Raw genomic sequence first — 57,671 nt, forward strand, 5'->3', positions numbered from 1 at the left:
ATTACCAACACAGAGCATGGGTAAATATCCTCGACACCTATAATGTGACTCAGAGCATGTCTAGAAAAGGGAATTGCTTAGATAATGCACCCATGGAAAACTTTTTTGGCTTATTGAAACAAGAAATGTTTTATGGCGAACAGTTTGACACTTATGAATTGCTTGAATCCGCTATCCGAGAGTATATTGAATTTTATAACACCAAGAGAATTAAGACAAAATTAAAAGGCATGTCTCCTGTTCAATACAGGAAACATACCTTAAAATCAGCATAATACCAAATAGTCTAACTTTTGGGTATCACGTCAAAAGTGGCTGCTGTTTAATATTTACGTATACTCTACTCTCGGTTTCTTAAGACCGATTAAGTAGCCTAAAATGTAGCCGACAATCATGAATGGAATCCACTCAAAGCTGTAGCTGAATAATGGAAGTGACTCAAGCCAGCTCATTTCCATCCAGCCGTTTCTATGAAGGACAGACAGGATAGATAGTGCTGTCACTACATATACCGGAATCTGCAGGCTCAGTCTTGGTGACGGTAAGAAATATGTCACGATCAGAAGCAACACAGTTGTCATAGCGATTGGATAGATGATGGACAGTATTGGTACACTTGTTGCGATAACCTGATCCAGTCCCTGGTTCGCAAGGCCGAATGAAATTAATGTAAATACAACGACCCAAAGTTTGTAAGGGACTTTAGGCAGAATGCTGTTGAAGTACTCAGACACTGATACGATAAGCCCGGTACCTGTCGTAATACAAGCAAGGAAGACAATGACTCCCAGTAAAATTGGTCCGAAGATACCGAACACATCACTGCTCATGTAAGTCAGCAGGAATGTTCCTAAGTTCTGATCATCAACTAATGCTCCGCCAAGGTCTACACGGTTTGCCAGCCATCCAAGTGAAATGTAGATTGCTCCAAGCAGTGCAGCTGCAAGTAAAGCAGATTTGATTGTGCCGATAAGTAAATCACGGCGGTTAGTAATACCAAGCTGTCTGATTGAGTTCAGTACGAGAACACTGAATGCAATCGCTGCAATCGCGTCCATCGTTAAGTATCCCTCAGTAAAGCCGATTGTAAATGGTGAAGACTCCTGGAATGTTGCTGATGCCGGGTTGATTGAGTTTGAAAAATAAGCAATCCCTGCAACGATGATTAAGAGTACAATTCCAATAAGTAAGAGCGGTGTGAGCACCTGCCCGATAGTGTTAATTAAAGTTCCTGGTTTAAGACTTAATAATAAGACTATGATAAAAAATGCTAATGAAAAAACCAGTAACCAGATGCCGGTGTTTTCACTTAAGAAAGGCACGATAGCCATTTCATAAGCAGTTGTTGCTGTTCTTGGAATGGCAAAGAACGGTCCGATCGTTAAGTAAATAGCGACCAGAAATGCTACTCCGAATGCCGGGTGAATATGTTTTAAAGATTCTTTATATCCATCTTTAGAAATTGAACCTACGATAACTCCGATTAAAGGAAGACCTACCCCTGTAAGGACGAATGCAAGCATTGCAGTCCAGAAGTATTCTCCGCTCCCAAATCCGAGCGCCGGCGGGAAGATTAAATTACCTGCTCCGAAGAACATGGCAAATAATGTGAACCCGACCATTATGACTTGTTTTGTACTCATGGACATCGCCTCTTCTATAAAAATTAGTATGCAATTATCTTACACTAATATTGCAGAAAAATCTACAAATATTTGAATTATCTGACTTTTATTACTAAGAAAAATAGGTTTTGTAAAATCCGCCGATTTTTCCTGAGTTGTCTTTAACAAAAATATACTCTTCTGTTTCATTTACAACTGTATATTCTTTGCCGACAGTCAGCATATCAGAGACTTTGTACTTCTCTGCATCTGTGTGTTTTACAGTAACCGTTCTAAGATTATTGTTTTCCCATTCATTTTGAAGCATTCTATTTCCTCCTAAGTAAAAAAGAAAAGGTATCACGAGGATACCTTTCTCTTATTAAATTGTTTTAAATTTAACCTTCTAATAATAAATCTTCAGGGTTCTCAATTAATTCTTTAATTGTTTTAAGGAAGCCGACTGATTCAGCACCATCAATAATTCTGTGGTCATAGCTTAATGCAATGTACATCATTGGACGGATTTCAATATCGTCACCAATTGCTACAGGACGTTTCTGAATCGTGTGCATACCAAGAATAGCAGCCTGTGTACCATTGATAATCGGTGTCGACATTAGCGATCCGAATACACCGCCATTAGTAATTGTGAATGAACCGCCTGCCATATCGTCAAGAGATAATTTTTTATCTTTTGCTTTCTTAGCAAGTTCAGCAATATCATTTTCAATTTCAGCGAATGTTTTACGGTCTGTGTTGCGGACAACCGGCACCACTAAACCTTCATCAGTAGATACCGCAATCGATACGTCGAAGAAATCTTTGAAGATAAAGTCCGAGCCGTCGATTTCAGCATTTACCGCCGGGTATTTACGTAGTGCAGCTGTTGCAGCTTTAGTAAAGAATGACATAAAGCCAAGTCTCGTGCCGTCGTTGCGTTCCTGGAAGCTTTCTTTTTTACGTTTTCTAAGTTCCATAACGTTAGTCATGTCAATTTCGTTAAACGTAGTCAGCATTGCCGTGTTTTGCGATACGTCAAGAAGACGTTTAGCAATTGTCTGTCTGCGGCGTGACATTTTCTCACGTCTAACCGGTTTTTCAGGTGCAGCGTTTTGAGCTGGAGCGGACTTTTTAGGCTCTTCTTTTTTAGCTTCTGCTTTAGGAGCATTGCCGTGGTTTTCAACATCCTGGCTGCGTACTAAACCGCGCGGGTCAGTCGGATTGATGTCTGAGATCTTAATCCCTTTTTCACGTGCAAGTTTTCTAGCTGAAGGTGTTGCAACAACAAGTGCGTCGCTGTCGTCTTCTTCAGCCGGCGCTGCAGGCGCTTCAGATTTAGTTTCTTCAGCTTTAGCGTCTTTCTTGTCTTCCTGTTTCGGTTCAGCTTTCTCAGCAGTTTCCCCGCCGCCTTCACCGATTACAGCGATAACCTGTCCAACTTCAACAGTGTCGCCTTCTTCAGCTTTAAGTTCAGAAATTACGCCTGCTTCTTCGCTGACGATTTCAACGTTTACTTTATCAGTTTCAAGTTCGAGTACGTTCTCGCCTTTTTCAACTGAGTCTCCCACTTGTTTAAACCAAGTAGATATTGTTCCTTCTGTAATTGATTCTGCTAATTCAGGCACGATGATTTCAGCCATTTTATAATTTACCCCCTATTATTTTAAAGCTTTTTCTATAATATTTTGCTGTACTAACTTGTAAGAACCGCCGTTGCCTTCAGAAGTCGAAGCGCTCGGTTTTCTGCCGATATAGTTAAGTTTTGCTTTAGACGGTACGATATCGAGCAGGTATGGTAATGCAAAATGATATGAACCCTGGTTTTGCGGTTCTTCCTGGACGAAGCGCACTTCTTTCAGGCCTGTAATATCATTTAATACTTCTTTAATTGCTTCAGCCGGGAACGGATACAGCTGTTCCAGTCTGATAACGATTACTTCGTCGTTCGGTGTTTCTGCTTTAGCCTGTGCTTCAAGCAGGTCTACCGCTACTTTACCACTAGCAATGGCTACTGTCTTAACTTTTGTTTTCTTGTATTCAGGCACGATAATTTCGTGGAACTGGTTATTTACAAACTCGCTTACCGGCTGGCTCGCTGTTGTGTTGCGCAGCAGGCTTTTCGGTGACATCACGACTAACGGACGCATTTTCTCAGTGTTTAAGTACTTCGCCTGGCGTCTTAACAGGTGGAAGTAGTTGGCACTGCTCGATAAGTTAACGACTGTCATGTTATTTTCAGCACATAACTGTAAATATCTTTCGAGACGTGCAGATGAATGCTCAGGTCCCTGACCTTCCTGTGCGTGCGGCAGCAGAAGCGTTAATGCTGTTCTCTCACCCCACTTGGAATGTGCAGATGACATGAAGACATCAAAAATCGGCTGAGCCATGTTTGCAAAGTCTCCGTACTGGGCTTCCCAAATCGTTAATGCGCTGTTGTTCTCGACGTTGTAGCCGTACTCGTAAGCAACCACTGCCATTTCAGTTAACGGCGAGTTGTAGAGCTCAAATGAAGCTTCAGCGTCGCTGATGTTGTGCAGCGGCGTGTGTTTCTTGCCTGTTTCAGGATCGTGCAGTACTGCATGGCGGTGTGCGAACGTACCGCGCTCTGCATCTTCACCTGTGAAACGGATTGGCGTGCCGTCCTGGTTAATTGTTGCGAATGCAAGAGCTTCCGCATGAGCCCAGTCGACAAGTGCCGTGTCGTCTTCAAATGGTTTTTTACGTCTTGATAAAACGTTGTTTAACTTTTTAAGCGGTGCGAATTCTTCAGGGTACTCTAAAAGCTCTTCGTTAATTTTAGCAAGGCGGTCGAATGTAATATCTTCTTCAACTTCATTCGCCTGCCCTTCCATAATGACTTCAGGTGTCTGAATATCTTCAGTAACGACAGTGTCAGCTTTATCAATCTTGTCATGCTCAGCTCTTAATTCATCCTGAATCGCCTGTATGATGCTGTTTTTATCTTCCTCTGTAATGACACCGTCAGCTACGAGCTGATCTCCGTAAAGATTGTCGATTGACGGGTATTCGTTTACTTCATTATAAAGGTTCGGGTTAGTCGTCATCGGTTCATCCATTTCGTTGTGGCCGTAGCGGCGGTAACCGATTAAGTCGATAACTAAATCTTTTTTGAATTTCTGGCGGTACTGAATCGCAATGTCGATCACTCTGAGAACATATTCCGGACGGTCCGCATTGACGTGGAATACAGGCATATCGAAACCTTTAGCGATGTCAGATGCGTACAGTGTTGAACGCGCATCCCACTCTTCAGTCGTAAAACCGATGCGGTTGTTAGTAATAATATGCATTGCACCGCCGACTGAGTAGCCTTCAAGGTTAGATAAGTTCATCGACTCAGGGTTAACGCCCTGACCTGGGAATGCAGCGTCACCGTGAATAATTACACCGAGTGAATTATCAACGTCGTGAGTCGCTTTTCCAGCCTGGTCAGTTTTCTCCTGCTGAGCACGTGTACGACCCTGTACGACAGGTCCGACAATTTCAAGGTGCGACGGGTTGTTGGCAAGCGTTACTGTTTGTTCGATGCCTTTGTCCGTTCTTGTTTTAACACCGCCAAGATGGTACTTAACGTCGCCCATCCAGCCGTTTGTCAGTTCTAATGAACCGTCTTCAGGAAGGAATTTCATCGGGTCAGTCGACATAAATTCACTCAGCATCATTGCGTACGGTTTTTGCAGCGTATGCGTCAGCACGTTTAAGCGTCCGCGGTGAGCCATACCGATTTGCAGGTGCGGAATGTTTTCTTCAGCCATACGCCCGAGGAGGTGGTCGAGCATCGGTACGAGCGAGTCAACCCCTTCAATTGAGAAGCGTTTTGCGCCGACAAAGTTTTTGTGAAGATATTTTTCAAAACCTTCAGTTTTAACTAATTCCTTGAAAAGATAAAGTTTCTTATCGTTGGAAAGTTCGACTTCGCCGAGACCCTCGATTGTATTCTGCAGCCAGTTTCTTTCTTCAGTGTTATTAATATGAGTGTATTCATACGATAACGGTGAAGTGTAGATTTGTTCAAGGTAACGTGCTGCTTCAAGCGCATTGCTGAATTTATCAGCAAGTGCTTCAGAAACGATACTTGCAGGCAGGTTTTCAAGATCTTGATCCGAAAAACCGTAGGCATTAAAATCAAAGTCAGGTGCATTGTCAATTTCCGGAGAGTAAACCGGATAGACATCCGCTTTTAAATGACCGTATTGTCTAATGTCATTTAACCACTGCAAAATACCTTTAATCTTATCCTGGCCTGTTGAACTAAGTGCCTGGTTCGATTGACGAGTATTACTTCCTTCACTTGAAGAAATGCTTTCGAATAGTAATTGCATTTCCTCAGATACTGATTCCGGGTCTTCTTTGTACATGTCAAAATACTCAAGAATCATACCTAGATTTGTTCCAAATCTTACAGGAGCATTCTCAACTTCATTTTGTTGCATTGTACTGCCACCTCTTTATAATTTTTAAATACTCTTTACGTATAAAATTTTACCATTTTACAAGTGTTCTTGAAAGCGCAATTGTAGTTTGTAACTAATGTTTTCGATGTTAATTTTTAGATTTTGGGAATTTTATGTGAACAGTTGTTGAATTTCCTTCAATACTTGTAATCCAGACCTTGCCGCGGTATAATTCCACGATTTTTTTAGCAATTGATAAACCGAGTCCGTTTCCGCCCTGGTCACGGCTTCTGGATTTATCGACACGGTAAAATCTGTTGAATACCTGCTCGATTTCATCTTGTGGAATACCAATACCTGAGTCGGTAATTGAAATTTCAATACTGCCGTCACTATTTAGTTCCGATGCTACCGTAATATGCTTGTGCTCCGTATCAAATTTAATCGCATTATCGAGGAAAATAATCAGCATCTGTTCAAAATGATAATTATTAATCGGATACATAATTTTGCCTTTATGAAGTTTTGCGTCGAACGTATAATCCGGATGCACTTTATCGAGACTTTCAAGACGGCTCATTATTTCATCATTTAAATTGATGCTTTCAGTCTGTAAATAATCTGAGCCCTCATTTTTCGTCAGGAGCAGCAGCTCTTCGACAAGCTTGTTAATGCGTTTCAGCTCTTCAATTGAAATGCCGAGCGATTCATCGAGTACTTCAGGGCTGTTTCTGCCCCACCGGTTAATCAGCTGCAGATGTCCCTGAATAATCTGCAGCGGTGTTCGGAGTTCGTGCGATGCATCTTCAACGAACTGTTTCTGCTGATTATATGACTCTTCGAGCGCACCCATCATATTATTAAACGACTCAATCATATAATCCGTTTCAATAATATTCGTCTTCAAATCGAGACGCTCGGCAAAGCCCTGGTTCTCAATTTTCTTCAGCTGACCGGTGAATCTGCCGATTGGCTTGACCATCTGAATCGAGAAGAAATAACTGATTATCGATGTAAATGTAATCGATAAAAAACCGATTATGGTTGCGATGAACAGCATCATGCGGATAATCGTGTTGTATTCATTCAGCGGATGCACGACCGACACGTAGCCGTGCCAGTAATCCGACTGCAGCATGCGGGTGCCGACAAGGAAATCATCCCCGTCGAGGCTGACTGTTTCAATAACGGGATTGACGTTCGCCTCAAAATCAGTATCAATATTTAACTGGGTGCGAATCGGCCAGCGGTAAACCTCTTCCCCGCTCAGCGTGTACAGCCCCATCTGCTGATTATCATACAGGCTCGTGTAAATATCCCGTTCGGTAATCGAGTTGAACGGCTGATTTTCATATAATGTACTGACATCCGATAAACTTCTCGAAACCGACCGGTATTCCTGGTCTTTTAAATAAACACTTGTCGCGTAAATTAACAGTGAACTGAAGATGAGATACGTAATCGTTATAATCAGAATGGATAATTTCAGCCACTGCATGCGGAGTGATGTTACACGATTCATTGTCTGATCACGTACCCGACGCCGCGCACAGTTTCAATCACTTTATCCTTATTGAACGGTTTTAATTTATTGCGCAGATATCTGATATATACATCGACAACATTCGTTTCCACTTCGCTGTCGTAGCCCCAGATAATATCGAGAATCTGTTCGCGTTTCATTACAATGCCCATGTTTTTAACGAGCAGATGTAAGAGCTCATGTTCAGTTTTCGTCAGTTCAATCGGAGTACCGTCAATCGCAACAGTATACGCAGACGTATCAATTGAAATTCCGTGGAGATCCAGCGTATCGTGATTCGTTTCGGTCGATTTATTGCGGCGCATAATTACGCGGAGGCGCGCGAGCAGTTCCTCAATCTCAAACGGCTTCACAATGTAATCATCCGCACCGTAATCAAGACCGACGACTTTATCGTACGTATCCCCTTTTGCCGTAATAATAATAATCGGTGTATCCTTTGACTTTCTGAGACGCCTGCACACCTCGAGCCCATTTAACTTGGGTAGCATCAAATCCAGCAAAATTGCATCATAATCATTCTCTGACGCCAGATCATATCCTGCCTGCCCATCTGCAGCAAGCGTCACATTATAACCCTCGTGACCTAATTCCAACTCTATGAAACGCGCTAAATTCGTTTCGTCTTCAACTACTAATACTTCCGGCATAAGCCTCACCTACTTTGTCTACATATTATCATGAAAATGATGGTGATTAAAAATGAAAGGTGCAGTTTGGCTGGGGTTTTGAGCAAGATTGTAAGATTTGACTCGACCTTGCTCATTTTTGTCGTGATTATGAGCAGGATAGCTTATTTTTAAGTGACCTTGCTCATTTTTGTCGTGATTATGAGCAGGATAGCTTATTTTTAAGTGACCTTGCTCATTTTTGTATTAATTTATGAAGAGAAGCGTATTTATCAGACAGTGTCAATTTCACATTGTCCGACAAATCATTTTATCAGACAGTGTAGCCATATATTTTTAGAAATTACACTTTTGACCGTCTATGTAAATTCTACAATGTCATTCAAACGATAAAAAGCTCGAATTCCCCAGCCCATCAGCCAAAAAAAATAAAAAACCGGAAATCCTTTCTCAAGGGTCTCCAGTTTAGCTAAATATTATTTATATCATTAACTTACAATTGTATTTGGTGTTTCCATCATATAGCTTTGCTGTTTAATAAGTAAATTCGTTTTTACATCGGGCCATTCGTCGTCGATAATTGAATATATTATTAAATTGCGCGGCACGCCGTAGAGGGCGCGTTCTTTTCTGATGATGCCTTCTTTTGTGAAGCCGATGCGCTCGATCGCTTTGTTGCTGCGTTCATTACGTTCGTCTGCGCGTACTTGTACGCGCATGAGCTTTAACACTTCGAAGCAGTATTCGAGCAGCAGGAATTTGCTGTCAGAGTTAATGAATGTGCGCTGAGCTTTTGTGCCGAACCATGAGGCGCCGATTTCGCAGCTTTGGCGTTCGTAATCGATATGCTGAATGCGCGTAGCGCCGACAACTTCGCCTGTTGCTTTTAATACGACAACAAATGGTATTGTTTTCAGCTGATTGCGAAGCTCAATAGCACTCTGAATCCATTCGCTCATCGCTTCTTCGTTTGTGGCCTGAAAAAGCATGTAAGTCCAAATACTGTCATGATTGATCGACTGAAGTTCTGCGGCGTGGCTTAACTGCATGGGCACGAGTCGAATTCTGTCGTTTTCAAGCGTAATGTTTTCATATAAATTTATTGCCATATTATCACCTGCCGTCTTAATATTACCCAAGGTAATTTCATTATAATTCCTCGGAAAATATTAAGCAATAATAATATTTTAAATTAAATTAAGGCCGTTTTTTTAAACTTTTTATGGAGCACAGCACTTGTCCCGACGACTACTGCAAGGCCGATAACAACGCCTGCCAGCACGTCTGTCGGATAATGTACGCCGAGGTATACTCTGGATGATGAAATCATCAGAATAAACGTTGCGCACACTGTCATTAACAGAGCTTTATTGTTTAAATCAGTGTTCTTAATTATGGTCGCAAGCGAACCGAAAAATATCGTCGAGCCCATTGCGTGCCCGCTCGGGAAACTGAAGCCTGAAATTTCAATCAGACGGAGCATTGACGGACGCTCGCGGTCGAACGAGTTTTTCAGAACTGGAATTAAAACGCTCGATGCCATCATGGAAATTAAAATGAAAAGCGTATGAATCTTTAATTTATAGAGCATTAAAATTGAAATCAGAATGAGCGACATGACAATCATGGACAGTACTTCACCAAGCTGGGTAAAGCCGAGCATCAGTGCCGTCGTAATAAAACTTTCGGATGCGTAAATAAATTCATAGACTTCACGGTCAATCCAGCGGCCGAGTCTCGACTCGTGAAAAATAGCGATCACGCCGAATATTAAAGTAAAGACTAAGAATAAAGACATTTTCTTACTCCGGCTCACTCCGACGCCTCCCCAATCAGTTTATCGGCAAGTTCTGCCGGGTTAACTCCGTCGTTAAACTGTGTCATTTTATATGTGATATCACTGTAGTTATCATCGATATAGTTCAATTTTTCATTTAAATTTTCAAGGTTCAGATTTTCTTCTTTAAGAACTTCTGCATAACCTTTCTTTTTAAAGTATTTAGCATTTTGAATCTGATCGCCCCGGCTCTGATCAAGACCGAGCGGAATTAAAATCATCGGTTTCTTCTGGAGGAGCAGCTCGAATATTGCGTTCGAGCCGCTGCGGGATATAACGATGTCGCTGATTGCGAGTAAGTCTGCAAGCTCATCGCCGACGAATTCAAACTGTTTGTAATTCACATTGCGAATCTTTTTATTAATATTGCCCCGCCCTGTTAAGTGAATGATCTGGTACTTTTCTGTCAGCTTATCGATATTGTCATGCACGAATTCATTGATTATCTTCGCACCGAGCGAACCGCCCATCACGATAAGCACTGGTTTGCCGGAGTTGAATCCTGTTAATCGGTAGCCGGTTTCATTCGTGCCTGAGGAAAGCTCAGGGCGGATAACCGGTCCGAGATACTCGGCTTTCGCATCGGTAAATTGTTCTGCAGTCGTCTCGAAGGTGCAGAATACTTTCGTTGCAAATTTGCTGGCAATGCGATTAGCGAGCCCAGGCGTTAAGTCCGACTCGTGAATATAAACCGGCACATCTGTTGCAGCAGCTGCGAGTACAACGGGGACCGACACAAAGCCGCCTTTAGAAAAAACAAACAAGGGTTTTTCACGTTTTAAAATTTTCTTCGCATCCGTGACGCCTTTAACCACTTTAAAAATATCTTTTAAATTTTCAAATGATAAATAACGGCGCAGCTTGCCGCTCGAAATTTCATGGTATGGAATATTTAACTCCGAAATGATATCTTTCTCGATACCTTTTTTCGAACCGATATAATGCGGTTCAATATTTTGCTTTTGAAATTCAGGAATTAGAAGTTTATTGAGCATAACATGGCCGACTGTACCGCCGCCTGTCAGCATTACTTTTTTATTTTCGTGAACCATATGCGCCCTCCATAATACTTAGTGACTTTACTTTAAACTATTTACAAATTGTCTACAACAAAAAATTCCGTACAAATGCAATCTGTACGGAATTTGATGTCTTATTCTTCCTCTTCTATCTCTTCGTCTTCAGTTAAATTTTGTTCATCTTCAGTGACCGGCGGAATATGCGGTGCATTGTCCCTTGCCTTTTGTTCAATTTCCATAATTGACATGTCACCGTTAATATAATCGATTAAATAATTCAACTGAGCGTCATTTTCGTTAATGGTTTCACGAATATCAGACAGAATGCCTGTTGTCGTTTCACCGGTTACAATACCATCAGCTTCAAGTTTTTCATCTGTCTGATAAGCCATTACGGCTGCAGTCAGCTTGCTGTCGAAGTTATTATCGAACTTCGTAATATCATAGCCAAGCTCATCGAGTGCCACTTTAATCGACAGAACTTTATCGTTTGTCTGCCCTTCAGCGAACACTTCGTCTTCAGTGAGCAGTTCGATGCGGTAGTAATCCGGATTAATTAATTCAATATCCGGCGTAATGCCCTCATCCTGCACCCATGTCTTATCAGGTGTCAGCCATTTAGTATTCGTGTATTTCAACATTGAGTTATCTTTAAACTCGCTCGTGCGCTGAACAACACCTTTACCGAATGAAGTCGTTCCTGCAATCTGAACATTTGTTAAATCATCGAGAGCGCCTGTAAATACTTCAGAAGCACTTGCCGAACCTTCATTAATTAAAATGTACACATCATCGAATGATTCAGCGTTTGGGTTCTTCTCATTTTCAGTAACGATTTCCTGCTGGTTGCCCTGATTATCTTCAAGGTACAGTGCAGCAGTACCAGAATCAACAAACTGGTTAATCAGTGTCACTGCTTCATTTAACAGACCGCCCGGATTGTAGCGGAAGTCGATAATAAGCGCGTCAACACCGTCTTCGGCTGCCTCATCGATAAACGCACTGAACTCGTCAGTAGTACCCTGCTGGAATCTGTTAACGCTGATATGTCCGACACCATCGATTTCTTCATATGTCACACTGTCGATATGAATCGTATCTCTCGTAATCGTAATATCTGACGGGCTGCCTTCGCCGCGCTGAATCGTCAGAACGACATCCGTGCCCTGTTCGCCGCGGATCAGCTGTACTGCTTCTGTCGTCGTCATGCCTTCAAGTGATTCACCGTCAACAGCGAGAATCTGGTCGCCCGGTTCAATGCCGGCCTGTTCTGCCGGAGAGCCTTTCATCGGACTGGAGATAATGATTTTGCTGCCTTCCATCATTACTTCAGCACCAATACCTTCAAAGTCTCCGGTAATGCTTTCTTCGAAGTCACCGGTTTCATCGATATTCATATACTCACTGTATGGATCGTCAAGTCCTTCGACCATACCGCGGATTGATGATTCGATTAAAGCGTCTGAATCGACATCCTCATAATAGTCTTCATTCAGTGTGTCGTAGACACTGTAAAGTTTTGCAAATTCGGTTCTCGTATCAGTTCCGACGTTGACTGCACGTTCCTGATTATTTGATATTGCAATTGCTGTTATTACTACACTGATTATAATCGTCGTTAAAATAATGACGATAAACCAGAATATATTCATGTGAACGGACCGCAGTTTAGACTGAACGTTCTTGTCATTGTTTTCTTCGTCCAAGTTATGCACCCAATTTCTACCTATGTATTACTCATATATTATCAGTTTACTTGATTAAAGAAAAGAAAAGAACAGTGAAATCACTGTTCTTCAAAAAATAGATGATTATTCTCCAGCAAATGGTACTGCTGCATCAAGCGCAACTTCAATCATATCGTTGAATGTTGTCTGTCTTTCTTCTGCAGTAGTTACTTCACCTGTAATAAGGTGATCTGAGATTGTCAGGATTGCTAATGCACGTGCATTATACTCTTCAGCGATTGTAAATAATGCTGCAGATTCCATTTCAACCGCAAGCACACCGTAATCTGCAAGCTGTTTAGTATCTGTTTTAGTATCGTAGAATGAGTCTGCTGTATAGACGTTTCCGACTTTTACATCAAGACCGCGTTTTTTAGCTTCGTTGTAGCTTGCTAAAAGCAGGTCGAAGTTTGATGTTGGCGCAAAGCTCACGTTACCGAACAACTTGTTGTTCTGGTAAGAGTCTGTTGTTGCACTTTGTGCAATAACAACGTCGCGTACTTTAACTTCTTCTTTTAATGCACCGGCAGTACCGACACGAATTAAGTTTTTAACGCCGTAGTCGCGCATTAACTCATGAATGTAAATTGAAATTGACGGTACACCCATACCAGTTCCCTGCACTGAAATTCTCTTGCCTTTATAAGTTCCAGTGTAACCGAACATATTGCGGACTTCATTGTAGCAGACAACATCTTCTAAAAATGTTTCCGCGATATACTTCGCACGGAGCGGATCGCCCGGCAGTAAAATAGTATCGGCGATATCGCCCTGTTTTGCATTAATATGAATACTCATATTTTCATCTCCTCTTATGATCGTAGCCATTCTGTGTAGTCTGAAAAACTTTCATCAAACGTATCTAATGATATATTAAGATACGGGTTCTTTTCAAGATAATCTGAGATTTCTTCGTAATTATTTGAATACTTCGGGAAAGACATATCATCCGCAATATGGTTTGCCAGCTGACCAATGTCATTTTTCGCCCCGATTTGTGTCTTTATATACTGGTAATATGGTCGATCTTTCATATTACGCCTTAGAATCTAACAGCTTGACGTATTCTCCGTAGCCTTCTTGTTCAAGCTCGCTTTTCGGAATAAAATCAAGCGCTGCAGAGTTAATGCAGTATCTTAAGCCGCCAAGTTCCTGCGGTCCGTCAGGAAAGACGTGACCGAGGTGCGAGTCTGAAGTTTCACTGCGGACTTCCGTGCGGCGCATGCCAAATGACGTGTCTGTATGCTCGGATACATCTTCATCTGACAGAGATTTAGCAAAGCTCGGCCAGCCGCATGAGGAATCGAATTTATCAAGTGACGTAAACAGCGGTTTGCCGCTCAGTTTATCCACGTAAATTCCTTCTTCAAAATGTGTCCAGTATTCATTCTCAAATGGTGCTTCTGTACCATTCTCTTTCATTACCTGTCTTTCAAGGTCTGTTAATTCACTAATATCTTTTCTTGTCATTATTTTTCACCCCATACATTTTCTACGAAACCTTTACGTCCTGATCCTTTGTAATACGCATTGTAATGTCCTGTATTTTTCTTATAAAAGTCCTGATGTTCATCTTCTGCTCTGTAGAAGTTTTTATACGGCAGCACCGGTGTATTGATCGGGGCCGGAAAAATATTTGCTTCATCAAGTTCTTTAATTAATTCAAGTGCCGTATTATGCTGAGCTTCATCGTGGTAAAACACTGCCGGCATATAATGCGGGCCGCGGTCGCCAAACTGTCCGCCGATATCAGTCGGATCGAACGTTTTGAAAAATACTTCCAATAGTTCGCGGTAGCTCATCACTTCTTCATCGAAGTCAATCTGCACGGCTTCAACGTGTCCTGTTGTACCTGTGGATACTTGTTCGTACGTCGGATTCGGTTCGTCACCGTTAGAATAACCTGAAACTATTTCTTTCACGCCGTCCCATTGGTCAAACGGTTTAATTAAACACCAGAAACATCCGCCTGCTAAAGTTGCTGTAGCCATAAATTAATTCCTCCTAAAAATTGTTGTTAACTGAAAAATACCATGCATTGTTTTCATAGTCTATTTTGTCGGCTTGGAGTTCTACACCGAAATACTGTTCAAACAGTGACATATCGATTACAATCGCACGTTCGGTTTCGCTCATCGCTATGCCTTCTGGCAGATCGACAAGCTTTCTGAGTGCTGTGTACAGCGTATCTTCACTGAACGGCAGCCCCGCTAAATTTAAATCTGTTAAGTGAATAATAATATTATCCCCGTTTACGACCGGTTCTCCGGCAATGCTTGAATTAATAGAAAATCCGAGCAGCTGCTGTTCAATATCAACAACGATGCCGTCTTCATTAATATTAACTGTAAATTCGTCATATGGAATATTATCATTAATCAGAGTTTCAATCGTACTGTTCGTTAAAATAAACTCAAGTTCTTCAGTCTTTTCTGGCGGTTCGTTCCCGCTTGTCTGTTCATAGGACTGGTTGAAGAATGAGGCAAGCACAACGACAACAGCGATATTCACCGCGAGCAATATGAAGAAAGAAATCATCCATATATTTTTACGCATCGCTTACAGCTCTCTTGTCAGGTGCATGAACTTATGAGGGGAGCGGTTTTTATCGTCTGCTATACCCTCTTCTGATGATTCGATTGTCCAGTCGTTTAAATCATAAGCGGGGAAAAATGTATCGCCGGCAAATGTTTCGTCAATAACTGTAATATACATTTCATCGACCAGATGCATGGTCTGTTCATAGATTGTGCTGCCGCCGAAGATAAATACTTTGCCGGAAAGGTCTTTTATGTCATCGATTGAATGAATGACGTCCACACCTTCAGCTTTAAAGTTTTCATCCGTAGTTAAGACGACATTTCTGCGGTTAGGGAGTGGACGTCCGAGCGTTTCAAATGTCTTTCTTCCCATAACTATTGTATTCCCTGTCGTGTGTTTTTTTAATCCTTTTAAATCTGCCGGAAGACTCCAGGGCATGTCGCCTTTAAAGCCGATAACGTTCTGATTCGCATGTGCAACTATTAAAGATACCATTAGTTTCCTCCTATACTGCAATCGGTGCTTTGATTGCCGGGTGGGATTCGTAGCCTTCAATTTCAAAGTCTTCGTATTCAAGTTCAAACATCGATTTGTCCGAATTAATTTTAAGTTCCGGTGCCTCGTAGCTTACCCGTGACAGCTGCGTATTCACCGCATCGAAATGATTTGAGTAAATGTGCGCGTCACCGATTGTATGCACAAACTCGCCTGTTTTAAGGCCGCATTCTCTCGCAACGAGTGCCAGCAGCAGGCTGTAGCTGGCGATATTAAATGGAATGCCTAAGAAGATATCCCCGCTCCGCTGATAGAGCTGCAGGCTTAATGTGCCGTCTGCCACGTAAAACTGGAACAGCGTATGACACGGCGGCAGCGCCATCGTTTCGATTTCTGCCGGGTTCCATGCACTGACAATATGGCGTCTTGAGTCCGGTTTGTTTTTAATGCCGTCAATCAGATTCTCAATCTGGTCGATAACTTCACTGTTCGGTCCGACCCACTGGCGCCATTGTTTGCCGTAAACATTGCCGAGCGTACCGTATTTTTCACTGAACTTATCATCGTTTAATACTTTTTCTTTAAACGATTTCATTTCAGCTTTGTACTGTTCATTAAAGTCTTCGTCTGCCTGCGCCCGATGACCGAAGTCAGTCATATCGGGCCCGCGGTAATCTTCTGACTCAACATATTTTTTAAAAGCCCATTCGTTCCATATATTATTATTGTACTGAAGGAGATATTTAATATTCGTATCACCGCGAAGGAACCAGATTAACTCGGTTGCCACGAGTTTAAATGAAACCTTTTTAGTCGTTAAAAGCGGAAATCCTTCTTTTAAATCAAAACGCATCTGATGACCGAAGACGGACTTAGTTCCTGTATTTGTGCGGTCAGTCTTCGTTGTACCCTCTTCCATCACACGGTTCATCAGGCTGTGATAGGCATTATCAAATGAATTCATTAAAATCACCCTTTTCTTTTATAATGTACTTCTATATAATTAGTATTAATTAAGAAGAGAATATTATTGTGATCGGAGTGTTCAGAATGGAAATTTTATTCACAGTCGGTTTAACTTTACTTGCAGGCTACATGATTACAATGTGCATCTACGAGTAAGAAAATATTTAGAAAAAAGGAAAGGGTATACCCTTTCCTTTTTTATTTTGCACAATATTCGTCAAAATCTGCTTTCAGATCCATCATGATATCTTCAATCGTTCTATTTTCAATATTTTCACGTGCTGTAAATGACACGAGTTTGCCGCCTTTAAATAAAGCGAATGACGGGCTTGACGGTTCAGCATCAATATATTCGCGCATTGCAGCTGTCGCCGGACGCTCCTGTCCTGCAAATACAGTCGCCAGACGGTCAGGTTTCACCGGGTTCTGGTTTGTCACTGTTACAGCAGCGGGTCTGGCAAGACCTGCTGCACAGCCGCAAACGCTGTTAATAACGACAAATGTCGTTTCGTTTTCTTTAGTATTCTTCATAAAATCATGCACACCTTCAGGTGTCGTTAATTCACTAAAATCGTAATTCGTCAGTTCCTGCCTCATAGGTTCTGCAATTTCTTTCATATATGCCTGATATGCATCCATGTTTACCGCTCCCTGTTCTGCATTTGTTTCCACACGCTGCCGAGTGCATCTTCGCCCTGTTCAATACGGGCAATTGCTATTTCTATCTGCAGCCTTACATCGTACTGCGGATCATTCTGATGTGCTCTCAATACTTCCAAACTCGTGTCATCGCCGCTTTCGTATATAAACATTGCCGCACGCCAGCGGACAATTGGATTTTTATCTCCGAGTGCTGTATGCATATCTCCGAGTCCTTCTTTAAAATCGAGATCGCTGTATGCATCTGCTGCTGTTCTTCTGACCGGAATTGCGCGGTCACCCATAGCAATTCTTAAATATTTAAGTGTTTTTGGGACTTCAATCATTGCAAGCAGGCTGACACTCATACGTCTGACCTGCATTTTCTCATCATGAAGTGCGTGTTCCAAAAGCGGGTAATCGCTCTCATTAGGTGTATCGAAATGATTCAGCATATAGAGGCGCTCTTTCCAGTCCTCTGTATTTTTAAACTCATCAAGCGAAACCTTGAAGTATTTCATCGGCGCCGGCTGCACGCGGTTTTTTGCTTCAGCCACGAGTTCAATGAGCGTTCCTTGTGGATACAGTGCTTCAATTTCCTCAATGACTTCAGTAAATACGTCTTCCGGCGAACCGTAACGGGTACTTAAATTTTCCCACTTGCGGTCAAAAATAATGTTATCTTCAGGCAATGTTGCGTTAGTGACGGCTTCAGTAAATCGTGCCGGCAGTTCGCGGCGGTGTTCTGTGCCGTCATTTAACTTTACCTGATAAGGAATTCCTTTAAACATGAGCACCTGAGTGTTCACTTCACCAAAGTTCGACTCAGGTGTCAGTCTTTTTTTGCTTCACCGGGTTCTGCGTTATTAAAAGTCGCTTCAATTTTCGGAATCAAAGTTTCCCAGTCTGTTTTCGAGCTTTTATCGACAGAAATAAAATCGAGTGCGTGGAAGACGCTTGTTACATCTTCAAGTTCCAGTACGCGCGCGATAAATGCCGGTGTATCCTCAGTGACCGCTTTGTAAGTTGAAGATCTCATTTCCTCTTTTGTTTCATTAACAGTAATTTTCATAGTATTCGGGCTTGGTGTCGGTTCAATTCTTACGATTTCCATAGTAGTGCCTCCAGTATTATAATTTATTGCCGTACATTTTCATTTCGATGCCGACGGAACATTCCGTAATGCAGAATGAATGTGCACTTGATTTGCTTCCTTCAGTCCGGTTGACTTCTTTCAACATACATCCTCTGCAGTATGTACGTTCAAGATGATTAATTTTATCCAGAACTTTCGTATCCATTATCATACCTCATTATTTTAAATTGCAACATAGCTAAAAAGCTAATTCAAATTTAATTTTTTGCGCTCTTTATACAAACGGTCTTTAGCCAGTATGTCTGCACCACGGTTATTTTTTCTCGGTGTATGAGTAATTATAAACATATCGAGCGCTTTTGTTAAGGGAACGACTCTGTCGTAGTATGATTTGAACACTTTATTTTTAACGTGGCCTTTATCGAAAGTATCGACGATAATTTTAGAATCCGTATACACGATTATTGATGTCAGCTTCAGTTTCACGGCCTGTTTAAGTGCAAACTCCAGCATCGCCCATTCCCCTTCATGGTTATCCATTTCACCGAGCAGCACGGACTCTTTTGAGTTCAGCAAATCGTCTTTAATAATAAGCCCGCCGCATGCAAGTTTCGGTTTGAGGCTTGCTGCTGCATCGATATATATTTGCGCCATTTATATCACCCTAAGTTTAAAGTTGATAAATACTTCTCTGCGAGACGGAGATCATGATGCTGCAGCACCTTGTTAATATGTCCAATATCAAGGTTAAGTGTGCTCTTGTCCATCAGTCCGTCCAGTTTCATCGGCACGTCCGTAATAATTTCAGCAAGACGCTGGGACATTTTAAGTGAGTCCATATCATTTATAATCTTGTCCTGCATTTTCGGCGTCAGCGTATCCAGATTGTTTAACAGCTGATCGACCGAGCCGTGGGTTTGAATCAGTTTAAGCGCAGTCTTCTCTCCAATACCTGCGACACCTGAATAGCCGTCACTCGCGTCGCCCATCAATGCTTTGACATCGATAAACTGCTCCGGTGTAATACCGTACTGGTCATGAAACGCCATGAAGTCGTAATAGTGATATTCCGTATAACCTTTTTTAGTCAGCCAGATTCTGTTTGTCTGGTTAATGAGCTGGAGCAGATCGCGGTCACCGCTGACAATCGTCAGGTTATCGATGTGACGTGCGACTGTGCCGATGACATCATCCGCTTCATAGCCGACGATACCGTCCTGATAAAAACCGATATCGTGCATAACGTCTTTAATCATGCCGAACTGCGGCACCATTTCTTCAGGCGCCGCCACGCGGTTTGCTTTATAACCTTCGTACCATTCGTTTCTTACTGACTTCGAACCCATATCCCAGGCGATAATAACATTATCCGGTTTAGTGAGTTCGAGCAATTTGAACGTATGTCTCAGCATGCCTTGAACACCGTTCGTCGGAACATCTTTACTGTTATACATAAATTGATTACGGAAGCTTGTCGCGTAAAAGTGTCTGAACAGTAAAGCCATGCCGTCTATTATTAAAGTGTGCTGTGTCAAAATGTTCCCTCCATTGATAAATCCATTAAATAGAAATGCTTTCCACTGCTTTAAGCAGATTCGCATCTTCATCGTAGTCCGTCCGCGATATTTCATCAGGCTCAGCTTGCAAGGCTGCTGTAATCATCACGCGATCTTCTTTAAGCTCCGCGTCAAGCAATGCTGTATATTTCTCTGCCAGCTGTTCCATATGCGCTTTTAATGCAGCTGTATCGACTGACTGGACAATTGTCTCTGCCAGTTCCAATAATGCATCTCTGTAGTCTCCGGTCTTGTTTTTGTTCTGATAGAGAATCTTATCGAACGGTACTAATACTTCAGCATCAATATGAACTGACGGTTCTTCTGCCTTAACACTTGTCACTGACAGTGTACCCGGTGTCCCTGCAATCTCTAAGCGTTCGTTAAACTGTGTAATCATCTGTGACGTCTGCATGTCTGCCTGACGGTATACTGCATTAAAGGCAATGCTCGTCTCAAGCGTCAGGAAGTCTTCGATATTACGTACGATAATAGATTTATGATCTCTGATGTAATGCTTATTGCTCATCGCGGAAACAGTTAACAGCCCTTTTAGGTGATCATACAGCTGGAGGCGAAGCCGATTCGTCAGATACGTAAGTATAATATCGATTTCCTGTTTCAGCGTATCGTTAATACTCCCTGCTGTAATGCCGTCGATATTATTAAGTAAGTCCTTTCGAAGTTCAAGCAGTTTAGCCCGCTCTTCTCCGTTATCTTCAAACTGGCGGATATTACTCATTAATGTATTAATCAGCTGTCTCTGTGTTTCCTGCAGCGTCTTATACTGCACATTCCCCGACTGCTGGTCAGCGATATGCATAATTTCAGCTTTAGCTGTAGTGAAGTACTCGTCACCTTCGTCTAAGGCGCGTTTACTTGAAACTGGATAGAGCACGTGTTTAATATGCATTGTGTTTAACGCATTACGCATATAATCGAGCACTTTGTCTTTATCCGCTTCAGACTTCATTAAGTCTACTGCATTTATAATAAAGATAATCGGGAAGTCCTTCCCTTTCAGCGATTGAATATACTGCAGGAAAGTTTCATCCGAACGCGAGAATACATGGTTATAGTACGACACGTAAATAATCATATCGCTATCAGTAATAATGTCTCTCGTTTCCGATGTATGACGGGCGTTAATAGAATTAATCCCCGGCGAGTCGACCAGCGTATATGATTGAGTCATATCGTTATCGAGGGAGACATTCGCTTTATGAATAAAGGTCGAGTCTTTATCATTACTGATCTTCGCAATCAAGTCCTCTGTATCGATGCTGACTGTCTGACCGAGATCGTCTTTATAATGAGCGTAGTTTTCCTGTATACCGGCTAAGAGCGGCTTATATGTGTCATCCACCTTACCGATGTTCCTGCTGATCCACTTCTGATAGCCGCCGGCAGTATCATGACGCTCTCCTGACAGTGCAGCAAGTGTCTCTGTTAAATCCGCTTCACTTTTATACACGACAGTACTCGTCTCATCATTATTAATCTCCGTAATTGTTGCAGTAGTAGGGTTTGGGCTTGTCGTTAAATGCTTAGCCCCCATCAGTGCGTTAATGAACGTTGTCTTTCCTGCACTGAATCCGCCGAAGACGCTAATGTTTGCCTTGCCGTTATCTATACGCTGAAGCTTATCGTTTAACAGTCTTCTGTAGTCGGTATAGCGCGGTGAGTCTGCCAAGAGAGTAACGAGTTCACGAAAAGCGGTTAAATTCATATCATCTTCATTGTTAACCGTAAATTCGTTATGTCTACTTTCTTTGACTTCGACGTGATTATCATCGTCATACGATAAAGTAATCTCTTCCAGCAGATTTAACTTGTCAATCTCATCATCCATATGAATGTAGAAATGACGGTAATTCTGCGTATCGAGTGATTCGATTAAGCCGAGCAGCTCGCCTGCTTTAATATAGAGTTCTTTCTCACTCGTTAACGTTGTCTGTGCTTTTACTTCCCCGGTATCGGAGGCAGTCAGCTTGTCCATATGAACGATTGCTTGTTCCGAAACTTCTTTAGTTAAGGCTGCCTTCAGCTTATCGAAGTAATTAGTAATATACGTCTGGTTCAGTGAAGTAATCTTCTCCGTGCCTAGGAAGGCGTTATTCCATTCAAACTTAAACGGTTCTCCGATTAAGCCGAGCGCCTGAAAGAAGCTGTTAATATTCGCATTAATTTCTGTATGTATGACAGGCTGTATTGATTCATTTACTTCCTTAAGGCTTTCTTCATACAGTGCCTGTTCTTTTTTCTTCTTGTTAAACAATCCGCCCGCTTTTGTCTCCCCTGCCATTACTTTTAAATATGCCGTAATCGCATCTTTTACCTGATGCGGAAATAAGTAGCTGTCTTTGACGAGTTTCTTAACGGATTCTTTGACGTGACTTCTTAATTCATCTGCGTCACTATGCAGATAATTAATTTCAGCCTTCTTCAGTTCGTTGTTTAAATACTCAATTCGTTCAGCCGCCTTCTCACTTGTCAGCTCATTATCGAGCTGCAGCGACTCATGTAATGCAGCCATTTCATCACGTAAATACGCAAGCTGTTTATCCTCGATATTTTTAGTAATACGCGTGTCATACGATATTTCAAATGCTGCACGGTTTTCTTCAGTCTGCTGGATGAAGGCCTTTAATTCGTCTATACGGTTATAGGGCGACTCATAGATAGAAGTTGTGAATAAATGCTCCGGATGAATGTTCCAGTTCGTGAGCGTACGTTTAACGCGGTTTAAAAAGGTATCTAAAGTAATCTCGCGGTCATCGTGCTTATCGATCTGGTTAATAATTAAGACGAGCGGTATATTAAGCCCGGCGATTTCCTTCAGCAGTGTTAAATTATGCTCGCTCTCCACGTGGTTGTATTCCACGGTGAAGAAGATTAAATCACTGTTCAGTAAAAAACGGTTGGCGGATTCTTCATGACTGTCTGTATTAGAGTCCACCCCCGGCGTATCTTGGAAAACTGTATTGTGCTGATAGTCTGGTGCTTGAATGTCCATAGTGATGGCCTGGATATCCATATCTTGTGTGTTCAGCTTTTTTAATTCGTCGTAGTTTTCAAGTGCTGCATACTGATACTGATTAATAAATGCCTGGATGCCCGTGCCGTCACCAATTTGCACCGCGACGGTATTGCTTGTCGTCGGTACTGGTGATGATGGGAGAATGTCCTGTTTAAGCAAGTAGTTAATCAGGCTCGATTTCCCCGCAGAGTAATGGCCGATAAAAGAAAATACCAGCTGTTCGTTATACGTCTTTTGAATCGCATGGTCAATTTGCGAGACGAGCGTATCGTTATCGGACTTCAGAATTTCTTTTTTAAGTTTATACAGCGTATTAAGCGTCTGTCTATTTTTCCCTTGTGCTGACAACTATTCTTTCACTCCCCAGTATTGGAAGAACGTCGTTTCAATATAGCCGTTAAACAGCTTTCTGCGTTTCGTTGCTTTCTTGCCGACGATTTCTTCAAACTCTTTATTCGATGTCATTAAATATACGTTCAGCGACGGGTTATCTTCCATCAGTTCACCGATTTTCCCGTACATGGACTCCACGGCTTTTGCTTCACCAATACGTTCCCCGTAAGGCGGGTTTGTGACGAGCTGTGCATTTTTATCGAGATCCTTAAGATCGTGCACATCGAGCGTGCTGAATTCAATATCCGCTTCCAGTCCGACTTCTTCCGCATTTTTAATTGCGATATTAATCATATTAGGTTCAATGTCTGTCGCGTAAATTTTAATTTCTTTGTCGTAGTCCGCTTCGTTTTCACATTGCGTGCGTACTTCTGTCCACAGCTCTTCAGGAATAATGTCCCACGACTCACTGTCGAATGTACGGTTGGAACCTGGTGCGATGTTACGTGCAATCATCGCTGCTTCCAGCGCAATTGTTCCTGAACCGACGAACGGGTCATACAGGGTCTTGTCCCCTGTGTAATTTGCAAGCTTCAGCATTGCAGCTGCGAGCGTTTCTTTAATTGGAGCATCACCCTGAGCGAGTCTGTAACCGCGTTTATGGAGTGCGTCACCGCTCGTGTCGACAGTTAGTATTGCTCTGTCTTTTAAAATGTTAATATCAATTTTATAGCGTGGTCCATCTTCAGGCAGCTTCCCTGTCATCTTAAAAGCATCTTTTAAATGTTCAACGATGGCTTTTTTCGTAATCCGCTGCACGTCAGGCACACTGAACAGTGTCGACTTGTGGGAGCGTCCTGTAACAGGGAATTCAGCATTTGGTCCGAGAATGTCTGATAATGGTAATGCTTTAACCGCTTCAAACAGTTCGTCGAACGTTGTGACGTTAAAATCGCCGAGGACAATTCTAATACGGTCCACTGTACGGAGTTTTAAGTTTGTTTCGACGATTGTGCGTTCATCGCCTTCGAAGTATACGCGGCCGTTTTCGAGTTCAGTTTCAAGGCCTAATGATTTAATTTCATCCGAGACGACACGTTCAAGTCCCATGGGTGTGTTGACAATAAATTTAAAGTTCATATTAAGAAGCTCCTAAAGTTTGATTTAATTACATTATAGTATGAAAATAAGCATAAAAAAAGCTCTCCTCAAATGTGGAGAGCTTTTTTGTCTAGTCCGGTTTCTCTATAAGCCATGTTTTGTCCCGCTGTGCTGCTGGCGTGCACTAGTATACACTCGCACATTGGTGATAATCATCTGTCTATATTAAATGAATAATATCTCTCCGTCAGTTGAATTCCTGTTGGAAAGTGCTCCTACCTAATTTGGATTGCTCACTCGAGGGGTTTACCGCGTTCCATCTTCATCATTTCTTTTGAAGCTCGTTTCTGTGGCACTTTTAAAGCTACTCTATTCATATGCTTAAGCACTTAGAATATTTCGCAGCCGTCAAGATATAAAATATCATTGCCCAGACTTATGGTTTCATCTGGCACGAACACTACGGCCATCTCAGGCCGTGTGAGCATGGACTTTCCTCTATGCAGGCATGCTGCATAGCGATTATCCGAGTTACCGTCTGTTTTATTTTAAAAGTTCTTAAAATACATTGTTAATACTGCTCTTTACTTGTTTGCTGTGCTGCCAAAAACTTGTTTTTCAAGACTCGAAAGACGCTTTAAAATATCAATCTGCTGATTTTGACCGCTGCCGCCCTGAGTGCGTGTATTTGTTGCCACTCTGATGCGGAGATCCTCAACTTCCTTTTTTAAACGTGCATTTTCTTCTTCAAGTTTTTTAATATTGTTGTTCATGTCTGCCATTTTTTGATAATCACTGATAACGTCGTCAAGAAAACTATCTACTTCTATCGGCTTAAAACCTCTTAGTGATTTTTCGAATTCTTTCTCGAATATATCTTTTGCAGACAGCCTTAGCGTATAGTCACTCATACTTACACCTCTTAACTATCATATCTGTCATTAATGAAATCATTAATATCATCAAATTGTATTCTTTCAATATTATAATGACTTTCCGCACTTAATTCAAGCATAACACTGTATATATATTTTAAATTTGTTTCCGTCTCGCTGTCATAGACGAGGAGACCGTAATCAGAATGCGCGGTCACGAACTGATTAATCGCTTTAAACATACTCGGGTCCCCGTACTCCCGTTCAAAGATAAACTGATGAAAGTCCGCGTGTTCCAGTATATTATTTAAATTGATTTTATCGGATTCGTTATAGCGGTCGTCGAATTTATGAAACGGCTTCAAGACACCGAGCTTAATATCGTAGTCTTCCTTTAAGTCGATAATCTCATTTGCCGCATACATTTCTATTCCCGTATAGCCCTGGATGATAAACCACTCGGCGCCCTCTTCAGCGAGATTGATAATCCGCTGACGGAGGAAATCACGGAGTACTTTTACTTCCGGCTGGGAATCTTTAAAGATGCCGAGCTCGTAGTGGCGGTAGCCTGTAATGAACACTCTCACAGCAAACCTTCCTTGCCGGCATGATGCACCCACATATTAATATATTTGAATTTTTCATGATACAGTTTTAAACTGAAGCGGGATACGTGACAGCTCATTAAGAGTTCCATCAGCTCGTCGCTCATGATTTCCCTGACCCGTTCTGTCAGCCGTTCATCGGTCTGTATTTGGAGCAGCTGGTCTGCGAGTACTTTATTCTGCTTAAGAAAAGGTTCTATTTCTGTAGCGAAATCGAACTCGTAACCGGCTCTTGCTTTATCGTAGCGGCTCGCGATTTCATCGAGCATTTCGCGGTAATCGCTGTATGATGCATTTCTTGACAAATTGGACACACCACCTATAATAATGAAATGTTAATCAAACTCTAATTAATATATAATAATAAGTATATATAATAACAGTCTGGAGTGCGAGTTTAATGAAATACCCTCAGGGTGTCAAAAAAAATCAATCGAATGTAACGCTTGCGAATAAAGAAACGAACTATGGTCAGCGCGGCATGACTCTGGAAAAAGATCTCGATAAGACCAATCAATTTTATCTGGATACTAAGCGGGCAATTATACATAAGAAGCCCACGCCGGTGCAGATTGTCGATGTTGATTATCCGTCACGGAAAAAAGCTAAAATAACGGAAGCCTACTTTAAAGTTCCGTCGACCAGTGACTATAATGGTTTATATAAAGGGAAATACATTGATTTTGAAGCGAAAGAAACCCGCAACAAAACGCGCTTCCCTTTGATAAATATTCATGCACATCAGGTCGAGCACATGCGCGCCTGCCACAATCAGGGCGGCATTGTTTTTCTCATTGTTAAATTTACCGTTCACGATGAAGTCTACCTTTATCCGTTTGAACATTTCGCTAAACACTGGGATTTATTTATAGGCGACGGCAGAAAGTCCATAACCTATGCTGACATTAAGGATGAGAGTATTTTACTACCAATAAAATACAATCCGCGTTATGATTATTTAGCTGCAGTTGACGAATTTTATTTTGAATAGGGAGAATATATATGGAATCGAATTTTAAAAGGAGTAAACAGTCTGACAAGAAATCCGAACAGAAAAAGCAGTCGAAATCCAAATCATCGATTATTAAAAAAGTGTTATTATACGGTGCACTGCTTGCACTGATTGGTCTTGTTATCGGTGCTGTGCTGTTTGCGTATTACGCATCACAGGCACCAGCTTTCAGCGATGAAAAGCTGAAGGACCCTGTTCCCGCTGAAATTTATGATCAGAATGACGAACTTGTCACCACCCTTTTCCACGGACAAAAACGGGAATATGTGAGTATTGAAGATGTGCCGGAAGGCGTAACGGACGCAGTACTTGCAATTGAGGACGACCGCTTTTACGAACACGGAGCGATTGACTTTATCCGTCTCGGCGGTGCGGTCATCAGCAACATCACAGACGGATTCGCATCACAGGGTGCGAGTACTATTACCCAGCAGGTCGTAAAACGCGCCTTCCTGACAGAAGAGCAGACAATTGAGCGTAAAGCACAGGAAGCATATCTGTCATACCGTTTAGAGCAGGAGTATTCAAAAGACGACATTCTTGAAATGTATCTGAACAAGATTTACTACTCTGACGGCATCTACGGTATTCGTACAGCGAGCCTGTATTATTTCGATAAAGAACTTGCGGAGTTAAATATCGCAGAGAGCGCTTATCTTGCAGGACTCTCAAATCTGCCGAACGTCTATAACTTATACGTCGACGCTGAAGCAGGACAGAACCGTACAGATACGGTGTTATACCAGATGCTCAATCACGAGAGAATTACACAGGCTGAATACGATGAAGCAATCAATATCGATATTACAGATAACTTAGTCCCTCGCGATGAGGCAGAACGTGCATCGACAGAACAGGAAGATCCTGAATACGCTTCTTACATTAATTCCATTAAAGCGGATCTTCAGTCACACGATGAATTTAGAAACAAAGATATAAATGAAGTTTTATCGAGCGGAATTCAAATTTATACACATATGGATTCGAATGTTCAGTCATACCTTCAGAATATGACGAACAACCGCAATTACTACTACAACGATAAATTCCAGAGCGATGATTTCAATATCGCATCAACTATACTCGATACAGCGTCAGGCGGACTGGTTGCGATATCGGGCGGCCGTGATTACCAGGATGTTGTCGATCAGAACTTGGCACGGGTACAGCACAACGTCGGCTCTACAATGAAACCATTCTTATCATACGGACCGGCAATAGAAAACATGGAATGGGCGACAAATCACACTATTCAGGATGAACAGTCGTACAATCCACAAGACAGTCCGAACAATACAGTGTATAACTACGATAATCAGGGACACGGCAACGTGACAATGCGCGACGCATTAAGACAAAGCTTTAACGTTCCTGCGGTGAAGACATTTGAAGCGGTGAAAGAAGAAGCTGGTAATAATGCACCGGAAGAATTTGCCCGCGGAGTCGGACTCGACTACTCGACGAAAAATGAAGGCGAATATACAGTATCATTCAACGACGTGCTCGGCGGCGGCGAATCACGCTTCAGTCCGCTGCAGATGGCAGAGGCTTATGCGACACTCGGCAACAACGGAGAACACAACAGAGCACAGTCGATCCGCTACATCGTTACAGCAGAAGGCGATAAAATTGAATTCGAAAACGAATCAAACAAAGCGATGGAAGACTCTACAGCATTTATGCTGACAGATATGCTGAAAGACACATTCGCAAATCAGGGAAGCGCCGACTACATTCAGATGAACGGTCTGAATATCGCAGCGAAGACAGGAACGACATCACTCGATACGAGCATCCTTGAAGAAAATGACTTGCCGAACAACAGTGCAAAAGACGCATGGATCGTCGGCTACACACCTGAATATACGATGAGTGTGTGGACAGGATTCGATAATGCAGCTGCAGGCTACTCAGAAGACAAAGTATTCGTCGGCACAGACGAACACATTACACCGCAATGGTTCTTCAGAGATATAATGCAGTACATCAGCACATTCAATGGTCAGGACTTTGAACAGCCGGACAGTGTTGAACAGATCAACGGCAATGAATTTAGAGTGGCCGGCGGCGGCGGTTTCTTTAACAACGGCGGCAGCAACAACAATAATAGTAATAATAACGGCAGTAATAATAGCAGCAATAACAGCAATGATAGCGGCGGCTCTACAAGCGGCACATGGAGCTGGGAATATAACGAAGACGGTGAAATAGAAACCGAGGGCGATGTACCGGACAGCGAACTGCCGGACGACGCGGAACTCGCTGAACCAGAAAGCGGCAGCGAAGACGAAGACCCTGCACCGGAAGAAGACGAGCCGGCGGCTGATGAAGAGGCAGCAACAGAACCAAGCGGTACTACAGAAGACGCAGAACAAGCTGAAGAAGAAGCGGCTGACGAAGAAGGTACACCTTAAAATTATATGAATAAAACCCCAATCTCCCGGGAGATTGGGGTTTTTTGCACTGGTTAATATATTAATGATGAGAATTATTAGTAACGCTTCAGCTAACATCATGTGTTTTTGAATGACCTTGCTCATCCACGCAGCTTATGAGCGTTAAAAATAATATTTATCTAACAGTGTCGAACCTATATTGTCACTCAAACGATAAAATTCTCGAACTTATCCATCTGGATGTGCTCATCAGCCAAAATAAAAAAACGCATCTCCTCATAGGAAATGCGGTTATAATTATTAAACTTTCACTAATCCTTGTTTCAAACGTTTCTGTCCTTCTCGGCACTCGGCGAGAAGCGGACATTCGTGACATTTAGGGTTTCGTGCTAAACAGTGATAGCGTCCAAAAAATATTAGCTGATGGTGTGTTTTACTCCAGCGTTCCGCCGGAATTTTACGCATCAGTGTTTCTTCGACCTGCAGCGGCGAGTCTTTAAAGCGTGCAATGCCGAGTCTTTTAGAAATCCTTTCCACGTGTGTGTCGACGGCAATCCTCGGCGTATCGAACGCAACGGATAAGACGACGTTTGCAGTCTTCCGCCCGACTCCCGCCAGCGATACTAAATCATCATAATCCCCAGGGATTTCTCCATTGTATTTATCGATTAAATCCCGGCAGAGCTTCTGAATATTTTTAGCTTTTGTACGGTATAAACCGATTGTTTTAATGTACTGTTCTATTTCAACGACATCTACTTCCAAATAGTCTTCAGGTGTTTTAAAGCGCTTAAACAAACCTTCAGTTACTCTGTTTACCCCGACGTCTGTCGTCTGTGCACTTAAGAGCACGGCAATTGTCAGTTCAAATGCGTTGGTATAGTTTAATTCTGCTTCTGCGTCCGGAAACATCTCCGCGATGACGTCGATAAATTCCATCGTTTTTTTCTTACTTGTTGTCAAGTCGGCTACCTCCATCGAGCCATGATATAACAGGCAGTCCTGTTCCTTTCACCGGCTCGCTTTTTGATGTGCTGCTCAAAATACGCTCGACGTACTGCAGCGACGTAATATTACTTTTATATGCAATGTCGACAGCATCCTGAATCGTTTCCGGCTGGTAGTTTGAATCGTTCATCCAGCTGTTCAGGCGTTCGTATTCGTTCGGGCTGATTGCCCGTCCGTACAGCTGTTCGATGTATTCAAACAGTTCGCGTAATGTCGTATCGTCTTTGACCGGTGCTTTTTCTTCCAGCATGATAAAATCCTCGAGCTTAGAATAAAGCGGCTCAAAGTTGTAAGTTTCTGTATATTTACCATCAATCTGATGTGTATCTAACTCCAGCAGCTGTTCTTTTATCAGCGACTGAATAATATGCGTAAGTTCAGTCTCATTTAATGTCGTCCCGCTTAACAGTTCGCTGAAATCAAGCGGTGTATTATACGTGCGGTGACGTTCCAGCAGCTTGATCAATATAATAACGCCTCTTTCATCGAGGCCAATTTTAGCGTAGTTATCCAGCAGTATTTTACTAACTGGAATTGTAATATATTTCAAATAATCGTTAACCATATATTTTCCCTCCAATAACAGAATGGAGACATTAGGGAACCTAATATCTCCATTGATTTTATGGGTATAAACGATTTAATAATCTTGGGAACGGTGCTGTTTCTCTCACGTGCTGCACACCTGAGAACCAGGCAACTGCGCGTTCCAGACCAAGGCCGAATCCTGAATGCGGAACCGTACCGTATTTGCGCAAGTCTAAGTACCATTCGTAAGCGTCAGCGTTAAGTCCTGATTCCACAATACGCTCTTTAAGCTCATCGTAGTCAGAAATACGCTCACTGCCCCCGATAATCTCACCGTAGCCTTCAGGTGCGATTAAATCTGCACACAATACTGTACGCGGATCTTCCGGGTTCGTGCTCATGTAGAATGATTTAATTGCTTTTGGATAGTTAACGATAAATACCGGCTGATCAAAACTGTTTGCAATTTCAGTTTCATGCGGTGAACCGAAGTCATCGCCCCACTCGATATCATCGAATCCTTTTTTATGCAGCAGTTCGATTGCGTCTGTGTATGAAATACGCGGGAACGGCGCTTTAATTTTTTCTAAAGCTGTCGTGTCGCGGCCCAGTGCTTCTAAATCCAGTTTACAGTTTTCAAGAACATTTTCAGCTAAGTACTGAACGTACTGTTCCTGCACTACTAAGCTGTCTTCGTGATTATAAAATGCCATTTCAGGCTCAATCATCCAGAATTCGATTAAGTGACGGCGTGTTTTAGACTTTTCTGCACGGAATGTCGGTCCGAAGGTAAATACTTTACCATGTGCCATCGCAGCTGCTTCAGCGTAAAGCTGACCGCTCTGTGATAAATAGGCATCTTCATCGAAATATTTAGTATGGAATAATTCCGTTGTACCTTCAGGAGAACTGCTCGTTAAAATCGGCGAGTCAATTTTCTTAAAGCCATTGTCGAAATAAAAGTCATACGTGCTTTTAATAATCTGGTTTCTAATGTTCATTACAGCATGCTGCTTTCTTGAACGTAACCATAAGTGTCTGTTGTCGAGTAAAAATTCAGGACCGTGTTCTTTCGGTGTAATCGGATAGCCTTCAGCACTCTGAATAATTTCAATGCCTGAAACTTCCATTTCGTAGCCGAATGACGAGCGCTCGTCTTCTTTGATCATTCCAGTAACGTACATTGACGTTTCCTGGTTTAAGCCTTTAGCGGTATCGAATAATGCTTCATCGTTAGCTTTTACAACGACGCCCTGCATAAAGCCGGTACCGTCACGGAGCTGCAGAAACTGAAGTTTCCCGCTGCCGCGTTTTTGTAAAAGCCAGCCGCCGATTGTGACTTCCTGTCCTGCATATTGTGGAGCCTGGTTAATAGTGATTTTCATATCTTCATACATCCTTAGCTTTGAGTTTTTTCTACAATAAAGTTTCTAATACGTGAAATTGCTTCATTAAATGTTTCTTCATCAAGCGAGTAGCTGATTCTTGCATATTCGGGTGTGCCGAAGCCCGATCCCGGAACAAATGCAACATGTTTTTCACGGAGAACTTCTTTGACGAAGTCATCCACGGTTTTGTAACCGCATGCTTCGGCGCATTTTTGCATATGTGGGAACAGATAAAATGCACCTTCCGGTTTAATGCAGGTAACGTGAGGCAAAGTTTGAATTTGTGCATACGCGTTGTCGCGTCGGCGCTCAAAAATTGCTCTGTATGCTTCCGTATTTTCCGGATTCATATTGTATGCCGCAATCGCGCCGTATTGTGCGGGCTCTGCAACACTAGTAGTAGACTGCGATGTAAGTGATGAGAGTGCGGAGATTAACCCGGCATCACCGCATGCGTAACCGACTCTCCAGCCTGTCATTGAGTGAGACTTGCTGACGCCGTTAACGATAACCGTCTGAGCTTTAATTTTATCATTTAACGACGCGATGGATACCTGAGGCTCACCATATGTAAGCACTTCGTAAATTTCATCGACAACGATAATAATATCTGTTTCTGCAAGCACATCGGCAAGCGCCTGAAGTTCATTTCTCGAATAAACGGAGCCTGTCGGGTTATTCGGAGTATTTAACACAAGCATTTTAGTTTTTTCGGTAATGTGCGCTTTTAAGAGCTTAGGTGTTAATTTAAAATGAGTCTCTTCTGTCGTCGCCGCAGTTACCGGTTCACCGCCGACCATTTTAATCTGTTCTGTATAGCTGACCCAGTACGGAGAAGGCACGATAACCTCATCGCCCTGATCCAGTGTTGCCAGGAATATATTGTACAGCACCTGTTTTGCGCCGTTGCCGACGTAAACTTCAGTCGGTTCATAAGTCAGATTATTGTCGCGCTGCATTTTCTTAGCGATTGCTTCTCTTAATTCAGGAAGTCCGGCAGACGCTGTATATTTAGTATGTCCCGCTTTTGCAGCTTCGTATACAGCCTCGATGATTTCATCAGGAGTATTAAAATCAGGTTCTCCTGCTGACAGGCTGATAACATCTACGCCTTCAGCTTTTAATTGTCTTGCAGTATTAGTGATTTCTATCGTTTGGCTGGGTGTAATCGACTTTACCTTTTTTGATAATTCCATGCTGCAGTCTCCTAACAATTATGTTTTCCTTATTATAGACCAAAAAGCAGTGCTTTAAAAGTTTCTCTCGTGTCATGAATGACATTTTCTTCGGGGAAATATTTTAAAAATGCATTTTTATACGGTTTAGTCATAATCCTGTCGTCGAATAAGAGAACGACACCTTTATCTTCACTGCTGCGTTTGACTCTCCCGATAATCTGTCTGAAATGAATAACGGCTTCAGGCAGATCCGTCGTATAAAAATCTCTGAAACTGTCACCTTGTGGTACCGGAAACGGCAGTTTTGTCAGCATCAGCGTTTTATCTTTATCGCTGACGAGGTTAATACCTTCGGTAAAGGTATACGTACCGAGCAGAAGACACTGACTCAGCTGATTGTACTGGTTGAGCAGTTTTTCATTGTTCGAGTTATGAGACTGCCGGAGCACCGGAATCTGTTCGAACAATTCGATGTCTTCGGTGAAACTGTATACTTTATCGAGCAGTTCATAATTTGAAAATATAACGACGAGTTTCGAGTTCGTCTCACTTAAATACAGTGCAATATAATCGAGAATATCAACGATATAATTGTCATCTTTAGGATCATAGCTGCTGATGTCGTTCGGGATAAAGAGTTTGATATCGCTGTACATTTCAGTGTTATTCATTACTGTCGTCTTAAAGTCATAATCGCCAAACCAGTATTTTAAATGCTTAAAGCTGTCGTGCACTTCAAGCGTTCCGGACAGGAGAATCTGACACGGAATAGATCTGAGCGCGTCGGCCAGTGTGTCGAGTACATCTGTCCGGATTGTTACTTCAGTTTTCTGGAAGTTTTTGCTGCTCTTAATATGATAATCATCATATCGGAGCGCATAAAGCAGATTTTTAAGCGATGCATCAAAATAGTGCATGTGATTATACAGCGCCTGGTAATTATCAGTGCCGCGTATCGTGCTTAAAAACATATCCGTGTATTTAACGAGACTGTCCAGAGTTTCTATAGACTCATCGAGCTTTTTACGGGAGATCTGCTGGAACAGAATATCAATATTTTTATTTAAATTAATAACAATATCTTCAAGCAGATAAAGGGACACTGCGCTGTTTGTTTTACTGTACTGGCTAAGAAGCCTGTCCTGATTAATCAGCCCAACCTGACCGATAAAGAACTTCAGTTCCGGATAATTGAACGTTCTGCGCTCTTTCATATCGAGCGCCTGCTTCAGCTGATGTGCTTCATCGATAATTAAAGCCTGAATGCCCTCAAGACTATTGAGGCAGTCATTTAAAAAGTAATGATTGGTCACGATAATCGGCACTTTTTTAGCGTTTGATAAGGCACGCTTAAAGTAAAAGTGGTGTTTCTTATCCCCTGCCTGAATCAGCATCGTTTCGTAATACGATTTCTCCGGCCCGCGCAGATTAACTTCAGACAGATCACCCGTTTCAGTTTCAATCAGCCAGATAAGCATGCGCATTTTAAGGAAACATATTTCCGGATTCGTATCATCCAGCCCGAGCAGCGCAGTAAATGCGTTTAAATCAACATAATTCAGTCTGCCTTTTAACAGCGCAAATGGTGTTTCGTACGACACGACTTTTCTGAGACGCATCAGCGATTCCTCAATCAGCTGATTCTGGAGAATTTTACGCGATGTCGATACGACGACCTGACCGTCATATGCTGAATAGTAGCTCAGTGCGGCAATTAAAAATGCATCGCTTTTCCCAAGTCCGGTATACGCTTCAATCGCATGGTAATTTTCTTCGACAAGTGAATCGTATATTAATAAAGCAAGCTGGTACTGATCCTCGCGGTAGTCGTTACCCGTAATATTTAAATATTTATGATAAAGGTCATGGACACTGACAGAGTCAATATTTTTATGTGTGACCTCCGTCTCCTTAATATAAAACTGATTGAAACTAATAATATTCTCATCATTATCGTCTGAATACCGGTTTAATATTGAGAAAATTAAGTCGGTTAAATTTGTCCGCATTGATTTAGATAAGTGATAAATTTTTATCAGTGTTTCACGGTGTGTACTTATCATTTTTTTAATGATAAAAATCAGCACTTCAGCCGTGGCATAAGCATCTTCATCTGCGCGATGCGCCTGTGACAGTTCTATACCGAGATGTTCCGCGACCAGATGAAGCTGGTAGCCGGCAACGGACGGCAGAAAAATACGGACGAGTTCAACCGTATCGAGTGTGTGCACAGGATTATAGGCCAGTCCCGCAGATTTAAATGCAGACTGTAAAAATGTTAAATCAAAATCGACGTTATGCGCAACGAAAACCGCATCTTCCAGCTGGTTTTTAATATCGTCGGCAACGTCTTTAAATTTCGGTGCGCCAATCAGCATATCTGAAGAAATATTCGTCAGCTCGCGGATAAATGGCGACACGGTTGTTTCATCACTTAAAAAAGTATTGTACTGTCCTGTAATTTTAAAATTACGTACGAACACAATACTTAATTGAATGATATTATCTTTTTCTAAATTATTTCCAGTCGTTTCAAGATCGACGACTGCGAATGTTTTATTTAACATTATATCACCAAGCTAAATTTCAATATCGGCACTGATTACCTTATGTATGTTGTGGTCCCCGTCCAAAATGACCAGGTACCCTTCATCAGTAATATCGAGAGCTTTTCCTCTCAGTTTTTCTTTGACAGTTGTAATTGTCAGGTCGCGGTTAAAAATAATTGCCTGGTCGAGCCAGTCATCTTTAATCGAACTGAACGATTCACTTAAAAACTTGTCGTAATAATACTCTATTTTTTTAAACAGCACATCGATAAAATGATTCATATCAAATTCCGAGCCTTTAAGTTCACCGGTTATGGTCGTCGCCGTACCGAGAGCTTCGGTCACAGCTGACGGATTAATATTAATGCCGATACCGCAAACAATAGTTTCTACTATATTATCCGCACTGATGACTTCTGTTAAAAATCCGCATACTTTTTTGTCGTTAACTAAAATATCATTCGGCCATTTAATGCCGCTCTTAAGCCCTGTTGCTTCGCGAATTGCTTCGCTGATTGCGAGAGAGATAAATAAATTAAATACAATCATATTCTGATTGCTGATAGCCGGACGCAGCACAAGAGACATGTACAGTCCTGTTTCATCCGGCGACAGCCATTCGCGTTTAAAGCGTCCGCGGCCTTGACTCTGCTCGCCGCTCACAATTACTATATTACCATCATACTGGTCTAAAATCCTGAATGCATGATTTTGTGTAGAGTCAATCGTCTTTTTATAAATCAGCTGATCTAAGAGGCCCGATTTCTCTACAGTCCCGGCCAGCAGCGATTCATTTATTCTATTGGAAGGTTCAACAAGCTTATAACCTTTATTCGTGACGGCTGTAATATTATAGCCGTCCTCTTTCAGCTGCTGAATATTTTTCCAGACAGCTGTCCGTGAGACGCCGAGCTGTTCTGCGAGTCTCGTTCCGGATAAGTAATTACCTTCCATCAGTAAAGACAATATTTCCGTCTTCGTTTTTGACATGTGAATTCACCCAATTAATTATTTCTGATTCGTTATTTTCTATATTCTCTAAAAGTACTTCTTGCTCAATCGTATCCAGACACACGCTTAGCCATGGACCCCCTCGCGCATTTAAAGCGGTCATCAGAGCATTGCCGTTAACAGCGAGTTCGTTTCTGTTGTGTATTACAAGGTGTGGCTCCATGTCGATTGCTGACTGCAGCTGTTCTTTATGATTGGCGCTAAGCAGTTCGTTATTGTTAATTATAACATTTACACTGGTTAAAATGTCCGTCTCATAACGGTATGCAATAAGTTTGATGTTCATCTCGTTTTTTAAATCTTCCAGCAGTTTCAGTGACTGCTTGATAGTCATCTTCTGACGGTTTGACAGCTTGAGTTCACTCAAATGTGCACTTAAGTTGTCGTTGTATATATGTATTACAGCTTCCTCTTCCAGTGACTGTGCTCTGGACTTTAAATATTGTACTTTATCGATATGTTTAAAGAACGGCATATGTGATTTCAAGCCTGTTGCTGCAATCATGTCTTTCGCGCTGTTAACGTTAATACCGCGGTACAGTTTTTCAAGCTCTGCAGTAATCCGTTCAACAGCAACATAATCCAGCCTGCCGGCATGCAGACTGATTGCTTCTTTTGCACCGTCAGCCAGCTCAAAATCAAGCTGCGACATAAAGCGGACTGCACGGAGCATGCGGAGCGCATCTTCACCAAATCGGTCTGAAGCAGTTCCGACAGTGTTTATTATCCTGGCCTTAAGATCTGTGATGCCGTCATATGGGTCATATAATTTCATATCAGCAGTCATCGCCATCGCATTAATGGTAAAATCCCTGCGGCTTAAATCTTCTTTAAGATGCTGAGTGAAAAATACGTTGTCAGGTCTGCGATGATCCGTATATTCGCCTTCGACACGGTAGGTCGTCACCTCAAATGGCAGTTCATCCATCAGTACAATAATCGTGCCGTGTTCTTTCCCGACATCGATTGTTTTTTCGAATAAAGACTCAATCTCATCGGGAAGTGCGTTGGTCGTAATATCGACATCGCTGACTGCCCGGCCGAGCGTATAATCACGTACTGCCCCGCCGACAAAATATCCTTCGTAGTTATTATCTTCAAAGCGCTCTATAATTTTTGCGCCGGTCTTAAATAGATTGTGTTCCGTCATTATCTGCACCTGCCAAAAGCTTAGTATATAAATTTTCGTACTCTGTAACGATGTTCTCCATGTCAAAACGTGTCTTTACATCTTTAAGCATCTTTTCCTGCATCATTTTGTACAGCACATCATCGTTCAACAGTTTAATTAAATGCGCGGCCGCCTGTTTATAATCACCGACATCAACGACATAACCCGTGTCATTGTGATGAATGACTTCTGAAATCCCGCCTGCCGTCGAGCCGATGGGAATCGCACCGCAGTACATCGCTTCAAGCATTGCGAGACCGAAGCTTTCCTTGGCACTTAACAGTAAAAAAGCATCGCTTAGTTTGTAATATGAACTGACGTCTGACTGCTGGCCGGCGAAATGCACACGGTCTTCAATACCGAGATTTTTAACGAGTTCCCTAATACTGTACATGTCGGGACCATCTCCAACAAGGACTAGATGGCAGTCGATCTCTTTCGATGTTTCGTGGAAAGTGTGAACGATATCATCGACATTTTTAATCTTTCTGAAATTAGAAGTATGCATCAATACTTTAGCACCAGGTGGAATATTTAATTTTTCCTTAAGTTCTTTTTTAACGGCTAATCTGTTGTCGGTATTAAAACGGGATTCATCGACGAAATTATAAACAGTCGTAATTTCACTCTCTGGATTAATTAACTCGTACGTCTCCTCTGTCAGACTGTTGCTGACAGACGTAGTGATATCCGAGCCGTCAATGCCGAATTTTATCGCGCTGACCAGTGACATATCGTGTCCGAGCACAGTAATATCAGTCCCGTGCAAAGTTGTGACGATGCCGACATCTTTCTTTTTTGACATCTGCCTTGCCAGAATGCCGCAAACCGCATGCGGAATGGCGTAATGCATATGAATGACATCGAGCTCGTAGCGATCGATGACCTCAGAAATTTTACTCGATAAAGTTATATCATACGGCGGGTATTTGAAGACGCTGTAGTCATTTACCTCAGTCCGATGCGTGTAAATATTATCATAATTATGCTCCAGCCGGAACGGCACACTCGATGAAATAAAGTGCACCTCGTGACCGCGGCGAGCCATTTGAATCCCAAGTTCCGTAGCGATAACTCCGCTGCCGCCAACACTTGGATAACATGTAATTCCAATTTTCATAATTATGCACCTCTATTGCTTATAGTATCGTTAATCAATGTTAATTATAATGAATATAAGAGTATAAGGGAAATGAATCTGTTTACATTGATGATATAAGTTGTATGGAAACTCTATGAGTTCACTTCATAGAAATCCAAAACACTCAGAAATTCTATGAACTTACTTCATAGAAATCCAAAACACTCAGAAATCCTATGAACTTACTTCATAGAAATCCAAAACACTCAGAAATCCTATGAACTTACTTCATAGAAATCCAAAACACTCAGAAATCCTATGAACTTACTTCATAGAAATCCAAAACGCTCGGAAATTCTATGAGCTGATATAATCGTTAAAACACCAGCCCATAACTCCACAAAAAAACAGCCGCATCATCCATCCAGGATAATACGGCTGTCTTCAGCTCAAAATTATTAGCTTTGGTTTCTTGCGATCATAATAAAGCGTAACAGCTCTGCTACAGCGACTGCTGTTGCGGCAACGTATGTCATTGCTGCAGCGTTCAGTACTTTCTTAGCGTGGCGGTATTCTTTACTGTTCACAATGTTTAATTCTTCAATCTGGTTCATTGCGCGTCTTGATGCGTCAAACTCAACAGGCAGTGTAACGAGCTGGAATAATACGGCGAATGCCATCAGCCCGATTCCTGACCATAATAGAATTTCACCAAGTCCGCCGCCTGCAGCGCTTTGTGCTGCTGTCAGGATAATACCTGCAATAATTAGGAAATACGAGAAGTTGCTTCCTAATTGTGCGAGCGGGAATAATGCTGATCTGAAGTTTAAGAACTTATAGCCGGTAGCATGCTGAATCGCATGGCCGACTTCGTGTGCAGCGACTGCTGTACCTGCAACGCTCGGGTTGTCGAAGTTGCCGGGAGACAGAACGATTTTTTTGTTTTTCGGGTCGTAGTAGTCTGTCAGGATACCTTGACCGCGTTCAACTGTAACATCGTAAATTCCATTTTCCCGGAGGATGTCTTCTGCAACCTGCTGACCTGTAAGTCCGCTTGTCGAACGTACTTTTGAATACTTGTTAAACGTAGATTTTACATTCATCTGCGCAAGCATTGGTACAACCATTAATATTACAAAGTAGATTATAAGATACAAGTTAGTCCCTCCGTTTAGTTCATAGTACTATTTTACTAAACTGTTTTTACTTAAGTCAATTATTACGTCTAGCCGCGAGTTTATATAACAGCACGAGGACAATCACCGTCAGCCAGAATGCGAGATAGCCTATCTCAGCTACATGCGGATGAAGGTTACCGTATCTCGGGTACTGCATATATACATAATCGATAAAATCATTATGAAACAGCCAGATTGCAGTGACATAAAAATGCCACGGCTTAATTTCGATATAAGGCAGGAACATAAATGCCATCAGCGCCATCGCAGCATGCGAAGCAATGAGCATTAAACCGATCCAGGATACAAAGCCCATATCGATAAAGTTCCAGATATTCATAATAACTGCCCAGACGCCGTATTTTATCAGCGTTGTAAATGCGAGTGCATCTATCAAGCCGAATTTCTTATTAAACAATATTAGTAATATTAATATTGATAAAAACAGCGTTGCTGTCGGGCTGTCAGGAACGAATGGATAGAAATACCAGGGCGTAATTGACAGCTGTCCGCCATACCATATATACCCGTAAATCGTACCTCCGACGTTACAGATCAGCAGGAAAACAAGGAATACTCGATTAAACATTAGTTTATATAAGTTATATATCATCATTTCACCTATAAGAAGACCCTTCTGTTGCCAGAAGGGTCATTATTATTATTCTGCTGATTCTTCAGTGTTAGCTGCTTCGTCTCTTGAAGTAAGTTCCAAGCCTGCAACATATTCAGAAATTGCTGTAATTTCTTCGTCTGTAAGCTGACCTTCAAAGGCAGGCATTTCTTCTGTACCATTTCTTACGAATGCATCTACCATCTCAGGAGAAAGATCCGGTTCAATTAAGTTAGGACCTGAACCTCCGGCTAGTTCACCGCCGTGACAGCTCGTACAGTTCGTACGGATTAAGTCATTGAAAACAGGATCTTCTGCGTCTAAGTTAGAGAAGACAATCTGCCCCTGCTGGCTTTGCTGATCCCAGTCGTGATAAGCTACCGATTCCCAAGTTGTATAGAAAATAATACCAATTGCAATCAGCATCATTCCTGATGCAACAGGACGTTTTTTCCAGTGACGTTCTTTTTTGCCGTCAAGCCAAGGTGCAAGTAATAAAGCACCGAAAGCAATACCAGGAATAATCATGGCACCGACAACGTTAAACGGTCCGGAAGCATATGTGTACTTAAGAATCTGATAAAGGAATAGGAAATACCAGTCTGGTAATGGAATATAACCTGTATCAGTTGGATCTGCCATACGCTCAAGCGGTGCTGGATGCGCAACAGTCAAGCATAGAAAACCTATTAAGAATACCGCTCCGACTAGCCACTCTTTGAGCAGGTAATCTGGAAAGAACTCCTCTGTACGACCAGGGAATTCTGAATAGTCACGATTTAGTTTTGGTTTGTCGTATTTTTGGATTCGTGAGTCACCGACAAAAGTGAGACCTTTACCGTGTTTCATATAGTTACCCTCCCCTTATAGTGGTCCTGAAATACCTTGTCTACGTATTAAGATAAAGTGTATTGCCATTAATACAAACAGTGCTGCAGGCAGGAAGAATACGTGGATGGCAAAGAACCTTGTAAGTGTCTGAGCACCGATAATTGTCGAATCACCTGCGAGAAGTGTCTTAATCCATTCACCAATGAATGGTACACTTTCTGCAATATCCAAGCCTACTTTAGTAGCGAATAATGCTTTCATGTCCCATGGCAGCAAGTAGCCTGTGAATGCAAGACCGAGCATAACTGCGAATAACAGTACACCAACGACCCAGTTTAATTCACGAGGTGACTTATAAGCACCTGTAAAGAATACTCTGAGAGTATGTAAGAACATCATAACTACTACTAAACTCGCACCCCAGTGGTGCATACCTCTGACGATAACACCGGCTGCTACATCCTGCTGAAGGAAGTACACAGAGTTCCAGGCATTAATAATGTCGGGTACGTAATACATTGTTAAAAACATTCCAGATAAAATCTGGATAACTGTAATAAAGAACGTCAGTCCTCCAAAACAGTAGACGAAAGCTGAGAAGTGGTAGGCAGGGTTAACATGCTCTGGCACTTCGTGATCAGCTACGTCTCTCCAGATCGGAGTGATGTCAATTCTGTCATCAATCCAATCATAAATACGATTTAGCATTTAATTCCCTCCTATACCAATTCATTCTCGTGGACGGCACCGATTGTTAAGAAGCCATCTGATTCTCCAACTTCGAACATATCAAGTGGTCCACGCGGCGGTGTACCCGGTACGTTAGCACCGTTCTTTTCGTAAAGGCCGTTATGACATGGACAGAAGAATCTATCCGGGTTAGCGGCATCACTTGCCCACGAAACCGTACACCCTAAATGTTTACACACAGGCGATAACGCTATGATTTCATTGCCTTCGCGATAAACCCAAGCGAAATCCGTTACCTCACTCACATACCAACCATCTGTTTGTTCGAATGTGAAGTCAACACTAATTGGCTCCTCTGTGATTTCATCAATACTAACACTAGTAGTAATCATGTCACCTGCAGACGATTCCTGGAAAAGTGGATCAAGTGCAAATCTACCCATCGGCAGAATCATACCTGCCGCCATGAACGACCCAACACCCATTAAAGAGTAGTTCATAAACTGGCGTCTTGTTACTTTTTGCGACATTTTTGTTTCCCCTCCTCAAACGCACATACTTTTACATATAATATAACTAGGACATTTCAATTTTAGCTCATTAAAACTAGGCGGTCAATATGGTTTTCAAATAATTGACACATGTTATAAACAGAATTGTGTAATTCTACTTTTAATTATTGATTCCACACACCGATAATCTGTTTGATGACAGTTTTCACTTCATCATTAATAATTGAAATTTTCATTTCATTATCCATATCGCTGATTGGGATACTGTTTAATTTTATATTGTGGACACCTTCTGTTTCCAGTGCATCGAAAGACAGGCTGACAACATTTTTAAAGCCGTATTCTGTCAGCTGATTCTTATAAGTTTCCAAGGCTGAGCTGTCTTTGTCCACAGTCGTCAGTGACGGCGTGATCATCAGACGCCCTTTCAACTGCTTCTCCAGCTGAATTGTTACCAGCTGAATCAACTCCAGGTTATTAGAATGGTGCAGCAGATTGCTGTCGAAATCCACACTCACGACAGGAACGATTGCCGTATCGACAAATTCAATTTCATCTTTTAATACTCTTAAATCACGATTATTATAAAGCACAAATACTAACCTCTTTTATCATTTAGTTTTTGTAGTTCATCAGTTAATTCGAAAAAGCGTTCTTTATCTTTTGATACGAGTGTTTCATCGATTAAGCTTTCGAGTTCTTCAATATCTTCTAATAGAATTTCATCATTTTTCATCAGTTCTTTTGACTTCGCCTGATTATATCGTAGGTCGTTTTTCGCGAAGATAAATTCAACGTACAGTGCATCTGTTTTGTTCAGATTCAGCTCATGGAATATCGTCTCGCCGTTCGCAGTTACAGTACCGTTCTTTTCAAACATTAAAGTCGGACGGTTCGTGCTGCTTTCGGCGATTCTGAGCTTGCGCTCGAGCTCAGAATTTGTAAATGAAATATTATGCGTTATCAGAGGATGGGATTTTATAAAATTTAAAATCCACACTGCAGTATGGTCTTTGAATTCATAATTATATAAGCAATAATTTATAAAATCTTTTTTAAAACTCGTCTTCCTCACCTGCTATTCGCTCGAAATCCAGCTGCCACTCCAGATTATCGGGTTCTAGTTTAATTAGTTTTTCGAGTACATTTTTCTTATTCGGATGATTAATCTCTGTCAGATAGTAATAATAATCTGCATAAAATTCTGATGAATCACCGATTAAGCTTTCAGCATCTTCGTAATATTCAATTGCTTTATCATCGTTTTCGTTTTCAGCTTCGATTTTAGCCAGCAGATAAATTGATTCACCGCTCAGCGAGTTAATATCGAGATGCTTAACGTAGTCATCAATCGTACTTGTCTCACCTGTTTTCAAAATACTTTCAAACAGCATGAGGTAAGCATCATCGTAATCTTCATCAAGCGACGTTGCCAGGCTGAAGTGTTCAATTGCTTCTGCCGGCTTGTTCTGTCTGAAGTAAAGACGTCCGATATGGAAATATATGAGTGCATTTTTATCATTTTCACGCAGGTAGCGGAGCATTGTTTCAAGCGCGTCATCGAGATTATGTTCAGTTTCATAAATGTTCATTAAAAGAATATATGCATTGATAAAGTACGGTTCATTGTCGAGTACTTTTTCAAGCAGTGTTTTCGCACGGTCGTATTCTTTTAAATTATATTCGAGAAGTGCTTCTTTATAAAAGTCTTCGTTTCCGTAAGATTCGTCCGGCACGTTATCGAAATACGCGCGTGCATCGTCGAAATTCAGAAGATTCAAGTTGATATCAGCGAGACGCAGGCTGATAATGATGCCGTTAACTTCTTCCAGACCTTCGTTCAGCACTGTTTCGTAAAAACGGATGGCTTCTTCAAGATCTCCCGTTGTGTAATAGAGTTCGGCAAGCGCAAAATCGATAATAATATCATCGGTCATTGTTTTCGCATCGAACAATAGTCTGACAGCAACGTCATTTAAGTTCATCTGCTGAAATATTTCAGATTTCAGCATAAGTACTGTCGGTGTTTCCGGGCTGTTGTTAATCAGCGTCAGCGCATCATCGAGACGTGCTTCACTGATATACGAGTCGACGAGATAGCTGATGACGTAATCATCGTGGTCGACATTATCGTTCAAGTGCAGAAACACCTGTCTTGCCTGATGGTCTAGTCCTGCCTGCTGCAGCGCATCGCCGAGTAAAAATAAAGCTTCCAGCGATTCGTCCGAATGAAACTGCTCCAGACTGTTCAGTATATTATTTAAATCTTCTTCCGGATAAGACCCCTGACGGAGTTTATCGATTATACGAAGTATTTCTTCCTGCATATTACCGGTCCTTTCTTAAACCTTCAAGATCGCTTACGAACGAAGGGAACGATACGTCTATTGCGCTCGAATCATCAATTTCAATATTTGTATTTACTGCGATCGCCATAACGATCAGCATCATGATAATGCGGTGGTCATGATAGCCTTTAAAAAGCTGGTCCTGTTTAATTGTACTGTGACCTGGGCTCACTTTAAAGCCGTCATCATACTCTTCAAATGATACACCGAATTTTTCCAGTTCCGCAATAACTGCTGTGATGCGGTCTGTTTCTTTGAATCTTAATTCTTCTGATCCGCGGACAGTACTTGCTCCGCTGGCGAATACTGCAAGTACAGCGAGAATTGGAATTTCATCAATCAGGCGTGGAATTATATCTCCGTCGATATGGAACGGTTTTAAGTCTGGTGTATACTCTACTCTAATATCGCCGAACTTTTCACCTGTCGAATCGTGTTCGGTAATAGTAATGCTGCCGCCCATTTCTTTGACGACATCGATAATGCCGGCACGCGTTTCGTTCAGAGATATATTTTCAATCGTAATATCCGCGCCTTCAATAATCAGTCCGAGCACGATTAAAAATGCTGCCGATGAAATATCCCCCGGCACGGTTACGTCTGCCGCTGAAAGTTTACTGCCGCCGTTCAGTTTAACAGTTGTGCCCGATACGGAAATATCCGCACCGAACTGCGCCATCATAATTTCCGAATGGTTGCGTGACTGATGTGTTTCATGAACGATTGTCTCTCCGTCTGTGAACAGTCCTGCAAACAGTATCGCACTTTTCACTTGTGCTGAAGCGATCGGCATATCGTATTCAAGCGGTTTTAAAACTGCCGGATAAATATTGACCGGCGGATATTTATCGTTCTTTAAGCTGATGTCAGCACCCATGTCAGACAGCGGTATAACGACGCGGTCCATCGGGCGTTTGGCAATTGTAGCATCACCTTCAACCGATGCGGTAATGTTTTTAAGACCAGCTAAGAGTCCGGTAATTAACCGTGTTGTTGTGCCGCTGTTGCCTGTATACAAAGTTTGTTCAGGTGACGTTAAACTGTCATGACCATTTGAAATAACTTTAAAATCATCGCCTTCACGCGTTATTTCAGCACCCAGCTGGCGCATATTTTCAAAAGTTCTGAGCGTGTCCGCACTGATTAAGGGACGGTATATATTTGTCGTTCCCTGACTCAGTGCACCGAGCATTAGAGCGCGGTGTGTAATCGACTTATCTCCAGGTACTCTTATGGTGCCTTTAAATGTTCCATTCAGTAATTGCTTCATATGCGCTCCTTTAACGCTGTCAGTATATTTTTAAGTTCTGAAACTTTAATATCTGAGACAGCCAGTGTACTTTGATCTTTAAACAGCACGTAGCTGATATAGTCATTGCGGTGATTTTTTTTATCTTTCTGCATCAGACTGATCATTTCAGCAATGTCCATTTCTTTAAGCAGCAGAACTGGATAGCCATGATTTTCCATATAAGACATATAGACATCGATGTCGAAGGCTGTATCATTCAGTTCGTTGGATATATAAAGCGCTGCAATAATACCGAGCATAACTGCCTGGCCGTGAGGGATTTTATATTTATATTCCACAGCATGAGCGAGTGTATGGCCTAAGTTTAAAAACTTGCGGCTGCCGCTCTCGTGTTCGTCTTCAATCACGATTTTCATTTTTGTTTCAATGCCTTTAATGATAAACGGAGTGAGATTTTGTACATCGATACTGCCCTCAGTCACTGTAAGGAGTTCTTCAAGCGTCTCTGGACTGTGAATCATCGCGTGCTTAAACACTTCACCGAAACCGCTGAGAATTTCAGCAGAAGGCAGTGAATCAAGAAATTCAAGATCATAGATAACAGCTTTCGGACGGTAAAATGCACCGATTAAGTTTTTACCGTGACGAGAATTAATCGCAGTTTTTCCGCCGATAGCGGAATCATGTGCGAGCAGTGTCGTCGGCACGTGAATATAGTCCACACCGCGAAGTACCATGCTTGCAATAAAGCCGCCGGCATCCCCCGTGGCACCGCCGCCTATAACGACAATTAGCGAATTGCGTTTAATGCCGGATGCCAGCAGTTCTTCCACAGTGTGCATTAAAGGAGAAACGTATTTAAACGGTTCTCCTCCTGTGACGACCAGCGGTGATTTTATAAATGATAATTTTGTCTCTTTGTATATATCATATACATTTTCATCGATAATATAATATACGGATTCGTACTGTTCGGTATAAGTGTTTAACTTGTTTCCCAAAATATTCCGTGCAACGTGAATTTTATAATTATTATCTTTATAGGCCGTCGAAATATCCATGTTAATACTCGCTTAAACGTTTATTGTACAATTCCAGTGATGCTTTCAGATCACCGAAGTCATCGCTAGGAAACTTGTCTAAAATAGCTTCTGCGACTTCAATGGCAACCATGTGTTCAGCAACAATCGAAGCAGCCGGCACTGCACAAGGATCACTGCGCTCAATCGTTGCAGTAAATGCTTCTTTCGTATCAATATCGACACTCATTAACGGTTTGTATAAAGTCGGTATTGGCTTCATTACGCCGCGGACAACAATCGGCATTCCGGTCGTCATTCCGCCTTCGAAACCGCCTAAGTTGTTTGAGCTGCGGTAAAAACCGTCTTCTGAATCGAATTTAATTTCATCCTGAACTTCAGATCCCGGCGTTTCAGCCATTTTAAAGCCCATTCCGAATTCAACACCTTTAAATGCATTGATGCTGACGATGCTGCGTGCAATTTTTGCGTCGAGCTTACGGTCGTAATGAACGTGAGATCCTAAACCTACCGGCGGATTCTCGACGATAACTTCAACGACGCCGCCAAGTGTATCTCCGGCTTTCTTAGCCGCATCAATAACTTCTTCTGCAGCTTTAGTCGCATCATCCGAAATCATACGCACGCTAGAGTTATTTGATTTGTCACTTAAAGTAGCATAATCGTATGCGCTGTCATCTGTGACCTGCCCTATTTTAGTCACGCGGGAAGTAATATTTATATCTAGAGCATGTAATAATTCTTTACAGAGTGCGCCTACAGCGACACGTGCAGTTGTTTCACGTGCAGAAGAACGCTCCAGAATATTGCGGAGATCACGGTGATTATACTTCATACCGCCAACCAGGTCAGCATGACCGGGACGCGGTTTTGTTATAATGCGTTTCATTTCAGCTTCTTCCTCTTTAGTAATCGGCTCGTCACCCATAATATTGACCCAGTGTTTAAAGTCGTCATTATTGACTTCCATCATAATCGGGCTGCCGAGCGTCTTGCCGTGGCGGACACCTGAACCAAATTCGAAAGTATCTTTCTCAATCTGCATGCGGCGGCCGCGGCCGTATCCGCCCTGGCGTTTAAATAACTCTTCCTGCATGCGTTCTTTATTAATTGGAAGGTTCGAAGGGAAGCCTTCGACAATAGCGTTAACTTTCGGGCCGTGCGATTCTCCTGAAGTTAAAAATCTCATTGCAAGCACCTCTATCTGAATTATTTATTTATATTAATATATGAAAAAAAGACTGAGTAATGTTATTACCCAGCCTGGCTGCAAGTTTTAGTAAATCCAAGGGCTATTAGACAGGTTGTAATCTAATACTTCAGATTCGTTGAAGAATAAGTTAATTTCTCTTTCAGCACTTTCAAGTGAATCTGAACCGTGAATGATGTTTTTACCAACAGTTAAACCGAAGTCTCCGCGGATAGTTCCAGGTGCAGCTTCCTGCGGGTTAGTAGATCCTACAACTAAACGTGCAGTTTTAATTACGTTTTCACCTTCAAGAACCATTGCAAAAACAGGTCCAGAAGTAATGAATTCTACAAGCTCGCCGAAGAAAGGTCTTTCACTGTGTTCACCGTAGTGAGTTTTAGCAAGATCTTCAGATACCTGCATCAGTTTAGCACCAACAACTTTGAATCCTTTGTTTTCTAATCTTTCAACGATAGGTCCGATAAGATTTCTTTGGACGCCGTCTGGTTTAATCATAAGAAATGTTTTTTCCATTATAATAAGCTCCCTTAAATATGTTTTCGACTATTATTTTAGCATTATATACAGTGTGTTTACAAACTAATTTCGTCTGTTTTTTAACATACCGGTAATTTCAGTAAAATAATGTCTGATTGGTTCGTCAATATTGCTGATTTCAGCTTCAGCCTGCTCTAAATGCTCTGTACTTACCCGAAGTGCCTGGTCGACTGCATCACTGTTTAGAATATAGTCGATTAATGCACCTGGATTTTCTTTCGTGTCAGAGAATTTTTCCAGCATCGCTTTGAATACTGGATCACTGTCTCTTAAGAGCAGCACTGGTAATGTGTAATGCCCATTTTTGATATCCGAGTAATTCGGCTTGCCGAGCGTACGTGTACTGCCCGTAAAGTCGAGACAGTCATCGATAATCTGGAAACTCATGCCGATGTGATAACCGTACGTGCGCAGTTTGTCCATCAGCTCATCTTCGAGATGTGCTGCATGCCCGCCGAGTTCGATGCTCAATACGATTAACAGCGCAGTTTTACGGTAAATTTTTCTGAAATACTCATCCAGTGTCTGGGCTGCGTCAAACTGCGTATCGAACTGGATAAGTTCACCCTGCACGATTTCCCGGATGCCTGAAGAATATGTCTCATGGAATTTGCGGCTGTCGATTTTACTGACAATCTGCAGTGCGGAAGACAGCAAATAGTTTCCTGTGTTGACAGCCTGAAAATAACCGTGCTCGTAAAAGACAGTCGGCTTGCCTCTTCTGAGTTCACTGTCGTCGATAATATCATCGTGCACAAGTGTTGCCATATGAAGCAGTTCGAGACTCGCACTTGTTTTCAGTACATCATTATAGTGCTCTTTATCCCCTAATTTACCCGCGAGTATAGTAAACATGGGACGAAGTTTCTTTCCCCCAGAGTTAAACAGCTCGAAACTCTTATCATTAACGATCGTACCATTTGGTTTAAGTTCTTCTTTAACAATTTTTTTAACATGGGACAATTCCCCTGCCATAATTTTCTTTAAAGATTTCACATTGCAGCCTCTAGCGGTTTATATCCGATATGAGTAGCTGCAGTACCAAATGTATGAGGGATTACTTTGATATTTATATATCCGTTCTGATGCATCATCGATTTTAATTCATCTTTTGATAAAAAATTGCTTGTCGATTCATACAGCCACGTGTATTCCTGGCCACTGCCGGCAATCAGCTGACCAAGGTACGGCATAATTTTACCGAAGTAAATATTAAAACCGTAGTTAATCAACCCGTTTTCCGGATTTGATGTTTCAAGAATAACAAGCTGGCCGCCTGGTTTTAAGACGCGGTAAAATTCCTCGACTGCTTTATTATAGTCAGGCAGATTGCGCAGACCGAATCCAATCGTAATAATATCGAATGAATTATCCTCGTAAGGAAGTTCAGTTGCATCGCCCTGCAGCAGCGTGATGTTTTTAATATCAGCTGTTTTTTCAGCGGCTACTTTCAGCATGTTTTCACTGAAATCCAGCCCCGTTATATCAGCCTCTTTATTTTCAGCAAGCTGAATAGTCCAGTCACCTGTACCGCAGCACAAATCGAGTACCTGATGGCCCGGTTTCACAAAGATTTCCTTGTTCGTGCGGTTACGCCATATCGTATGCTGATTAAAGCTTATAATATCGTTCATATGGTCGTAATCATCTGAAATGGAATTAAAGATTGTCTGAATTCTGTTTTCTGTTTGCATTAGCGCTCACCTTTTGTATTTATTATGTATGCCAGCTTTGAACGGTCAATGTTTTTAATATAACGGCCGAGTACGTTATCGAGATCAGACGTCACATACCCATTATCTATTAAATACAAAAGCGGTGCAAATAGCAGGTACTTTAATTCGCTGTCGGAAACTTCGAGAGCGTCTTCGTAAAGTCTGGATTTTTTAGATGATAGGAGTTTGGATATTTCCACCATGTCATGAACGACATCCATTTCACAGTGGCTTGCAAGTGACGAGTAAAACTCGCTGAAATAAAAGTCCCCGGCAAGAACGTGGCTTTCCCGTTCATCAGCAGAAGGTATCCGGTCGAGCTGATTTAAAGCATATGTAAATAAAAGAACCGCATTTGCAACGTGTCTTTTATGAATTATATTTTTACTGTCTGAAAAAAAGTCAGTAATTTCATTTTGATCAAGCTTAGTAATCAATTCAGATAATGCTGAATCGTTATATGGTTGCACGGCTGAGTATTTCATAAATATCACCTTATAAATGAATAGACCTAACGTTTCAAAGTTAGGCCTAGTAGATAAATTATTTAACTGCGTCTTTAAGTGCTTTACCAGCTTTAAATGCAGGTACTTTTGATGCTGGGATTTCGATTTCTTCACCAGACTGCGGGTTGCGGCCTTTTCTTGCAGCACGGTCACGTACTTCAAAGTTACCGAATCCGATTAACTGTACTTTTTCACCATTTTGAAGTGAACCTTGAATTGATTCAAAAACTGCGTCTACTGCAGCTCCTGCTTCTTTTTTTGTAAGGTCAGCTTTGTCGCTGACAGCGTTGATTAAATCTGTCTTATTCATCTGATAGACCTCCTATAATCTGTATAATGATTTTATCATTATGTTTTGACTTTACCATACGGCCGTAGGGACTGCAACGGATTTAACCGTTTTTTCCATTAAAAATTGAAGTGACTTAACTTTTATGCACACTTGTCATAAATATTGCTTCGTTATTTTCATCAACTGTCATTTCAGGCGAGTATATCGGCACTATTGGTGTATATTCATACAATACTTCACGAATATCTTCTCCAGTCTCGAATTCGAGACCTTCATTCTCAATCATCATATTCAGATCATCTCTGTAATCGACGACGAAATCCTGACCGCCGCTGTAATAGACATTAAGTTCCTGTCCTGTATAAGGACTAGTAACTGTCGGATTGTCAGCGAGGTTATAATGCTCAAGGTCAAGCTGATATACGTTAGGGCCGACTTGTTCTCCAAGTTCCACATGTTCACCCATGCCGTTAATCCGGAGGCTGAGTGAGCGGAGCTCTTCGATTATTGCAAGGTCTGCAATTTTCACAGTGGGATCTTCTTCTTCATCGAGTATAACATACTGAAAGTTTCCGCCGTTTTCGTATGCCGTTACCGGAATCTCGCTTAAATATTCCGGTACGACTCTGGTGAATTCAATCGGGTATTCCAAATACTCAACAGCATCTTCAGTCGTTTTAATCGGCAGAATGCCGCCTTCAGACTCCTGGAAGTTGTCGACTGCATTCTGGACGTTCTGAATATCTGTTTCAGGCGGAATATTGCTGCCTGCCCGCTGGTCATCCGGATACATGCACCCCGTCAGCACAACGAGTGACAGCGTGAAAGTTAAAAGAAATCCTAATTTACGCATGTGTGGATCCTCCGATGACTAAAATCATCAGCAGAAAAGCGAGTATTAAAAGTACCCATGCAATTAAAGAAATAAAGACGCTGACGAAACGAATAGTAATTACAAACCTTGCCAGATAAATTAATACCGCTGCAAGTGCCATAAAGCCAATCGACACGAATGACACCCACATTAAGTCCATTCTTGAAATATCAAACATACATATACCTCTAACTATTTACTATTTTTTATTTGACTCTCTAATAATTGTTTCAAGCCTTCTGATTCCGAAGTCTTCTCACGCTTCATCAGCGCACTGAATGCTTCGTCTTCGCTGATTCCATTAAATAAGTAACCGTATAAAACTTTCGTAATCGGCATATCGACATCGTGTATTTCAGCGAGTTCATAAGTCGCTCTCGTCGTATTGACACCTTCGACGACCATGCCCATCTTCTCGGTAGCTTCTTCAAGAGATAAGCCGCCAGCCAGCATTTGCCCGCAGCGGTAATTTCTTGAGTGCTGGCTCGTCGCTGTAACAATTAAGTCGCCCATCCCCGTCAATCCGAGGAATGTCAGCGGGTTCGCCCCAAGTTTTGTGCCGAGACGTGCAATTTCATGCAGACCGCGTGTAATTACAGCAGCTTTCGGATTGTCACCGAAACCGTAGCCGGCCAGTGCGCCGACGGCCAGTGCAACGATATTCTTCAATGCACCGCCGATTTCAACGCCGACCATATCGTTATTAACATATACTCTGAAATAATCCGTCATAAAGACATCCTGAATAACTTCTGCACCTTCCTCACGGATAGAGGCAGTGCTGACTGTCGTCGGCTGTCTGATTGCGACTTCTTCCGCGTGGCTCGGTCCGCTGAGTACACAGATGTCCGATACGCGGTCTTCATCGAATACTTCTTCAAGCACTTCAGAGACACGGTTGTACGTATTTAATTCAAGTCCTTTTGCGACATGCACAACGAGGACCTGTTTATCTAATTTTTTTAAGAGTTTATTTAACTCAGACGCTACAGAACGCATTGCGTTAACAGGTACAGCCAGCACGAGGACTTCTGCATGTGCTGCTGCTTCTTCCAGTGACGCTGTTGCTGTAATACCTGCTGACAGCTCAATATCTTTTAAATAACGGCTGTTCGTATGCGACTCATTTATTTCTAAAACAGTATCTTGATTTCTCCCGTACATCATTACCCGATTATTATTGTCATTTAAGACCATCGAGAGGCTTGTACCAAAACTACCTGTTCCAATGACTGAGATGTTCATATTCATACCTACTTTCTAATTTCTTTTACGGGTGATAATGTGAATCGGAGTGCCGGTAAAATCAAATGCTTTACGCAGCTGATTTTCAATATACCGTCTGTAGCTGAAATGCATCAGCTCAACGTCGTTCACGAACAAGACGAATGTCGGCGGACCAACACTGACCTGCGTACCGTAATAGATGCTTAAACGGCGTCCTGTGGAGTCTGTAGGTGTCGGGTTCATGCTGACACTGTCTACAAGTACTTCGTTCAATGTACTCGACTTCACGCGCATATTGCTTGATGCATATGCCTGCTGAATAAGCGGGAATAAAGTTTTAAGACGGACTTTAGTCATTGCAGAGACGAAAGTAATTGGTGCATAATCCAGATACTGGAAGTTTGATCTGATATCCAGTTCGAATTCGCGCATTGTTTTTTCATCTTTTTCAACTGCGTCCCATTTGTTGACGACGATAATAATCGCACGTCCTGCTTCGTGGGCAAGACCGGCAATTCTCTTGTCCTGTTCACGTATGCCTTCTTCACCGTTAATAATAACGAGAACCACATTGGAACGTTCAATGGCACGAGTGGCACGAAGAACTGAATATTTCTCTGTTGCTTCGTAGACTTTACCGCGCTTTCTCATACCTGCTGTGTCAATCAATGTATAAGATTCATCTTCAAACGTATAGCCCGTATCCACCGCATCGCGGGTCGTACCGGCTATATCGGAAACGATAACACGTTCCTCGCCGAGAATTGCGTTGACAAGGCTGGATTTACCAACATTCGGACGGCCTATTAATGACACTTTGATAGACGGGTCTTCTTCAACTTCAGTTTCCAGAGTTTCAAAGTGCTTGACGATTTCGTCGAGCGCATCACCAAGTCCGAGACCATGTGAACCTGATACAGGCCATGGTTCACCGAGACCAAGCTGGTAAAACTCATATATTTCACTGCGCATTTCATAGTTATCAATTTTGTTTACTGCAAGAACGACGGGTTTTTTTGATTTCTGCAAAATTCTTGCGACGAATAAATCATCGCTTGTAACGCCATCTCTCCCGTTCACAATCATTAAAATAACATCTGCTTCAAGAATCGCAATTTCCGCCTGCATTTTAATCTGCTGCTGAAACGGCTCATCTTTAATTTCAATACCGCCGGTATCAATTAAATTAAAGTTATAATTTAACCAGTCACCTTCGGCGTACAATCTATCTCTTGTAACACCTGGAGAATCTTCGACAATTGCCTTTCTTTCTCCGATAATTCTGTTAAAAAGCGTGGACTTGCCGACATTCGGCCGCCCTACTACTGCTACTGTTGGTTTATACATTGTTACCCTCCCTGTATGCACATTTATTTTAACACAAATAAAATAAAGAGCGATAGTATCATCGCTCTTTATTTATGAGTGAGTCTAATATTATAAGTCTAAGTTTTTAAAACGATCGCCGAACACGTCACCTAAAGTTGGTGCGTCATCGTCATTATCATCTGTGTAAACCTGTGTATTTTCTTCGCGCTTAGCCTGTTTAGGCTTAGCCGGAGCTGTTTCTAAAGCTTTAATTGATAGTGAAATTTTCTCGTTATCTTTATCAAGACCGATGATTTTCACTTCGATTTGCTGTTCTTCTTTAAGCACGTCCCCTGGTACATTTACGTGTTCATGTGCAATTTCTGAAATGTGCACAAGACCTTCAACACCCGGTTCGACTTCAACGAATGCACCGAAGTCAACTAAACGTTTAACAGTACCTGTTAACACATCGCCTGTGTTGTGAGTATCGATAAACTTGTTGAATGGAGATTCGCCTGCCTGTTTAATAGATAAGCTGATACGTTCCTGTTCAGGATTTACATCGAGAACTTTAACTTGTACCTTCTGACCGATTTCAACTGCATCTTCGACACTGTTAACCCGGCTGTAGCTTAGTTCTGAAATATGAGCAAGACCGTCTACGCTGCCAATGTTGATGAATGCACCGAAAGTAGTAGTACGAACAACTTCACCTTCAATGATGCTGCCGACTTCCAGGTCTTCAAGTTCAGCCTGGCGGTGTTTCGACTTTTCACCTTCTACAATGCGTTTGCGGTTAAGAATTACTCTGTTTTTCTCCTGATCGATATCTTCGACTTTAACTTCCAGAGTCTGACCGTTGAATTGTTCAAGGTCTTCAATATATTCATCAGAAAGAAGTGATGCAGGAATAAATCCTCTAACGCCAACATCTAATACCAGACCGGCCTTAACTGCTTCTACAACAGTACCTTCAAGCGTTGCATCAGCATTCTGCTTCTGTTTTAAATCTTCATAAGCTTTCTGTTCATCAAGCTTGCGCATTGAAACAATGATGTTTTTAGCATCATCTTCAACTTTGATAACTACTGCAGTGATTGAATCATCAAGTGCAATAATATCGTTCGGGTGCTCGATACGTTTGTTTGTAAGCTGACTGATTGGAATTATGCCTTCGTAATCAGAATCATCTACTTGAACTTTTACAAACTTATCTTCGATGTTAAAAATCGTACCTGTTACTGTGTCACCCACTGCAAACGGACTGTTTTCAGCCGTCTCAGTTTCATTTTTCAAATCTGCGTTGTTGTCAGGTGCGTCGTTTGACTGTGTTTCCTCAATGTTTGATTCTTCGTTCTTAATGTCTTCTGTCGCCATGTGCTTGCCTCCAATTACTATACAGTGTATATAAATAACTTCTTACAAATCGAACCTTTTGTCAAGTGATTATTCTGAAAATAGTAAATTGTTAAGATTTTCTTCCAATTTACGTGTTAAATCCTTGCGGGTATTGCCCGACTCTAAAAATTCTTCGGTGTTAATTGGTTTTCCAAATACTATTGTAACACCCTTTTTACGATTATACTCGCCTTTAATAACAACTGGTACAATCGGTGCTTCGGATTTCGAAGCGATAAAGCTCGCACCTTCCTGCAGATTCTGCAGCTGTTTAACGTCGCCTTTGTTGCGGTGCCCTTCAGGGAATATTAACAGACAGCGGTCTTCTTTCAGTGCGTTTATAGAAGTTTTAAGCGCTGCTCTGTCACTTTTTCCGCGCGATACAGGAATTGCATTTAGGCTCGGGAAAACTTTGCCGATGACCGGCAGCTCAAATAATTCCGATTTTGCAAAGAATGACAGCTGACGGTCAAGTGCAAGACCGATTAAAGGCGGATCAAAATCCGACACGTGGTTTGAGCAGAGCATAACAGGACCTGATGACGGCACTCTGTCTTCGCCGATGATTGTTATTTTAAATCTCAGTTTGTAATAGCATTTAATTAAAAACTTTGCAATTTCATAAATCATTTACTGTACCTCCAGTTTATCTTCGACCAGCTGAATTATTTTCTGTTCTGCTTCATCGATCGATAAATAACTCGTATCGAGAAGGGTGGCATCTTCAGCTTGTACGAGCGGTGAAATTTCTCTCATGCTGTCAAATTCATCACGGCGGATGATTTCTG

General features: G+C 41.9%; 60 protein-coding genes, 1 other RNA gene and 1 pseudogene (1 of these 62 running past the window's edge). 3 read left to right on the plus strand and 59 right to left on the minus strand.

Translation table 11 applies throughout. The features are described 5' to 3' along the window. Nucleotides 1-275, plus strand: a 275-nt coding sequence (locus H625_RS0100005) for an IS3 family transposase (protein ID WP_026858025.1), incomplete at its 5' end; no start/stop codon positions are given. Nucleotides 276-329: 54 nt separating this feature from the next. Here the strand turns inward: H625_RS0100005 and brnQ are convergent. The 28 genes and pseudogenes from brnQ to H625_RS0100145 form a co-directional block, all read right to left on the minus strand. After that, the gene (gene brnQ, locus H625_RS0100010; RefSeq protein ID WP_026858026.1) at nucleotides 330-1,643 is read right to left on the minus strand and encodes a branched-chain amino acid transport system II carrier protein; all 1,314 of its coding nucleotides are present in this window, start codon (nucleotides 1,641-1,643) and stop codon (nucleotides 330-332) included. A 94-nt stretch (nucleotides 1,644-1,737) separates the two neighbouring features. Beyond that, nucleotides 1,738-1,932, minus strand: a complete 195-nt coding sequence (locus tag H625_RS0100015) for a DUF6501 family protein (RefSeq protein WP_026858027.1) — start codon at nucleotides 1,930-1,932, stop codon at nucleotides 1,738-1,740. 70 nt (nucleotides 1,933-2,002) lie between these two features. Next, nucleotides 2,003-3,247, minus strand: coding sequence for a 2-oxoglutarate dehydrogenase complex dihydrolipoyllysine-residue succinyltransferase (gene odhB / locus H625_RS0100020; RefSeq protein ID WP_026858028.1), 1,245 nt, complete (start codon nucleotides 3,245-3,247; stop codon nucleotides 2,003-2,005). 18 nt (nucleotides 3,248-3,265) lie between these two features. Then, nucleotides 3,266-6,064, minus strand: coding sequence for a 2-oxoglutarate dehydrogenase E1 component (locus tag H625_RS0100025; RefSeq protein ID WP_026858029.1), 2,799 nt, complete (start codon nucleotides 6,062-6,064; stop codon nucleotides 3,266-3,268). A 109-nt stretch (nucleotides 6,065-6,173) separates the two neighbouring features. Next, a complete protein-coding gene (locus H625_RS0100030) occupies nucleotides 6,174-7,547 on the minus strand; it encodes a HAMP domain-containing sensor histidine kinase (protein ID WP_026858030.1) in 1,374 nt (457 codons plus the stop codon). Continuing rightward, nucleotides 7,544-8,218, minus strand: coding sequence for a response regulator transcription factor (locus H625_RS0100035; protein WP_026858031.1), 675 nt, complete (start codon nucleotides 8,216-8,218; stop codon nucleotides 7,544-7,546). The genes H625_RS0100030 and H625_RS0100035 overlap by 4 nt, the downstream gene beginning before the upstream one ends. A gap of 467 nt (nucleotides 8,219-8,685) precedes the next feature. After that, nucleotides 8,686-9,306: a GNAT family N-acetyltransferase gene (locus H625_RS0100040; protein ID WP_035784842.1), complete on the minus strand. Its 621-nt coding sequence runs from the start codon at nucleotides 9,304-9,306 to the stop codon at nucleotides 8,686-8,688. An 83-nt stretch (nucleotides 9,307-9,389) separates the two neighbouring features. Further along, nucleotides 9,390-10,013 carry a phosphatase PAP2 family protein gene (locus H625_RS0100045; RefSeq protein WP_026858033.1) on the minus strand — a complete coding sequence of 208 codons (624 nt, stop codon included), beginning with the start codon at nucleotides 10,011-10,013 and terminating at the stop codon, nucleotides 9,390-9,392. Beyond that, entirely contained in the window at nucleotides 10,010-11,086 is a 1,077-nt protein-coding gene (locus H625_RS0100050; RefSeq protein ID WP_026858034.1) for an undecaprenyldiphospho-muramoylpentapeptide beta-N-acetylglucosaminyltransferase, read from the minus strand. Before H625_RS0100050 ends, H625_RS0100045 begins: the two co-directional genes overlap by 4 nt. A 101-nt stretch (nucleotides 11,087-11,187) precedes the next feature. Beyond that, complete coding sequence (locus tag H625_RS12315; RefSeq protein ID WP_425402147.1) at nucleotides 11,188-12,768, minus strand: S41 family peptidase; 1,581 nt, start codon at nucleotides 12,766-12,768, stop codon at nucleotides 11,188-11,190. A 96-nt stretch (nucleotides 12,769-12,864) separates the two neighbouring features. Then, entirely contained in the window at nucleotides 12,865-13,578 is a 714-nt protein-coding gene (gene deoD, locus H625_RS0100060) for a purine-nucleoside phosphorylase (protein WP_026858035.1), read from the minus strand. 14 nt (nucleotides 13,579-13,592) lie between these two features. Next, a complete protein-coding gene (locus H625_RS0100065; protein WP_026858036.1) occupies nucleotides 13,593-13,814 on the minus strand; it encodes a YozE family protein in 222 nt (73 codons plus the stop codon). 1 nt (nucleotide 13,815) lies between these two features. After that, nucleotides 13,816-14,250 (minus strand): peptide-methionine (R)-S-oxide reductase MsrB, encoded by a 435-nt coding sequence (gene msrB / locus H625_RS0100070; RefSeq protein ID WP_026858037.1) that lies wholly within the window; start codon nucleotides 14,248-14,250, stop codon nucleotides 13,816-13,818. Continuing rightward, nucleotides 14,250-14,771, minus strand: a complete 522-nt coding sequence (gene msrA, locus H625_RS0100075; RefSeq protein WP_026858038.1) for a peptide-methionine (S)-S-oxide reductase MsrA — start codon at nucleotides 14,769-14,771, stop codon at nucleotides 14,250-14,252. Before msrA ends, msrB begins: the two co-directional genes overlap by 1 nt. Before the next feature lie 13 nt (nucleotides 14,772-14,784). After that, nucleotides 14,785-15,336 (minus strand): DUF2140 family protein, encoded by a 552-nt coding sequence (locus H625_RS0100080; RefSeq protein ID WP_026858039.1) that lies wholly within the window; start codon nucleotides 15,334-15,336, stop codon nucleotides 14,785-14,787. A gap of 3 nt (nucleotides 15,337-15,339) precedes the next feature. After that, a complete protein-coding gene (locus H625_RS0100085; RefSeq protein WP_026858040.1) occupies nucleotides 15,340-15,816 on the minus strand; it encodes a dihydrofolate reductase in 477 nt (158 codons plus the stop codon). 10 nt (nucleotides 15,817-15,826) lie between these two features. After that, nucleotides 15,827-16,780, minus strand: a complete 954-nt coding sequence (locus H625_RS0100090; protein WP_026858041.1) for a thymidylate synthase — start codon at nucleotides 16,778-16,780, stop codon at nucleotides 15,827-15,829. Between the two features lie 200 nt (nucleotides 16,781-16,980). Further along, nucleotides 16,981-17,421 (minus strand): BrxA/BrxB family bacilliredoxin, encoded by a 441-nt coding sequence (locus H625_RS0100095; RefSeq protein ID WP_026858042.1) that lies wholly within the window; start codon nucleotides 17,419-17,421, stop codon nucleotides 16,981-16,983. A 2-nt stretch (nucleotides 17,422-17,423) separates the two neighbouring features. Beyond that, nucleotides 17,424-18,535: pseudogene (locus H625_RS12320) on the minus strand (conserved virulence factor C family protein). A 16-nt stretch (nucleotides 18,536-18,551) separates the two neighbouring features. Continuing rightward, nucleotides 18,552-18,722, minus strand: a complete 171-nt coding sequence (locus H625_RS13315; protein WP_084135631.1) for a zinc-finger domain-containing protein — start codon at nucleotides 18,720-18,722, stop codon at nucleotides 18,552-18,554. A 41-nt stretch (nucleotides 18,723-18,763) separates the two neighbouring features. After that, nucleotides 18,764-19,171: a reverse transcriptase-like protein gene (locus tag H625_RS0100115; protein WP_026858045.1), complete on the minus strand. Its 408-nt coding sequence runs from the start codon at nucleotides 19,169-19,171 to the stop codon at nucleotides 18,764-18,766. A 5-nt stretch (nucleotides 19,172-19,176) separates the two neighbouring features. Continuing rightward, nucleotides 19,177-20,052, minus strand: a complete 876-nt coding sequence (locus H625_RS0100120) for a 5'-3' exonuclease (protein ID WP_026858046.1) — start codon at nucleotides 20,050-20,052, stop codon at nucleotides 19,177-19,179. Nucleotides 20,053-20,077: 25 nt separating this feature from the next. Continuing rightward, nucleotides 20,078-23,461 carry a dynamin family protein gene (locus tag H625_RS0100125; protein WP_026858047.1) on the minus strand — a complete coding sequence of 1,128 codons (3,384 nt, stop codon included), beginning with the start codon at nucleotides 23,459-23,461 and terminating at the stop codon, nucleotides 20,078-20,080. Beyond that, complete coding sequence (locus H625_RS0100130; RefSeq protein ID WP_026858048.1) at nucleotides 23,462-24,586, minus strand: THUMP domain-containing class I SAM-dependent RNA methyltransferase; 1,125 nt, start codon at nucleotides 24,584-24,586, stop codon at nucleotides 23,462-23,464. A 103-nt stretch (nucleotides 24,587-24,689) separates the two neighbouring features. Next, nucleotides 24,690-25,081, minus strand: an RNA gene (gene rnpB / locus H625_RS13320) — RNase P RNA component class B. 50 nt (nucleotides 25,082-25,131) lie between these two features. Continuing rightward, nucleotides 25,132-25,458, minus strand: a complete 327-nt coding sequence (gene gpsB / locus H625_RS0100135) for a cell division regulator GpsB (RefSeq protein ID WP_026858049.1) — start codon at nucleotides 25,456-25,458, stop codon at nucleotides 25,132-25,134. An 11-nt stretch (nucleotides 25,459-25,469) separates the two neighbouring features. Next, nucleotides 25,470-26,009 carry an SLOG family protein gene (locus tag H625_RS0100140; protein ID WP_026858050.1) on the minus strand — a complete coding sequence of 180 codons (540 nt, stop codon included), beginning with the start codon at nucleotides 26,007-26,009 and terminating at the stop codon, nucleotides 25,470-25,472. After that, nucleotides 26,006-26,332 carry a DUF1798 family protein gene (locus tag H625_RS0100145; RefSeq protein ID WP_026858051.1) on the minus strand — a complete coding sequence of 109 codons (327 nt, stop codon included), beginning with the start codon at nucleotides 26,330-26,332 and terminating at the stop codon, nucleotides 26,006-26,008. The genes H625_RS0100140 and H625_RS0100145 overlap by 4 nt, the downstream gene beginning before the upstream one ends. Before the next feature lie 95 nt (nucleotides 26,333-26,427). On the opposite strand from H625_RS0100145, the gene recU reads away from it, so the two are divergent. After that, entirely contained in the window at nucleotides 26,428-27,018 is a 591-nt protein-coding gene (recU, locus tag H625_RS0100150) for a Holliday junction resolvase RecU (RefSeq protein WP_026858052.1), read from the plus strand. Nucleotides 27,019-27,029: 11 nt separating this feature from the next. Next, nucleotides 27,030-29,453, plus strand: a complete 2,424-nt coding sequence (locus H625_RS12325; protein WP_035784846.1) for a transglycosylase domain-containing protein — start codon at nucleotides 27,030-27,032, stop codon at nucleotides 29,451-29,453. Nucleotides 29,454-29,735: 282 nt separating this feature from the next. On the opposite strand, the gene nth is transcribed toward H625_RS12325, so the two are convergent. From nth to cmk, 31 genes are all read right to left on the minus strand, one after another. Continuing rightward, nucleotides 29,736-30,374, minus strand: a complete 639-nt coding sequence (nth, locus tag H625_RS0100160) for an endonuclease III (protein WP_245573085.1) — start codon at nucleotides 30,372-30,374, stop codon at nucleotides 29,736-29,738. A 10-nt stretch (nucleotides 30,375-30,384) separates the two neighbouring features. Next, entirely contained in the window at nucleotides 30,385-31,008 is a 624-nt protein-coding gene (locus tag H625_RS0100165; protein WP_026858054.1) for a DnaD domain-containing protein, read from the minus strand. A gap of 58 nt (nucleotides 31,009-31,066) precedes the next feature. Then, a complete protein-coding gene (gene asnS, locus H625_RS0100170; RefSeq protein ID WP_026858055.1) occupies nucleotides 31,067-32,356 on the minus strand; it encodes an asparagine--tRNA ligase in 1,290 nt (429 codons plus the stop codon). Between the two features lie 14 nt (nucleotides 32,357-32,370). Continuing rightward, nucleotides 32,371-33,555 (minus strand): pyridoxal phosphate-dependent aminotransferase, encoded by a 1,185-nt coding sequence (locus tag H625_RS0100175; protein ID WP_026858056.1) that lies wholly within the window; start codon nucleotides 33,553-33,555, stop codon nucleotides 32,371-32,373. A gap of 32 nt (nucleotides 33,556-33,587) precedes the next feature. Continuing rightward, complete coding sequence (locus H625_RS0100180) at nucleotides 33,588-36,104, minus strand: helicase C-terminal domain-containing protein (protein WP_026858057.1); 2,517 nt, start codon at nucleotides 36,102-36,104, stop codon at nucleotides 33,588-33,590. 12 nt (nucleotides 36,105-36,116) lie between these two features. Continuing rightward, nucleotides 36,117-37,076, minus strand: coding sequence for a biotin--[acetyl-CoA-carboxylase] ligase (locus H625_RS0100185; RefSeq protein WP_026858058.1), 960 nt, complete (start codon nucleotides 37,074-37,076; stop codon nucleotides 36,117-36,119). Next, complete coding sequence (locus H625_RS0100190; RefSeq protein ID WP_035784848.1) at nucleotides 37,030-38,247, minus strand: CCA tRNA nucleotidyltransferase; 1,218 nt, start codon at nucleotides 38,245-38,247, stop codon at nucleotides 37,030-37,032. The genes H625_RS0100185 and H625_RS0100190 overlap by 47 nt, the downstream gene beginning before the upstream one ends. Continuing rightward, the gene (gene bshA, locus H625_RS0100195; RefSeq protein WP_026858060.1) at nucleotides 38,225-39,388 is read right to left on the minus strand and encodes an N-acetyl-alpha-D-glucosaminyl L-malate synthase BshA; all 1,164 of its coding nucleotides are present in this window, start codon (nucleotides 39,386-39,388) and stop codon (nucleotides 38,225-38,227) included. Before bshA ends, H625_RS0100190 begins: the two co-directional genes overlap by 23 nt. Nucleotides 39,389-39,807: 419 nt before the next feature. Continuing rightward, complete coding sequence (locus tag H625_RS0100200) at nucleotides 39,808-40,506, minus strand: zinc metallopeptidase (protein WP_026858061.1); 699 nt, start codon at nucleotides 40,504-40,506, stop codon at nucleotides 39,808-39,810. 55 nt (nucleotides 40,507-40,561) lie between these two features. Then, nucleotides 40,562-41,116: a DUF1405 domain-containing protein gene (locus H625_RS0100205; RefSeq protein WP_245573073.1), complete on the minus strand. Its 555-nt coding sequence runs from the start codon at nucleotides 41,114-41,116 to the stop codon at nucleotides 40,562-40,564. A 72-nt stretch (nucleotides 41,117-41,188) separates the two neighbouring features. Continuing rightward, nucleotides 41,189-41,989, minus strand: a complete 801-nt coding sequence (locus H625_RS12330) for a menaquinol-cytochrome c reductase cytochrome b/c subunit (RefSeq protein ID WP_051238915.1) — start codon at nucleotides 41,987-41,989, stop codon at nucleotides 41,189-41,191. A 15-nt stretch (nucleotides 41,990-42,004) separates the two neighbouring features. After that, on the minus strand, nucleotides 42,005-42,679 hold the full coding sequence (gene qcrB / locus H625_RS0100215; protein ID WP_026858063.1) for a menaquinol-cytochrome c reductase cytochrome b subunit: 675 nt from the start codon (nucleotides 42,677-42,679) through the stop codon (nucleotides 42,005-42,007). Nucleotides 42,680-42,690: 11 nt separating this feature from the next. After that, entirely contained in the window at nucleotides 42,691-43,191 is a 501-nt protein-coding gene (locus tag H625_RS0100220; protein WP_026858064.1) for a Rieske (2Fe-2S) protein, read from the minus strand. 146 nt (nucleotides 43,192-43,337) lie between these two features. Beyond that, entirely contained in the window at nucleotides 43,338-43,766 is a 429-nt protein-coding gene (locus H625_RS0100225) for a DUF2487 family protein (RefSeq protein WP_026858065.1), read from the minus strand. 5 nt (nucleotides 43,767-43,771) lie between these two features. Beyond that, entirely contained in the window at nucleotides 43,772-44,248 is a 477-nt protein-coding gene (locus H625_RS0100230; protein ID WP_026858066.1) for a YpiB family protein, read from the minus strand. After that, nucleotides 44,229-45,500 carry a tetratricopeptide repeat protein gene (locus H625_RS0100235; protein WP_026858067.1) on the minus strand — a complete coding sequence of 424 codons (1,272 nt, stop codon included), beginning with the start codon at nucleotides 45,498-45,500 and terminating at the stop codon, nucleotides 44,229-44,231. The genes H625_RS0100230 and H625_RS0100235 overlap by 20 nt, the downstream gene beginning before the upstream one ends. A 1-nt stretch (nucleotide 45,501) precedes the next feature. After that, nucleotides 45,502-46,791 carry a 3-phosphoshikimate 1-carboxyvinyltransferase gene (gene aroA, locus H625_RS0100240; RefSeq protein WP_026858068.1) on the minus strand — a complete coding sequence of 430 codons (1,290 nt, stop codon included), beginning with the start codon at nucleotides 46,789-46,791 and terminating at the stop codon, nucleotides 45,502-45,504. Continuing rightward, complete coding sequence (gene aroB / locus H625_RS0100245; protein ID WP_026858069.1) at nucleotides 46,788-47,834, minus strand: 3-dehydroquinate synthase; 1,047 nt, start codon at nucleotides 47,832-47,834, stop codon at nucleotides 46,788-46,790. Before aroB ends, aroA begins: the two co-directional genes overlap by 4 nt. Nucleotide 47,835: 1 nt before the next feature. Then, a complete protein-coding gene (gene aroC, locus H625_RS0100250; RefSeq protein WP_026858070.1) occupies nucleotides 47,836-49,002 on the minus strand; it encodes a chorismate synthase in 1,167 nt (388 codons plus the stop codon). Between the two features lie 87 nt (nucleotides 49,003-49,089). After that, a complete protein-coding gene (ndk, locus tag H625_RS0100255; RefSeq protein ID WP_026858071.1) occupies nucleotides 49,090-49,536 on the minus strand; it encodes a nucleoside-diphosphate kinase in 447 nt (148 codons plus the stop codon). Between the two features lie 66 nt (nucleotides 49,537-49,602). Continuing rightward, nucleotides 49,603-50,556: a polyprenyl synthetase family protein gene (locus H625_RS0100260; protein ID WP_026858072.1), complete on the minus strand. Its 954-nt coding sequence runs from the start codon at nucleotides 50,554-50,556 to the stop codon at nucleotides 49,603-49,605. Continuing rightward, entirely contained in the window at nucleotides 50,553-51,254 is a 702-nt protein-coding gene (locus tag H625_RS0100265; protein ID WP_026858073.1) for a demethylmenaquinone methyltransferase, read from the minus strand. The genes H625_RS0100260 and H625_RS0100265 overlap by 4 nt, the downstream gene beginning before the upstream one ends. Then, on the minus strand, nucleotides 51,254-51,745 hold the full coding sequence (locus H625_RS12335) for a hypothetical protein (RefSeq protein ID WP_169516104.1): 492 nt from the start codon (nucleotides 51,743-51,745) through the stop codon (nucleotides 51,254-51,256). The genes H625_RS0100265 and H625_RS12335 overlap by 1 nt, the downstream gene beginning before the upstream one ends. A 73-nt stretch (nucleotides 51,746-51,818) precedes the next feature. Then, on the minus strand, nucleotides 51,819-52,091 hold the full coding sequence (locus H625_RS0100275) for an HU family DNA-binding protein (RefSeq protein WP_026858074.1): 273 nt from the start codon (nucleotides 52,089-52,091) through the stop codon (nucleotides 51,819-51,821). 115 nt (nucleotides 52,092-52,206) lie between these two features. Then, entirely contained in the window at nucleotides 52,207-52,926 is a 720-nt protein-coding gene (locus H625_RS0100280) for a hypothetical protein (RefSeq protein WP_026858075.1), read from the minus strand. Next, nucleotides 52,919-53,125: a DUF2768 family protein gene (locus tag H625_RS0100285; RefSeq protein ID WP_026858076.1), complete on the minus strand. Its 207-nt coding sequence runs from the start codon at nucleotides 53,123-53,125 to the stop codon at nucleotides 52,919-52,921. Before H625_RS0100285 ends, H625_RS0100280 begins: the two co-directional genes overlap by 8 nt. Before the next feature lie 14 nt (nucleotides 53,126-53,139). Further along, nucleotides 53,140-54,192 (minus strand): NAD(P)H-dependent glycerol-3-phosphate dehydrogenase, encoded by a 1,053-nt coding sequence (locus H625_RS0100290; RefSeq protein ID WP_026858077.1) that lies wholly within the window; start codon nucleotides 54,190-54,192, stop codon nucleotides 53,140-53,142. Nucleotides 54,193-54,207: 15 nt separating this feature from the next. Then, nucleotides 54,208-55,521, minus strand: a complete 1,314-nt coding sequence (der, locus tag H625_RS0100295) for a ribosome biogenesis GTPase Der (RefSeq protein WP_026858078.1) — start codon at nucleotides 55,519-55,521, stop codon at nucleotides 54,208-54,210. Nucleotides 55,522-55,611: 90 nt separating this feature from the next. Next, nucleotides 55,612-56,862, minus strand: coding sequence for a 30S ribosomal protein S1 (gene rpsA / locus H625_RS0100300; RefSeq protein ID WP_026858079.1), 1,251 nt, complete (start codon nucleotides 56,860-56,862; stop codon nucleotides 55,612-55,614). A gap of 69 nt (nucleotides 56,863-56,931) precedes the next feature. Continuing rightward, a complete protein-coding gene (locus tag H625_RS0100305) occupies nucleotides 56,932-57,513 on the minus strand; it encodes a lysophospholipid acyltransferase family protein (protein ID WP_026858080.1) in 582 nt (193 codons plus the stop codon). Further along, a protein-coding gene (cmk, locus tag H625_RS0100310) for a (d)CMP kinase (protein WP_035784851.1) crosses the window boundary here: on the minus strand, nucleotides 57,514-57,671 show its 3' portion. Its footprint extends 496 nt past the window's final position; the window shows 158 of its 654 coding nt (coding positions 497-654); its start codon lies off the right edge, out of view; the stop codon is at nucleotides 57,514-57,516.

It is taken from the genome of Jeotgalicoccus psychrophilus DSM 19085 (assembly GCF_000425845.1).
GTDB classification, from domain to species: Bacteria; Bacillota; Bacilli; order Staphylococcales; family Salinicoccaceae; genus Jeotgalicoccus; species Jeotgalicoccus psychrophilus.

What these genes read in the sequence shown, in the direction of transcription:
- brnQ (WP_026858026.1), bottom strand. Translation starts at nt 1,643, where the DNA reads ATGAGTACAAAACAAGTCATAATGGTCGGGTTCACATTATTTGCCATG.
- H625_RS0100015 (WP_026858027.1), bottom strand. Translation starts at nt 1,932, where the DNA reads ATGCTTCAAAATGAATGGGAAAACAATAATCTTAGAACGGTTACTGTA.
- odhB (WP_026858028.1), bottom strand. Translation starts at nt 3,247, where the DNA reads ATGGCTGAAATCATCGTGCCTGAATTAGCAGAATCAATTACAGAAGGA.
- H625_RS0100025 (WP_026858029.1), bottom strand. Translation starts at nt 6,064, where the DNA reads ATGCAACAAAATGAAGTTGAGAATGCTCCTGTAAGATTTGGAACAAAT.
- H625_RS0100030 (WP_026858030.1), bottom strand. Translation starts at nt 7,547, where the DNA reads ATGAATCGTGTAACATCACTCCGCATGCAGTGGCTGAAATTATCCATT.
- H625_RS0100035 (WP_026858031.1), bottom strand. Translation starts at nt 8,218, where the DNA reads ATGCCGGAAGTATTAGTAGTTGAAGACGAAACGAATTTAGCGCGTTTC.
- H625_RS0100040 (WP_035784842.1), bottom strand. Translation starts at nt 9,306, where the DNA reads ATGGCAATAAATTTATATGAAAACATTACGCTTGAAAACGACAGAATT.
- H625_RS0100050 (WP_026858034.1), bottom strand. Translation starts at nt 11,086, where the DNA reads ATGGTTCACGAAAATAAAAAAGTAATGCTGACAGGCGGCGGTACAGTC.
- deoD (WP_026858035.1), bottom strand. Translation starts at nt 13,578, where the DNA reads ATGAGTATTCATATTAATGCAAAACAGGGCGATATCGCCGATACTATT.
- H625_RS0100065 (WP_026858036.1), bottom strand. Translation starts at nt 13,814, where the DNA reads ATGAAAGATCGACCATATTACCAGTATATAAAGACACAAATCGGGGCG.
- msrB (WP_026858037.1), bottom strand. Translation starts at nt 14,250, where the DNA reads ATGACAAGAAAAGATATTAGTGAATTAACAGACCTTGAAAGACAGGTA.
- msrA (WP_026858038.1), bottom strand. Translation starts at nt 14,771, where the DNA reads ATGGCTACAGCAACTTTAGCAGGCGGATGTTTCTGGTGTTTAATTAAA.
- H625_RS0100080 (WP_026858039.1), bottom strand. Translation starts at nt 15,336, where the DNA reads ATGCGTAAAAATATATGGATGATTTCTTTCTTCATATTGCTCGCGGTG.
- H625_RS0100085 (WP_026858040.1), bottom strand. Translation starts at nt 15,816, where the DNA reads ATGGTATCTTTAATAGTTGCACATGCGAATCAGAACGTTATCGGCTTT.
- H625_RS0100090 (WP_026858041.1), bottom strand. Translation starts at nt 16,780, where the DNA reads ATGAATTCATTTGATAATGCCTATCACAGCCTGATGAACCGTGTGATG.
- H625_RS0100095 (WP_026858042.1), bottom strand. Translation starts at nt 17,421, where the DNA reads ATGGATGCATATCAGGCATATATGAAAGAAATTGCAGAACCTATGAGG.
- H625_RS13315 (WP_084135631.1), bottom strand. Translation starts at nt 18,722, where the DNA reads ATGGATACGAAAGTTCTGGATAAAATTAATCATCTTGAACGTACATAC.
- H625_RS0100115 (WP_026858045.1), bottom strand. Translation starts at nt 19,171, where the DNA reads ATGGCGCAAATATATATCGATGCAGCAGCAAGCCTCAAACCGAAACTT.
- H625_RS0100130 (WP_026858048.1), bottom strand. Translation starts at nt 24,586, where the DNA reads ATGAACTTTAAATTTATTGTCAACACACCCATGGGACTTGAACGTGTC.
- gpsB (WP_026858049.1), bottom strand. Translation starts at nt 25,458, where the DNA reads ATGAGTGACTATACGCTAAGGCTGTCTGCAAAAGATATATTCGAGAAA.
- recU (WP_026858052.1), top strand. Translation starts at nt 26,428, where the DNA reads ATGAAATACCCTCAGGGTGTCAAAAAAAATCAATCGAATGTAACGCTT.
- H625_RS12325 (WP_035784846.1), top strand. Translation starts at nt 27,030, where the DNA reads ATGGAATCGAATTTTAAAAGGAGTAAACAGTCTGACAAGAAATCCGAA.
- nth (WP_245573085.1), bottom strand. Translation starts at nt 30,374, where the DNA reads ATGGAATTTATCGACGTCATCGCGGAGATGTTTCCGGACGCAGAAGCA.
- H625_RS0100165 (WP_026858054.1), bottom strand. Translation starts at nt 31,008, where the DNA reads ATGGTTAACGATTATTTGAAATATATTACAATTCCAGTTAGTAAAATA.
- asnS (WP_026858055.1), bottom strand. Translation starts at nt 32,356, where the DNA reads ATGAAAATCACTATTAACCAGGCTCCACAATATGCAGGACAGGAAGTC.
- H625_RS0100175 (WP_026858056.1), bottom strand. Translation starts at nt 33,555, where the DNA reads ATGGAATTATCAAAAAAGGTAAAGTCGATTACACCCAGCCAAACGATA.
- H625_RS0100180 (WP_026858057.1), bottom strand. Translation starts at nt 36,104, where the DNA reads ATGTTAAATAAAACATTCGCAGTCGTCGATCTTGAAACGACTGGAAAT.
- H625_RS0100185 (WP_026858058.1), bottom strand. Translation starts at nt 37,076, where the DNA reads ATGTCAAAAACGAAGACGGAAATATTGTCTTTACTGATGGAAGGTAAT.
- H625_RS0100190 (WP_035784848.1), bottom strand. Translation starts at nt 38,247, where the DNA reads ATGACGGAACACAATCTATTTAAGACCGGCGCAAAAATTATAGAGCGC.
- bshA (WP_026858060.1), bottom strand. Translation starts at nt 39,388, where the DNA reads ATGAAAATTGGAATTACATGTTATCCAAGTGTTGGCGGCAGCGGAGTT.
- H625_RS0100205 (WP_245573073.1), bottom strand. Translation starts at nt 41,116, where the DNA reads ATGTTTAATCGAGTATTCCTTGTTTTCCTGCTGATCTGTAACGTCGGA.
- H625_RS12330 (WP_051238915.1), bottom strand. Translation starts at nt 41,989, where the DNA reads ATGAAACACGGTAAAGGTCTCACTTTTGTCGGTGACTCACGAATCCAA.
- qcrB (WP_026858063.1), bottom strand. Translation starts at nt 42,679, where the DNA reads ATGCTAAATCGTATTTATGATTGGATTGATGACAGAATTGACATCACT.
- H625_RS0100220 (WP_026858064.1), bottom strand. Translation starts at nt 43,191, where the DNA reads ATGTCGCAAAAAGTAACAAGACGCCAGTTTATGAACTACTCTTTAATG.
- H625_RS0100235 (WP_026858067.1), bottom strand. Translation starts at nt 45,500, where the DNA reads ATGCAGGAAGAAATACTTCGTATAATCGATAAACTCCGTCAGGGGTCT.
- aroA (WP_026858068.1), bottom strand. Translation starts at nt 46,791, where the DNA reads ATGAAGCAATTACTGAATGGAACATTTAAAGGCACCATAAGAGTACCT.
- aroB (WP_026858069.1), bottom strand. Translation starts at nt 47,834, where the DNA reads ATGGATATTTCGACGGCCTATAAAGATAATAATTATAAAATTCACGTT.
- aroC (WP_026858070.1), bottom strand. Translation starts at nt 49,002, where the DNA reads ATGAGATTTTTAACTTCAGGAGAATCGCACGGCCCGAAAGTTAACGCT.
- ndk (WP_026858071.1), bottom strand. Translation starts at nt 49,536, where the DNA reads ATGGAAAAAACATTTCTTATGATTAAACCAGACGGCGTCCAAAGAAAT.
- H625_RS0100265 (WP_026858073.1), bottom strand. Translation starts at nt 51,254, where the DNA reads ATGCAAACAGAAAACAGAATTCAGACAATCTTTAATTCCATTTCAGAT.
- H625_RS0100275 (WP_026858074.1), bottom strand. Translation starts at nt 52,091, where the DNA reads ATGAATAAGACAGATTTAATCAACGCTGTCAGCGACAAAGCTGACCTT.
- H625_RS0100280 (WP_026858075.1), bottom strand. Translation starts at nt 52,926, where the DNA reads ATGCGTAAATTAGGATTTCTTTTAACTTTCACGCTGTCACTCGTTGTG.
- H625_RS0100285 (WP_026858076.1), bottom strand. Translation starts at nt 53,125, where the DNA reads ATGTTTGATATTTCAAGAATGGACTTAATGTGGGTGTCATTCGTGTCG.
- H625_RS0100290 (WP_026858077.1), bottom strand. Translation starts at nt 54,192, where the DNA reads ATGAACATCTCAGTCATTGGAACAGGTAGTTTTGGTACAAGCCTCTCG.
- der (WP_026858078.1), bottom strand. Translation starts at nt 55,521, where the DNA reads ATGTATAAACCAACAGTAGCAGTAGTAGGGCGGCCGAATGTCGGCAAG.
- rpsA (WP_026858079.1), bottom strand. Translation starts at nt 56,862, where the DNA reads ATGGCGACAGAAGACATTAAGAACGAAGAATCAAACATTGAGGAAACA.
- H625_RS0100305 (WP_026858080.1), bottom strand. Translation starts at nt 57,513, where the DNA reads ATGATTTATGAAATTGCAAAGTTTTTAATTAAATGCTATTACAAACTG.